The sequence below is a fragment of the Thalassovita aquimarina genome, assembly GCF_018219815.1.
Taxonomy (GTDB): domain Bacteria; phylum Pseudomonadota; class Alphaproteobacteria; order Rhodobacterales; family Rhodobacteraceae; genus Thalassobius; species Thalassobius aquimarinus.
The window spans coordinates 164,831-220,853 of sequence record NZ_JADMKU010000005.1 but is presented as its reverse complement, the minus strand read 5'-3'; the positions used below and the strand labels follow the sequence as shown (position 1 = coordinate 220,853).

61 protein-coding genes and 1 pseudogene (2 of these 62 cut by a window edge) are annotated in these 56,023 nt (G+C 62.4%); 49 read left to right on the top strand and 13 right to left on the bottom strand.

The window, feature by feature from the left end:
* From IT775_RS08180 to recO, 15 genes and pseudogenes are all read left to right on the top strand, one after another.
* On the top strand, positions 1–408 hold the 3' end of the coding sequence (locus IT775_RS08180; RefSeq protein ID WP_212700598.1) for a RelA/SpoT family protein. Its footprint begins 1,725 nt before the window's first position; the window shows 408 of its 2,133 coding nt (coding positions 1,726–2,133); the start codon falls outside the window, past its left edge; the stop codon is at positions 406–408.
* Positions 409–424: 16 nt separating this feature from the next.
* Positions 425–1,087: a DUF2062 domain-containing protein gene (locus IT775_RS08175; protein WP_212700597.1), complete on the top strand. Its 663-nt coding sequence runs from the start codon at positions 425–427 to the stop codon at positions 1,085–1,087.
* A gap of 42 nt (positions 1,088–1,129) precedes the next feature.
* Positions 1,130–1,882: a pyridoxine 5'-phosphate synthase gene (locus IT775_RS08170; protein WP_212700596.1), complete on the top strand. Its 753-nt coding sequence runs from the start codon at positions 1,130–1,132 to the stop codon at positions 1,880–1,882.
* An 83-nt stretch (positions 1,883–1,965) separates the two neighbouring features.
* Positions 1,966–2,367, top strand: coding sequence for a holo-ACP synthase (gene acpS / locus IT775_RS08165; RefSeq protein ID WP_212700595.1), 402 nt, complete (start codon positions 1,966–1,968; stop codon positions 2,365–2,367).
* A 58-nt stretch (positions 2,368–2,425) separates the two neighbouring features.
* Positions 2,426–3,250: a signal peptidase I gene (gene lepB / locus IT775_RS08160; RefSeq protein ID WP_212700594.1), complete on the top strand. Its 825-nt coding sequence runs from the start codon at positions 2,426–2,428 to the stop codon at positions 3,248–3,250.
* Positions 3,247–3,927: a ribonuclease III gene (gene rnc, locus IT775_RS08155; RefSeq protein WP_212700593.1), complete on the top strand. Its 681-nt coding sequence runs from the start codon at positions 3,247–3,249 to the stop codon at positions 3,925–3,927. Before lepB ends, rnc begins: the two co-directional genes overlap by 4 nt.
* Before the next feature lies 1 nt (position 3,928).
* On the top strand, positions 3,929–4,291 hold the full coding sequence (locus IT775_RS08150) for a RidA family protein (protein WP_212700592.1): 363 nt from the start codon (positions 3,929–3,931) through the stop codon (positions 4,289–4,291).
* 218 nt (positions 4,292–4,509) lie between these two features.
* Positions 4,510–5,415, top strand: coding sequence for a GTPase Era (era, locus tag IT775_RS08145; RefSeq protein WP_212700591.1), 906 nt, complete (start codon positions 4,510–4,512; stop codon positions 5,413–5,415).
* A 5-nt stretch (positions 5,416–5,420) separates the two neighbouring features.
* Positions 5,421–5,750, top strand: coding sequence for a DUF1491 family protein (locus IT775_RS08140; protein WP_212700590.1), 330 nt, complete (start codon positions 5,421–5,423; stop codon positions 5,748–5,750).
* A gap of 268 nt (positions 5,751–6,018) precedes the next feature.
* Positions 6,019–6,462 (top strand): hypothetical protein, encoded by a 444-nt coding sequence (locus IT775_RS08135; RefSeq protein WP_212700589.1) that lies wholly within the window; start codon positions 6,019–6,021, stop codon positions 6,460–6,462.
* A gap of 77 nt (positions 6,463–6,539) precedes the next feature.
* Complete coding sequence (locus tag IT775_RS08130; protein WP_212700588.1) at positions 6,540–7,217, top strand: DUF6796 family protein; 678 nt, start codon at positions 6,540–6,542, stop codon at positions 7,215–7,217.
* A gap of 242 nt (positions 7,218–7,459) precedes the next feature.
* Positions 7,460–7,606, top strand: a complete 147-nt coding sequence (locus IT775_RS08125) for a recombination protein O N-terminal domain-containing protein (RefSeq protein WP_212700587.1) — start codon at positions 7,460–7,462, stop codon at positions 7,604–7,606.
* A gap of 27 nt (positions 7,607–7,633) precedes the next feature.
* Positions 7,634–7,828 (top strand): annotated as a pseudogene (locus IT775_RS08120) (DUF1491 family protein); the annotation flags it as partial.
* A 208-nt stretch (positions 7,829–8,036) separates the two neighbouring features.
* Positions 8,037–8,234, top strand: a complete 198-nt coding sequence (locus IT775_RS08115; RefSeq protein ID WP_212700586.1) for a Flp family type IVb pilin — start codon at positions 8,037–8,039, stop codon at positions 8,232–8,234.
* A gap of 97 nt (positions 8,235–8,331) precedes the next feature.
* On the top strand, positions 8,332–9,084 hold the full coding sequence (gene recO / locus IT775_RS08110; protein ID WP_212700585.1) for a DNA repair protein RecO: 753 nt from the start codon (positions 8,332–8,334) through the stop codon (positions 9,082–9,084).
* Here recO and IT775_RS08105 read toward each other — a convergent pair.
* A complete protein-coding gene (locus IT775_RS08105) occupies positions 9,052–9,603 on the bottom strand; it encodes a TetR/AcrR family transcriptional regulator (protein WP_212700584.1) in 552 nt (183 codons plus the stop codon). The genes recO and IT775_RS08105 overlap by 33 nt on opposite strands.
* Before the next feature lie 98 nt (positions 9,604–9,701).
* A complete protein-coding gene (locus tag IT775_RS08100; protein ID WP_212700583.1) occupies positions 9,702–12,914 on the bottom strand; it encodes a reductive dehalogenase in 3,213 nt (1,070 codons plus the stop codon).
* A 200-nt stretch (positions 12,915–13,114) separates the two neighbouring features.
* On the opposite strand from IT775_RS08100, the gene IT775_RS08095 reads away from it, so the two are divergent.
* Positions 13,115–14,437, top strand: coding sequence for an NAD(P)-dependent oxidoreductase (locus IT775_RS08095; RefSeq protein WP_212700582.1), 1,323 nt, complete (start codon positions 13,115–13,117; stop codon positions 14,435–14,437).
* A gap of 18 nt (positions 14,438–14,455) precedes the next feature.
* Positions 14,456–15,763 (top strand): NAD-dependent dihydropyrimidine dehydrogenase subunit PreA, encoded by a 1,308-nt coding sequence (preA, locus tag IT775_RS08090; RefSeq protein WP_212700581.1) that lies wholly within the window; start codon positions 14,456–14,458, stop codon positions 15,761–15,763.
* A gap of 224 nt (positions 15,764–15,987) precedes the next feature.
* On the opposite strand, the gene IT775_RS08085 is transcribed toward preA, so the two are convergent.
* Positions 15,988–16,611 carry a TetR family transcriptional regulator C-terminal domain-containing protein gene (locus IT775_RS08085; RefSeq protein ID WP_212700580.1) on the bottom strand — a complete coding sequence of 208 codons (624 nt, stop codon included), beginning with the start codon at positions 16,609–16,611 and terminating at the stop codon, positions 15,988–15,990.
* A 65-nt stretch (positions 16,612–16,676) separates the two neighbouring features.
* Positions 16,677–17,312, bottom strand: coding sequence for a TetR/AcrR family transcriptional regulator (locus tag IT775_RS08080; RefSeq protein WP_212700579.1), 636 nt, complete (start codon positions 17,310–17,312; stop codon positions 16,677–16,679).
* Positions 17,313–17,448: 136 nt separating this feature from the next.
* Here IT775_RS08080 and IT775_RS08075 point away from each other — a divergent pair, with 136 nt between their 5' ends.
* The 6 genes from IT775_RS08075 (at position 17,449) to IT775_RS08050 (ending at position 24,092) form a co-directional block, all read left to right on the top strand.
* Entirely contained in the window at positions 17,449–18,699 is a 1,251-nt protein-coding gene (locus tag IT775_RS08075) for a Zn-dependent hydrolase (RefSeq protein WP_212700578.1), read from the top strand.
* Between the two features lie 98 nt (positions 18,700–18,797).
* Positions 18,798–20,261: a dihydropyrimidinase gene (hydA, locus tag IT775_RS08070; RefSeq protein WP_212700577.1), complete on the top strand. Its 1,464-nt coding sequence runs from the start codon at positions 18,798–18,800 to the stop codon at positions 20,259–20,261.
* A 90-nt stretch (positions 20,262–20,351) separates the two neighbouring features.
* On the top strand, positions 20,352–21,134 hold the full coding sequence (locus tag IT775_RS08065) for an ABC transporter ATP-binding protein (protein WP_212700576.1): 783 nt from the start codon (positions 20,352–20,354) through the stop codon (positions 21,132–21,134).
* 180 nt (positions 21,135–21,314) lie between these two features.
* Complete coding sequence (locus tag IT775_RS08060) at positions 21,315–22,190, top strand: ABC transporter permease (RefSeq protein ID WP_212700575.1); 876 nt, start codon at positions 21,315–21,317, stop codon at positions 22,188–22,190.
* Positions 22,190–23,029 (top strand): ABC transporter permease, encoded by an 840-nt coding sequence (locus IT775_RS08055; protein WP_212700574.1) that lies wholly within the window; start codon positions 22,190–22,192, stop codon positions 23,027–23,029. The genes IT775_RS08060 and IT775_RS08055 overlap by 1 nt, the downstream gene beginning before the upstream one ends.
* A 73-nt stretch (positions 23,030–23,102) precedes the next feature.
* Positions 23,103–24,092 carry an ABC transporter substrate-binding protein gene (locus tag IT775_RS08050; protein WP_212700573.1) on the top strand — a complete coding sequence of 330 codons (990 nt, stop codon included), beginning with the start codon at positions 23,103–23,105 and terminating at the stop codon, positions 24,090–24,092.
* 77 nt (positions 24,093–24,169) lie between these two features.
* On the opposite strand, the gene IT775_RS08045 is transcribed toward IT775_RS08050, so the two are convergent.
* The gene (locus IT775_RS08045) at positions 24,170–24,598 is read right to left on the bottom strand and encodes a MarR family winged helix-turn-helix transcriptional regulator (protein WP_212700572.1); all 429 of its coding nucleotides are present in this window, start codon (positions 24,596–24,598) and stop codon (positions 24,170–24,172) included.
* Between the two features lie 227 nt (positions 24,599–24,825).
* Here IT775_RS08045 and maiA point away from each other — a divergent pair, with 227 nt between their 5' ends.
* The 10 genes from maiA to IT775_RS07995 all read left to right on the top strand — a co-directional run bounded on the left by maiA (position 24,826) and on the right by IT775_RS07995 (position 35,517).
* Positions 24,826–25,470: a maleylacetoacetate isomerase gene (gene maiA / locus IT775_RS08040; RefSeq protein WP_212700571.1), complete on the top strand. Its 645-nt coding sequence runs from the start codon at positions 24,826–24,828 to the stop codon at positions 25,468–25,470.
* Between the two features lie 131 nt (positions 25,471–25,601).
* Positions 25,602–26,636, top strand: a complete 1,035-nt coding sequence (locus IT775_RS08035; protein ID WP_212700570.1) for a TRAP transporter substrate-binding protein — start codon at positions 25,602–25,604, stop codon at positions 26,634–26,636.
* 87 nt (positions 26,637–26,723) lie between these two features.
* On the top strand, positions 26,724–27,308 hold the full coding sequence (locus IT775_RS08030; RefSeq protein ID WP_212700569.1) for a TRAP transporter small permease: 585 nt from the start codon (positions 26,724–26,726) through the stop codon (positions 27,306–27,308).
* Positions 27,305–28,627, top strand: coding sequence for a TRAP transporter large permease (locus IT775_RS08025; RefSeq protein WP_212700568.1), 1,323 nt, complete (start codon positions 27,305–27,307; stop codon positions 28,625–28,627). Before IT775_RS08030 ends, IT775_RS08025 begins: the two co-directional genes overlap by 4 nt.
* A gap of 138 nt (positions 28,628–28,765) precedes the next feature.
* Positions 28,766–29,536 (top strand): crotonase/enoyl-CoA hydratase family protein, encoded by a 771-nt coding sequence (locus tag IT775_RS08020; RefSeq protein WP_212700567.1) that lies wholly within the window; start codon positions 28,766–28,768, stop codon positions 29,534–29,536.
* Positions 29,537–29,541: 5 nt separating this feature from the next.
* Entirely contained in the window at positions 29,542–30,015 is a 474-nt protein-coding gene (locus IT775_RS08015) for a MarR family winged helix-turn-helix transcriptional regulator (RefSeq protein WP_212700566.1), read from the top strand.
* A 12-nt stretch (positions 30,016–30,027) separates the two neighbouring features.
* On the top strand, positions 30,028–31,824 hold the full coding sequence (locus IT775_RS08010; protein WP_212700565.1) for a feruloyl-CoA synthase: 1,797 nt from the start codon (positions 30,028–30,030) through the stop codon (positions 31,822–31,824).
* 83 nt (positions 31,825–31,907) lie between these two features.
* Positions 31,908–32,780: an amidohydrolase family protein gene (locus IT775_RS08005; RefSeq protein ID WP_212700564.1), complete on the top strand. Its 873-nt coding sequence runs from the start codon at positions 31,908–31,910 to the stop codon at positions 32,778–32,780.
* Positions 32,781–32,865: 85 nt separating this feature from the next.
* Complete coding sequence (locus IT775_RS08000) at positions 32,866–34,425, top strand: acyl-CoA dehydrogenase family protein (protein ID WP_212700563.1); 1,560 nt, start codon at positions 32,866–32,868, stop codon at positions 34,423–34,425.
* A gap of 117 nt (positions 34,426–34,542) precedes the next feature.
* Entirely contained in the window at positions 34,543–35,517 is a 975-nt protein-coding gene (locus tag IT775_RS07995; RefSeq protein WP_212700562.1) for an SLAC1 anion channel family protein, read from the top strand.
* 130 nt (positions 35,518–35,647) lie between these two features.
* Here IT775_RS07995 and IT775_RS07990 read toward each other — a convergent pair whose 3' ends face one another.
* Entirely contained in the window at positions 35,648–37,327 is a 1,680-nt protein-coding gene (locus IT775_RS07990; protein ID WP_212700561.1) for an acyl-CoA dehydrogenase family protein, read from the bottom strand.
* A gap of 246 nt (positions 37,328–37,573) precedes the next feature.
* Here IT775_RS07990 and IT775_RS07985 point away from each other — a divergent pair, with 246 nt between their 5' ends.
* Positions 37,574–38,344 (top strand): sulfite exporter TauE/SafE family protein, encoded by a 771-nt coding sequence (locus tag IT775_RS07985; protein WP_212700560.1) that lies wholly within the window; start codon positions 37,574–37,576, stop codon positions 38,342–38,344.
* 3 nt (positions 38,345–38,347) lie between these two features.
* Here IT775_RS07985 and IT775_RS07980 read toward each other — a convergent pair whose 3' ends face one another.
* The gene (locus tag IT775_RS07980) at positions 38,348–38,722 is read right to left on the bottom strand and encodes a helix-turn-helix domain-containing protein (protein ID WP_212700559.1); all 375 of its coding nucleotides are present in this window, start codon (positions 38,720–38,722) and stop codon (positions 38,348–38,350) included.
* Positions 38,723–38,954: 232 nt separating this feature from the next.
* On the opposite strand from IT775_RS07980, the gene IT775_RS07975 reads away from it, so the two are divergent.
* Both IT775_RS07975 and IT775_RS07970 read left to right on the top strand, forming a co-directional pair.
* Positions 38,955–39,857: a helix-turn-helix domain-containing protein gene (locus tag IT775_RS07975; RefSeq protein ID WP_212700558.1), complete on the top strand. Its 903-nt coding sequence runs from the start codon at positions 38,955–38,957 to the stop codon at positions 39,855–39,857.
* 1 nt (position 39,858) lies between these two features.
* Positions 39,859–40,617, top strand: coding sequence for a hypothetical protein (locus IT775_RS07970; protein ID WP_212700557.1), 759 nt, complete (start codon positions 39,859–39,861; stop codon positions 40,615–40,617).
* A 104-nt stretch (positions 40,618–40,721) separates the two neighbouring features.
* Here the strand turns inward: IT775_RS07970 and IT775_RS07965 are convergent, their stop codons facing one another.
* Positions 40,722–42,320, bottom strand: coding sequence for a phosphoenolpyruvate carboxykinase (locus tag IT775_RS07965; protein WP_212700556.1), 1,599 nt, complete (start codon positions 42,318–42,320; stop codon positions 40,722–40,724).
* A 366-nt stretch (positions 42,321–42,686) separates the two neighbouring features.
* Here IT775_RS07965 and IT775_RS07960 point away from each other — a divergent pair, with 366 nt between their 5' ends.
* From IT775_RS07960 to IT775_RS07930, 7 genes are all read left to right on the top strand, one after another.
* Entirely contained in the window at positions 42,687–43,388 is a 702-nt protein-coding gene (locus IT775_RS07960) for a response regulator transcription factor (RefSeq protein WP_212700555.1), read from the top strand.
* Between the two features lie 2 nt (positions 43,389–43,390).
* On the top strand, positions 43,391–45,109 hold the full coding sequence (locus tag IT775_RS07955) for a sensor histidine kinase (protein WP_212700554.1): 1,719 nt from the start codon (positions 43,391–43,393) through the stop codon (positions 45,107–45,109).
* 1 nt (position 45,110) lies between these two features.
* On the top strand, positions 45,111–45,548 hold the full coding sequence (locus IT775_RS07950) for an HPr kinase/phosphorylase (RefSeq protein WP_343231119.1): 438 nt from the start codon (positions 45,111–45,113) through the stop codon (positions 45,546–45,548).
* A gap of 3 nt (positions 45,549–45,551) precedes the next feature.
* Positions 45,552–46,496, top strand: coding sequence for an RNase adapter RapZ (gene rapZ, locus IT775_RS07945; RefSeq protein WP_212700552.1), 945 nt, complete (start codon positions 45,552–45,554; stop codon positions 46,494–46,496).
* Positions 46,493–46,888 carry a PTS sugar transporter subunit IIA gene (locus tag IT775_RS07940; protein WP_212700551.1) on the top strand — a complete coding sequence of 132 codons (396 nt, stop codon included), beginning with the start codon at positions 46,493–46,495 and terminating at the stop codon, positions 46,886–46,888. The genes rapZ and IT775_RS07940 overlap by 4 nt, the downstream gene beginning before the upstream one ends.
* Before the next feature lie 2 nt (positions 46,889–46,890).
* Positions 46,891–47,169 (top strand): HPr family phosphocarrier protein, encoded by a 279-nt coding sequence (locus tag IT775_RS07935; protein ID WP_212700550.1) that lies wholly within the window; start codon positions 46,891–46,893, stop codon positions 47,167–47,169.
* An 83-nt stretch (positions 47,170–47,252) separates the two neighbouring features.
* The gene (locus IT775_RS07930; protein WP_343231118.1) at positions 47,253–48,083 is read left to right on the top strand and encodes a lysophospholipid acyltransferase family protein; all 831 of its coding nucleotides are present in this window, start codon (positions 47,253–47,255) and stop codon (positions 48,081–48,083) included.
* A 70-nt stretch (positions 48,084–48,153) separates the two neighbouring features.
* Here IT775_RS07930 and IT775_RS07925 read toward each other — a convergent pair whose 3' ends face one another.
* Positions 48,154–49,029: a 3-hydroxybutyryl-CoA dehydrogenase gene (locus tag IT775_RS07925; protein ID WP_212700548.1), complete on the bottom strand. Its 876-nt coding sequence runs from the start codon at positions 49,027–49,029 to the stop codon at positions 48,154–48,156.
* A 157-nt stretch (positions 49,030–49,186) separates the two neighbouring features.
* Between IT775_RS07925 and IT775_RS07920 the strand changes: the two genes are divergently transcribed.
* The 3 genes from IT775_RS07920 to IT775_RS07910 are packed head-to-tail and all read left to right on the top strand — an operon-like array spanning position 49,187 to position 51,906.
* A complete protein-coding gene (locus IT775_RS07920; RefSeq protein ID WP_212700547.1) occupies positions 49,187–49,984 on the top strand; it encodes a DUF6473 family protein in 798 nt (265 codons plus the stop codon).
* A gap of 59 nt (positions 49,985–50,043) precedes the next feature.
* On the top strand, positions 50,044–50,772 hold the full coding sequence (locus IT775_RS07915) for an alpha/beta fold hydrolase (RefSeq protein WP_212700546.1): 729 nt from the start codon (positions 50,044–50,046) through the stop codon (positions 50,770–50,772).
* 3 nt (positions 50,773–50,775) lie between these two features.
* Entirely contained in the window at positions 50,776–51,906 is a 1,131-nt protein-coding gene (locus IT775_RS07910; protein ID WP_212700545.1) for an alpha-D-ribose 1-methylphosphonate 5-triphosphate diphosphatase, read from the top strand.
* Positions 51,907–52,007: 101 nt separating this feature from the next.
* On the opposite strand, the gene IT775_RS07905 is transcribed toward IT775_RS07910, so the two are convergent.
* Genes IT775_RS07905 through IT775_RS07895 form a run of 3 tightly spaced genes read right to left on the bottom strand, consistent with a single transcriptional unit; the run spans position 52,008 to position 53,837 of the window.
* Positions 52,008–53,075 (bottom strand): 5-(carboxyamino)imidazole ribonucleotide synthase, encoded by a 1,068-nt coding sequence (locus tag IT775_RS07905; protein ID WP_212700544.1) that lies wholly within the window; start codon positions 53,073–53,075, stop codon positions 52,008–52,010.
* Positions 53,068–53,556: a 5-(carboxyamino)imidazole ribonucleotide mutase gene (gene purE, locus IT775_RS07900; RefSeq protein ID WP_212700543.1), complete on the bottom strand. Its 489-nt coding sequence runs from the start codon at positions 53,554–53,556 to the stop codon at positions 53,068–53,070. The genes IT775_RS07905 and purE overlap by 8 nt, the downstream gene beginning before the upstream one ends.
* A 56-nt stretch (positions 53,557–53,612) precedes the next feature.
* Positions 53,613–53,837, bottom strand: coding sequence for a YdcH family protein (locus tag IT775_RS07895; RefSeq protein ID WP_212700542.1), 225 nt, complete (start codon positions 53,835–53,837; stop codon positions 53,613–53,615).
* Positions 53,838–53,997: 160 nt separating this feature from the next.
* Between IT775_RS07895 and IT775_RS07890 the strand changes: the two genes are divergently transcribed.
* The 3 genes from IT775_RS07890 (at position 53,998) to IT775_RS07880 (ending at position 55,262) form a co-directional block, all read left to right on the top strand.
* Complete coding sequence (locus IT775_RS07890; protein WP_212700541.1) at positions 53,998–54,411, top strand: Hsp20 family protein; 414 nt, start codon at positions 53,998–54,000, stop codon at positions 54,409–54,411.
* A gap of 4 nt (positions 54,412–54,415) precedes the next feature.
* A complete protein-coding gene (locus IT775_RS07885; protein WP_212700540.1) occupies positions 54,416–54,643 on the top strand; it encodes a DUF1150 family protein in 228 nt (75 codons plus the stop codon).
* A 133-nt stretch (positions 54,644–54,776) separates the two neighbouring features.
* Entirely contained in the window at positions 54,777–55,262 is a 486-nt protein-coding gene (locus IT775_RS07880) for a cytochrome b (RefSeq protein WP_212700539.1), read from the top strand.
* A gap of 78 nt (positions 55,263–55,340) precedes the next feature.
* Here the strand turns inward: IT775_RS07880 and IT775_RS07875 are convergent, their stop codons facing one another.
* Positions 55,341–56,023, bottom strand: the 3' portion of a protein-coding gene (locus tag IT775_RS07875) for a bifunctional sulfate adenylyltransferase/adenylylsulfate kinase (RefSeq protein WP_212700538.1). Its footprint extends 1,036 nt past the window's final position; only the last 683 of its 1,719 coding nucleotides appear in the window; its start codon lies off the right edge, out of view — the gene reads right to left on this strand; its stop codon occupies positions 55,341–55,343.

Genomic DNA, 56,023 nt, shown 5'->3' with positions numbered 1-56,023 from the left:
CCCGGCGAACGCATCGTGGGCATTTCGCATCGCGGCAAGGGCGTGATCGTGCACGCCATCGATTGCGAAGCACTGGAAGCCTTCGAGGATCAGCCGCAGCGCTGGATGGATCTGCATTGGCACGCCGGCAAGCATCCCGCGATCCACGCCACGACGCTGGAATTGACCATCGGCAACGATGCCGGTGTGCTGGGCCGTGTTTGCACATTGATCGGGGAACAGAAGGCCAATATCTCGGACCTGACGTTCGAGGACCGCAAGCCGGATTTCTTCCGCTTGCTGGTGGAGGTCGATTTGCGGGACGCCGAGCATCTGCATTCTGTGATGTCGGCGCTGGAAGCCGAAAGCGATGTCGCGGAGGTCCGCAGATACCGGGATCCGTCGCGCGTCACGACGCAAGCGGGATAGCAGGAGGGCGCAAGCCTTGGTCTTCAAACGCCGCGACCGCCGACCGATCTGGAGGATCGTGTTCGAATTCTTCTGGCCCCGCGGTGGCTGGGGCCGGGCGGCGCAGTATGTCAAACACCGGCTGCACCGGCTGCCCGATTCCCCCGAAAAGATCGCCCGCGGCATTTTCGCCGGGGTCTTCACCACCTTCACCCCGTTTTTCGGTATGCACTTCGTGGTCGCCGGGACGCTGGCCTTCATCCTGCGCGGCAACATCCTTGCGGCGCTTCTGGGCACGTTTTTCGGCAACCCGCTGACCTATCTGCCGATCGGCGTGATTTCGATGAAGACGGGGTATTTCCTGCTCGGGCGTCATCCCGGGGCGGATCACGATGTCGAACGGTCACTGGCGGGCAAGTTCCTCGATGCCAGCGCCGACCTGCAGCACAATTTCCTTGCCGTGTTCTCCGATCACGACATGGACTGGCACGGGCTTGCCATCTTCTATGACGAGGTATTTTTCCCCTACATGATCGGCGGCATCATCCCCGGAATCGTAGCCGGACTGGTCTGTTATTATATCTCGGTGCCGCTGATCCGGGCCTATCAGAACCGCCGCAAGGGGGCGTTGAAGGCGAAATTCAACGCCTTGAAGAAAAAAGCCCATCTGAAGGCTGACGAGCCGCCAAAAGGCGACTAGGTTGGCCGCAAACAGGTCGTTCGGAATACGAAGGAGTGGGCCATGCAGCCGTTGGGAAAACTGCGTCTTGGCGTGAATATCGATCATGTGGCCACGGTGCGCAACGCGCGCGGCGGGGCCTATCCCGATCCGCTGCGGGCGGCCAAGCTGGCCGAAGACTTCGGGGCTGACGGTATCACCGCGCATCTGCGCGAAGACCGCCGCCATATCTCGGACGCCGATATCGACGGGCTGGCCAGGGCTTTGACGGTGCCGCTCAACTTTGAAATGGCGGCGACGGCGGAGATGCAGGCGATTGCGCTCAAGCACAAACCGCACGCGGTCTGCCTGGTGCCCGAAAAGCGCGAGGAACGCACCACCGAGGGCGGGCTGGAAGTGGCCCGCGAAGAAAACCGGCTAGCCCATTTCATCGCGCCGCTGCGCGACGCCGGTTGCCGGGTGTCGATTTTCATCGCCGCCGACCGCAAACAGATCGAGGCCGCCGCCCGGATCGGCGCGCAGGTGATCGAACTGCATACCGGTGCTTATTGCGACGCCCATGCCGAAGGCCGTTTCGAGGAACGCGATGCCGAACTGGAGGCCTTGCGCGAAATGTCGGCCTATGCCCATTCGCTGGGGCTCGAGGTGCATGCGGGCCACGGGCTGACCTATGACACGGTGAAACCCATCGCAGCCTTCCCCGAAGTGATGGAGCTCAATATCGGCCATTTCATCATCGGCGAGGCGATTTTCCGCGGTCTTGGCCCGGCGATCGAGGAAATGCGCCGCCTGATGGACGAAGCGCGGGAAGGCTGAGAGATGAGGGCGTTTCTTGCCGTTTCCGCCATGCTGAGCGTCGCGCTGAACAAGGCGGTCGGGGATATTCGGGTGCGTGTCGAATGATCCTCGGTATCGGCACCGACCTGGCGAATATCGACCGGATTGCCGGAACGCTGGACCGTTTCGGCGACAGGTTCCGCGACCGTGTCTTTACCCCAACCGAACAGCGCAAGGCCGAACGGCGCAAGGACGTGGCCGGAACCTATGCCAAACGCTGGGCCGCGAAGGAAGCCTGTTCCAAGGCGCTTGGCACCGGATTGCGCATGGGCATCGCGTGGAAGGACATGGCGGTCAGCAACATCCATACCGGCCAGCCCGTGATGGAGGTGACCGGCTGGGCGAAGGAACGGCTCGATGCAATGACCCCACCGGGGCACGAAGCAGTCATTCACGTAACATTGACCGACGATCACCCTTGGGCGCAGGCCTTCGTGGTGATCGAAGCCCGGCCTTCGGGTTGACAGTCCAGCCCCATCCGCTCATCTACCCCTGCAACTTCGCATTCAGGAGAAAGTCCCAATGGCCGCTGACGCCAATAAAGGAAATGCCGTCGTCGAAACCATCAAGACGGTGGTCTATGCCCTGCTGATCGCGGGGGTGTTCCGCACGGTCTTTTTCCAACCGTTCTGGATCCCGTCCGGATCGATGAAGGACACCCTGCTGATCGGCGATTTCCTGTTCGTCAACAAGATGGCCTATGGCTATTCCTATGCCTCCTGCCCGACGATCCGACCGCTGGGCATCGATGCCAAGGGGCTTTGTGCCTTCCTTGACGGCGACAACACCCGGATCATGGGCAGCGAACCGGAACGCGGTGACGTGATCGTGTTCCGTCACCCGGTGAATGGCAGCGACTACATCAAGCGCCTGATCGGTCTGCCCGGCGATACCGTGCAGATGAAAAACGGCGTGCTGCATATCAACGGCAAGGCGGTGAAGCTGGAAAACGACGGCACCTTTGTCGAACCTGCCAGCCCGCAAGGGCCGCAGGGGCTGCGCCCGCGCTGTGAAAACGGACCCGTCGGCACCGGCGGCGACTGCATGAAGTCGCGCCAGATCGAAACCCTGCCGAACGGAGTGGAGCACGCGGTGCTGAATATCGGCAACCAGAGTTCGGACAACACGCCGGTCTATACCGTTCCGGCGGGGCATTATTTCTTCATGGGCGACAACCGCGACAATTCCACCGACAGCCGCGTGCCGCAGCAGGCGGGGGGCGTCGGTTTCGTGCCTTATGAAAACCTGATCGGCCGCGCCGATCGCATCATGTTCTCCTCCGCCGGGCGCTCGATGCTGGCCTTCTGGACCTGGCGGTCAGACCGTTACCTGAAAGGGATCGAGTGAAGCTGTCGGCCGAACTGAAGGCCTTCGAGGGCCGCATCGGGCATCGTTTCGCGCAGCCCGAACTGTTGCTGCGCGCGGTGACCCATTCCTCGATGTCCTCGCCCACGCGGGAAGACAACCAGCGGCTCGAATTCCTGGGCGACCGGGTGTTGGGGCTGGTGATGTCCGAGGCCCTTCTGGCGCGCGACACTGCGGCAACCGAAGGGCAACTGGCGCCGCGTTTCAACGCGCTGGTGCGCAAGGAAACCTGCGCCGACGTGGCGAAGGCCATCGATGTGGGTGCGGTGCTGAAACTGGGCCGGTCGGAAATGATGTCGGGCGGGCGGCGCAAGCAGGCTTTGCTCGGCGACGCGATGGAGGCGGTGATCGCCGCCGTTTACCTCGATGCCGGGTTCGATGCGGCGCGCGACATGGTGCTGCGGCTGTGGGGCAAGCGGATCGACGACGTGAAGGCCGATGCCCGTGATGCCAAGACGGCCTTGCAGGAATGGGCGCAGGCGCGCGGGCTGAAACCGCCGAAATACGTGGAAGTCTCGCGCTCCGGCCCCGATCACGCGCCGGTTTTCACCATCGCGGTCGAACTGGACAACGGCGAAAGCGAACGTGCCATCGCCGGATCGAAGCGGCAGGCGGAACAGGCGGCGGCCAAGGCTTTGCTGGCGCGGCTGGAGACCTAATATGGCCAAGGTCGAAACCTATACGCCGACGGGATCACCGATCCCGATCGGTCCCTATTCGCATATCGCCAAGGTTGGCGAAAACATCACCATCGGTGGAGTCGGCGGTGTCGATCCCGAAACCGGCACGGTGGCCGGCGAGGACACGTTTTCGCAGGCGCGGCAGATTCTCAGGAACTTCGACGCGCTGCTGCGCAGCGCCGGGTCCGACCTGGACCACGTGGTGCATATCCAGGTCTTTCTGAAGGAAATGGCCGATTTCGACGAGATGAACCGCGCCTATGTCGAGGTCATGGGGGGCACCGGCCGGCCCGCACGGTGCTGGGGGTGCGCGAGCTGCCGAAACCCGACTTCCGGGTGCTGATGAACCTGACCGCCGTGACGGTGTGATCCGGCCCGCCCTGCCGGGATCGCGTGGGGTAGGCACGGACGGGCGGTGCGGGTGCGTTTCCCGGCCAGAATGAAGCTAACAATGTCCGGCTGAATGCAGCGAAATTCATGCCGGATTTCGCCGCCCGTTGCGGCCTCTGGTCAAGGCAACGCATTCCCGCTACATACTGCGCTTCATTAGAAGAGGCCCACATGACCACACGCGCCGGATTCGTTGCCCTGATCGGAGAGCCCAACGCGGGCAAATCGACCCTGACCAACCGCATGGTCGGGGCGAAAGTGTCGATCGTCACCCACAAGGTGCAGACCACCCGCGCCCGCATCCGCGGCGTCGCGATCGAGGGCGATGCCCAGATCGTTTTCGTCGACACGCCGGGCCTGTTCAAACCGCGCCGGCGGCTGGACCGGGCGATGGTCGCCGCCGCCTGGGGCGGCGCGGCAGATGCCGATGTGATCGTGCTGATGGTCGAGGCGCATCGCGGCGTCACCGAGGGGGTGGAAAAGATCCTCGAAGGGCTGGAAGAGATCGGCAAGGGCCGCACCGTGGCGCTGGCGATCAACAAGATCGACCGGGTCAAGGCCGAGGCGCTTTTGGCGCTGTCGCAGAAGCTCAACGATCGCTATCCCTTTGCCAAGACCTTCATGATCTCGGCCGAGAAGGGCCACGGCGTCGACGATCTGCGGCACTGGCTGGCGGGCGAAGTGCCCGAGGGGCCGTGGCTCTATCCCGAAGATCAGATCGCTGATCTGCCTTTACGGATGATCGCCGCCGAGATCACCCGCGAAAAACTGACGCTCAGACTGCACCAGGAACTGCCCTATCAGCTGACCGTGGAAACCGAGAACTGGGAAGAACGCAAGGACGGGTCGGCCCGGATCGATCAGGTGATCTATGTCGCCCGCGACGGGCACAAGGGCATCCTGCTGGGTCATCGCGGCGAAACCATCAAGGCGATCAGCAAGGCCGCGCGCGAGGAACTGGAAGAATTCCTCGGCCGCAAGGTACACCTGTTCTTGCAGGTGAAGGTGCGCACCGGCTGGCTGGAAGAGGCCGCGCGCTATTCCGAGATGGGGCTTGATTTCAAGGACGGGAACTAACGCGTATGCGCCTGACTGCCCGGATCTGGGTTGATGCCTATCTGACCCGTCTGCGCCTTTACGACATCCCGGCCTTCGTCGTGGCCCATGGCGACGACACCGCCGGCGCGGTGCTGATCAAGCTCAACACGCTGGACGGGCAGGCGGTGGCCTATCAGCGTTCCTTCGACCTGATGACCGGCGCCCGCAAGTGGATGGAACTGGTCGCGGGCGAGGAGCGCGACGTCGATGCCGCCATTACCAAGCAGCGCGGCTTCGATCCCGACCTCTGGGTTGTTGAGGTCGAGGACCGGCAGGGCCGGCACCTGTTGGACGAACCGGGGCTGGCGGATTGAGGTAGGGCTGAATTGGCGTCAAATGTTCTCTTTGCGGCTGAAGCGGACGGACGACAAGGCCTTTCCATGATCGGATGCAACACTTGGACCTTCGCTCGCGCAGTCCGTCGCACGCCTTTGCCATCCCTGTGGGTACACGAAGAGTTTATCTAGACAGCTATTGAGCTTCCTGTGACTGGAAGCCGTATGTTCCTAAACAAGGCTTTCAGTCTGCCGGTGCCGGACTTGGCGCCAGAACTGCATCATTCGGAATGGTGGAGGAATGAGGGTGGATAAGCAGAAACGACGCGAACGCCTCAGGCCGTTCAAGCTTGCACTGGCATTCACAGCGGCCGGCGAGCTGACCTATTTCCTGGGCTGGGGATTATGGCTCTATCCCGCAGGGAACGTCCTTTTGAAGCTCGCTTGGACCGTTACCTGCGCCATCGCGATGGCTGTCGCGGTCGGCGTTGTGGTGACTGTATGGCGCGCGCGAAAACCTGATCGTCTGACGACCTGGATTGGCACCGCGTTTCTTTATGCCTTGATACTCTCAATCTGCACTATGATCTGCTACATCATGGACAGCCGGTTCGACTATTTTGGCGGAGCGAGCGCACCTACGCTTTTTGTCACCGCTGGTCTTTTGCCCGCGTTTCTGTCGGCCATACCCTTCACGTGGTTACTGCATGCATCAAGGGGGCGGGATACCCTTAACCGTTTGGGATTTTGAATTTGCGCCAGACGGACGATCCTGGCGCTGTCTGATATCACTCTAGGCTCAAAGGACAAATGAGTATGGCAAATCGCATGACAATCCTCGTCCTTGGTGTGCTTGCGACCTTCGGCGCGCTGATGGGAGTTCTCGCTGACATACTCTCGGTCTGGTCTTCGCATGCCGGTCAAATGGCGACAGCCTTTTCGGTTAGCCTGGAGGACATTGCGGGCTTTTATGTGGACAAACCGCGTTGGACCTATGTGGCTGGTAACTACATTGGTCTTTACTTCATTCCGCTTCATGTTCTTGGCTTTTTCCTGGTCTTCCAAGCTCTGAAACCGGCCAGCCTTTTCTGGTCCAGAGTTTTTCTCGCACTTGCCCTTTATCTCACGCCGATCGGCGTCGGCATGCACGGCTCGCTAGCATTTGTCGGAGATATTTTGCGTTCCGAAGACGCCGAACTCATCCAAGGCATGCGGGACTATTGGCAGCCTTGGGCCTATTCCCTGGTGATAGGCTATGCCGTGGTTTCGGTGCTGATCCTGGGTATGATCCTGTCTGGAAAATCATTCTACCCGCGCTGGACGGCGCTTGTGAGCCCGATCGGGCTTGTGTTCTTTTCCGCAATTGCCATCGCTATTCTGCCCGAGAACCTGAATGGGCTGAAGGCATTTCTTGCCATTACGGGATTGAACCTGCCGTTGGCTGTTCTTTTCTTGGTCACGACCTTGATATTGGTGAAACGCGACGAGTTTTCACTCTCGCTGTAGGGCCGAAGAATTGTCCTGTGGCGCACATTTCAACATGCCCCGAAACGTACTGTCCGTACGAGCCCACGGCCGGCTTTGGTGTTTGACCGATCTAGGATCAGAATACGTTTATGGTCCGCTTTGGGCACGTATTTGGGGTGTGGGAGCGTGCTGCTGAATGGCTGGTTTAGGCTCAATGGGCCCTCCATTCCCACCCGCAATTTACCTTGTACAATCCGCTGCGCTTACCCCACAGCCCACGCATGGAATGGAGCGCTCAGGGCATATTGCTGACGGTGAAACGGTACGGGGAAAACGCGGCCATCTTGGAGCTGTTCACCCCCGACCACGGCCGCCATACGGGTGTGATGCGCGGCACCACCAGCCGCAAGGTCGCCCCGATCCCGTAACTCGGCGCGTAGATTGACGTGGCGCGGCGAGCGGTGGCCTATCAGCGTTCCTTCGACCTGATGACCGGCGCCCGAAAGTGGATGGAACCGGTCGCGGGCGAGGAACGCGACGTCGATGCCGCCATCGCCAAGCAGCGCGGTTTCGATCCCGATCTCTGGGTGGTCGAGGTTGAGGACCGGCAGGGCCGGCACCTACTGGACGAGCCGGGGCTGGCAGATTAGCGGCGCCTCGGTCCGCGTTTCCAGCCGCCGGGAGGATGTGCCCCCTGAGTGATGAATGACGTCACCGATTGTGCGGGCTTGGGGCGCGGGGAAGATCGGTTGTCGCGCCGCGTAATCCGCAGCCTCACGGCTTTCAGTATTTGCCTGTACTTATGTACCTTCCTCGGCCAAACTCGGCGTTGTTTGCTTATGGTGTATGGAAGACGTCATGTTGAGGCTGTTCGAATTGTTGTTGATGAGTTTCCCGCGCGACGAGCGCGGCATAGCCTTTACCGAATACCTCGTGGTGCTTGCGCTGTTGATCGGTGGAACCATCGCTGCGGTGCTGCTTTTTGGCGATGCCCTGTCCGGCGCATATCTCAGTTTCGTTGGTTTCATCCGGTCGTTGGACCCCGCCAGCACGTGAATGCCTGCCCGGAATGACGTCGGGCGCCGGGTGAAGGCGCTATGCCTGCCCGAAGTGCGGGCTTGCTCCTTCTTGGAAGCTGCAACAAGGTCACATTATGGAATGGCGCGATCAGGGCATATTGCTGGCGGTTAGGCGGCACGGCGAAAATTCGGCGATACTCGAGCTGTTTACTCCCGAACACGGCCGCCATGCGGGCGTGATGCGCGGCGCCACCAGCCGGAAAATCGCGCCGATCTTGCAACCCGGCGCACAGCTTGACGTGACGTGGCGGGCGCGGTTGGCCGATCATATCGGCAGCTACACCGTCGAACCGCTGCGCAGCCGCACGGCGATGGCGATGGCGGGGCGTCAGGCGCTGGCCGGGCTGAACGCGGTCTGCGCGCTGCTGCTTTACGCGCTGCCCGAACGCGAAGCGCATCTGCCGCTTTACCGGCGGACCGAGGCTCTGCTCGACGTTCTGGACGAAACCGGGCTCTGGCCGCTGGCCTACTTGCGATGGGAAATGGCGTTGCTTGAGGAACTGGGATACGGGCTGGACCTGTCGGCCTGCGCCGTCTGCGGGGCGGCGAATGACCTGAGCTATATCTCGCCCAGGACCGGCCGGGCGGTGTCGCGTGCGGGGGCGGGGGAATGGGCCGACCGGCTGTTGCCGCTGCCGGAATGCCTGTTGGGTGGCACCGATCATCCGCTATCCGACGTCCTGCAAGGGCTGGAGGTGACAAGGTTCTTCCTGCGCAAATCCTTGGCCGAGGGGGCGCAGGGCAAACCGCTGCCCGAGGCGCGCCAAAGGTTCATCGACGGGTTGGAGCGGCGCTCAGCGCAGGGCGAGAACCAGATCGACCAGTGATCCCATCGGCCCGCCCGTATCGTTTGCGTTGGCCGGCAGGCTCTTGATGCCGATCGTCGACCCAAGGATCACCCGGGCCCAATCGGGATTGGTGATGCCGTTGTCGCGCAGCAGTTCCGACAGAAGGTTCAGCCGCAGCCCGTCGACCTTTGCCACCCGGTCGGCCACGCCGCCATCGCCCTGCGCCCAGGCGCGGATGGCGCGTTCGGGATTTTTGTCGGCGGTGACGTCGCTGGCATAGTCGGTGATGTCCTGGCCGAGCCGGCGCAGCTTGGCGCCGGAACTGGATTCTTCTTCCACGATCCGGGCAATCGGCGACAGCGCTTCGGCTTCCCATACGTCCAGCAGCGCGGCGTGAAAGGCCGGCACATCGGCGAAATGCCAGTAGAAGGACCCCTTGGTCGTCTTCAGCCGCCGCGCCAGCGGTTCGGCCTTCAGCGCGGTCGGGCCTTCTTCGACGAGAGCGGCGAACCCGGCTTGCAACCAGTCGGATTTCGAAAGGCGTTTCTTGGCGGTCATATCTCACCCCTACGCGCGCGTCGTTTGTTCCGCAACTGCGGAGCAAACTTTACCCTGCGAATGTCTCATCGTGGTGACGGTGCTGCCCTTTTTTCGGGCTAGAGGTCTATTTCCACGACGCCATCGGGGTCGGCCGCGCGGGACTGGCACAGGATGATGGTGTTTTCCCGCTGCTTGTTCGACAGCACGAAATCGCGGTGTTCGACCGCGCCGCTGACCAATCCGCATTTGCAGACGCCGCAGATGCCGTCGGAACATTTCACGTCTACATGGATGCCGTTTCCCAGCAACACGTCCGAGGCGCTCTTGTCCTCGGGCACCAGCAATTCCCGGCCGTCCTTCAGTCGCAGGGTGAAGGGATGGTTTTCGTATTCCGGCTGTTCCGGGACGCTGAAATATTCCAAGTGCCGCGCCTCTTCTGGGAAACCCTGCCGGGTGGCGGCCTCGATCACACCGTTCATGTAGCGATCCGGCCCGCAGGTATAGACGTGCCAGCCGGGTTGGTATTCCCCCAGCACCGCGTCGAGATCGGCGCGGCTACCTTCGTCGCTGAAGTGGTAATGCACCTTGTCTGCCCAGGGCATGCGCGCCAGATCGTCCAGATACCCGGCCGAAGCGCGCGACGAACACGAATAATGCAGCGCGAAATCGCGGCCCAGTGCGTGCAGCCGGTGGGCAAAGGCGATCATCGGTGTGACGCCGATGCCGCCGCCCATCAGGAAGGTTTTCGTCGCGGTTTCGTCCAGCGGGAAATGCCCGATCGGTTTCGAGATGAAGACCTTGCGCCCTTCGTTGAAAATCCGGTGCATCAGCTTCGACCCGCCGCGGCCTTCGTCTTCCCGCAGCACACCGATCTGGTATTTCGTCTGGTCCGCCGGATCGCCCGACATCGAATATTGCCGCAGGAATTCCGGCGCGACGAGAACGTCCAGATGTGCCCCCGCCGACCAGTCGGGCAGGGGGCCGCCGTCGAGCGTGGAGAATTCGTACTTGGTCACGTCCGGCGTCATCTTTTCCACCTTGCTGACCTCGACCCGGATCACCGGCGGGTCGCTGGGGGTGGTGTAGCGGTGCACGACCGACATATCGCCCTTGGCCAGGCGGTCGCGGTATTCTTCGGCCGTAACCATCTGCTCGTAGGCGGCAATCCCCGCTTCGCGGTCCATCGGGAACGGGTAGGGCCAGGGCGGCGGCGCCAAGGGCGCGGGATAGACGGCCAGCGTCTGGTCTTCGTACTTCAGGTCGATTTCGATCTGCAAATCGCGCCGGTTCAGCGGATGTTGCGACGGGTGGTAGCCGCCATCGTCCTGCAATTCGATGTCCCACCACCATTTCTTGGTGTCGTTCAGCCCGCCATTGCCGACGGCATCGTCGAGCTTAGCCAAGGGGCGCGCCAGTGCGGGAATGTTGGAGGCCGCCCAGCGGAACGGCGCTTCGGAAAACAGCCCTTCAAGGTTCCACGGGCAGGTTTTCATGCAGCGCCCGCACATCGCGCCGCCTTCGGTGGTGATCCGGTAGGTGGCGCATTTCTGGCTGTCGGATTTCCAGATTTCGTAGCCGTTGAACATCAGCTTCGGCCCGGCGGTGATCGCCCCCGAGGGGCATTCGCGGGCGCATTTGTTGCAGGCTTCGCAGAACTTCTGCAGCCCGAAATCGATCGGCTTGTCATGCGCCATCGGCATGTCGGTGGTCACCACCCCGGATTTCAGCCGCGGGCCCAGATAGGGGTTCAGGATCACCTCGCCGATACGGCTGACCTCGCCCAGGCCGGACAGCAGCAGCAGCGGCGGTTGCAGCACCTCGCCGTCCATCACAGTATGGGCCTTGGCACTGTAGCCAAGGTTGCGGATCTGCTTGGCGATCACCCCGCCCAGCAGCGAAAACCGCAGGTAGGCGCGCATCGACTGGGCGACGGAAATCCAGTCGTCGCCGCTGGCGCCTTCCATCGTTTCGTAGCCTTGGTCGATGATCATGCTGATTGCCTGATCGTGCGGCGGGTCGATCGGATCACCGGCGGCGTCGTGGCTGTACCACGCCCAGTCGGGGCAGCGGCTGAGGCCGACCGCGTCGACGCCGAGGAAGTAGCTGGCCGCCTTGATGTTGGCGGCGTTTTGCTGCGGGTCGTCGGGGCGCTGGCCGTGCGGATTCGGATCGCCGTTCTGGATCACCACGAAGGCCCCGAGCGCCCGGCGCTGTGCGAAGCTGGGGGCGGATTTGCGGGCATAATGCCCGCCCTTGGCATTGTCCTGCACGTTCTTGCCCATGTCGCCGAACTGGGCACGGGCGAACATGTCGGCGCGTTTCGGCACCCGGGCCACGTTGGGTTCGTCGATATAGGTGGTCGGGTCTTCGACCCGTTTCAGCCGTTCGAACGGGTGCGGGCCGTCGGCAAAGTGGCGCTTGGCGAAGGGATCGCGGTTCAGCGCCGATTTGGCAAATCCCTTGCCCAGCCACCAGGCCGGGCCCTTGGTGCTGAACCACGGCTGCTCTGCCATCGGCGCCAGCGGTGCGTCCGCGACCAGCTCAAGATCGCAAGTGACCGCCGCGACGCCGAATCGCGGACCGATCCAGGGCGCGACCAATGCGCCGTCTTCGACCGTGGCCAACCCCGCCGCGACCGCAAGCCGGTTCAGATCAACGTCCGAAGACGCGCCGGAATGGGCTTTCGCCTGCCACCCCAGCAACCGGATGTAGTTGGCGAGAACCGCGGCGGTTTCGTTGGCGCGCAAACAGGCGCGTTGTGCCTGCGCGTCGGCGATCCAGTCGGTTCCGGGGTCGCCGTTGTCCGGATCGCGGGGGTATTCGTAAAGGAAAACCAGCGCATATTTGTGCCCGTCGATGCCCGAGGGCGGGGCCTCCATGGCCTCTTTCAGCTCGGCCATGATCACGTCGATGCCCGAGGCCAGCGTCTTGGTCTGGCGGGTGCGCAGTTCCTCGGCCAGGCGGTCGATGTCGGGATTGCGGACGGGGTCATCCAGCCGCGCCGCATCGGGCAGTCGGCAGATGCCAACCATGCTGGCATCCGAAAAATAGCCAAATGACTTCAGATGGTTGGATCGTTCCTGCGGGTCCGACGGGATCGTGGCGCGGGTCTTGTTCACCATGCCGTCGCGGATCGCATCCAGCATCGCCTGATATTCGCCCATCGCGTTGACGATGCTTTCCGGCGCGTCCGGGCGGCGGAAGGAAGCCGGCGTCCAGCGGGGAACGGAATCGAGGTCGGCAGGCGTATCCTGCCGGGTCAACCGTTCCAGCGGGTAGGCCCCCATATGCACGGGTCGGTCCTTGGTCGAAAAGAAACGCAGCCCCATGACATCTCCTCCTGTCTTCGGCTTTTGGGTCGGCCCGGTTACGTTGCCCCGGTTCGGCAGACCTCAGCCGCTTTGCCTGTTTTTCAGGCAGTATGCAAGAAACCGGCCTGAGCGCGTCGTTTTTTAAATTTTACCAGTTGATAAAAAAATTGATACGGACATACTGAAAAGAAAAAACACCAAGCTCAGTGGAGGTAACAATGACTTCAAACGCACTGACGCCAGGCATCGTTGCAGGACGGTTGCCGGCGGATCAGTTGTCGGACAACTTTTCGGACCTGCATCCACCGCTCGACGGTCACGAAGCGCTGGTAGCGGCGGACCGCTGCTATTTCTGCCATGACGCGCCCTGCGCCACGGCCTGTCCGACCGACATCGACATTCCCCTGTTCATCCGGCAGATCGCCACCGGAACGCCCGAAGCGGCGGCCAAGACGATCCTGTCGCAGAACATCCTGGGCGGCATGTGCGCCCGGGTCTGTCCGACCGAAACCCTGTGCGAACAGGTCTGCGTGCGCGAAACCGCCGAGGGCAAGCCGGTCGAGATCGGCAACCTGCAGCGCTATGCCACCGACACCCTGATGGCCACCGGCGCGCATCCGTTCGAACGCGCGGCGGCGACGGGGAAGAAAATCGCCGTCGTCGGTGCCGGGCCGGCGGGCTTGTCCTGCGCCCACCGCCTGGCGATGAAGGGGCACGACGTTTCCGTTTATGACGCGCGGCCCAAGCCGGGCGGGCTGAACGAATACGGCATCGCCAGCTACAAATCGGTCGACGGGTTCGCCGCGAAGGAAGTCGAGTGGCTGCTGCAGATCGGCGGGATCACCGTCGAGAACGGCAAATCTCTCGGCAACGGTCTGTCACTGGATCAGCTGAAGGCCGATCATGACGCGGTGTTCCTCGCGATCGGCCTGGCAGGTGTAAATGCGATGCGGGTCGAGGGCGAAGACAAGGATGGCGTTCTCGACGCGGTCGATTTCATTTCCGACCTGCGTCAGGCCGGGGACATCGCTTCGGTCGAAATCGGCCGCGACGTGGTGGTGATCGGCGGCGGCATGACCGCGGTGGACGCCGCGGTGCAGGCCAAGCTGCTTGGCGCGTTGAATGTCAGCCTCGTCTATCGCCGTGGCCGTGACCGGATGAACGCGAGCGTGTTCGAACAGGACCTGGCGGCCTCCAAGGGCGTGCGGATCATCACCAATGCCTCGCCCAAATCGGTGATCGGCAATGGTGCGGTGCGCGAGATCGAATTCGAATATACCGACGACGATCTGAAGCCCACCGGTCAGACCTTCCGGCTTGCCGCCGATCAAGTGTTCAAGGCGATTGGCCAGACATTGGGCGGCAGCGACCTGCCCGATCTGGAGGGTGGCAAGATCGCCGTCACCGGCGCGGGCCGCACCAGCATCGATGGCGTCTGGGCCGGCGGCGACTGTGCCGCGGGTGGCGAAGATCTGACCGTGACGGCGGTGGCCGAAGGCCGCGACGCCGCTGAAGACATTCACGTCGCCCTGTCGGCGTAAGCAGAGGGAGATAAGCAGATGGCCAATCTCGCAAGCGAATTCATCGGGATCAAATCCCCCAACCCGTTCTGGCTCGCCTCGGCGCCGCCGACGGACAAGGAATACAACGTCCGCCGTGCCTTCGAAGCCGGATGGGGCGGCGTCGTTTGGAAAACACTCGGTTCCGAAGGCCCGCCGGTGGTCAACGTCAACGGCCCGCGCTACGGCGCGATCTGGGGCGCTGACCGCCGCCTTCTGGGGCTCAACAATATCGAACTGATCACCGACCGCCCGCTGGAAGTGAACCTGCGTGAAATCAAGTCGGTGAAACGCGACTACCCTGATCGCGCGCTGATCATTTCGCTGATGGTGCCGTGCGACGAAACCAGCTGGGAAACCATCCTGAAGCAGATCGAGGACACCGGTGCCGATGGCGTCGAGCTGAACTTCGGCTGCCCGCACGGCATGGCTGAACGCGGCATGGGCGCGGCGGTGGGGCAGGTGCCCGAATATATCGAAATGGTGACCCGCTGGGTGAAGAAACATTCGCGCATGCCCTGCATCGTGAAACTGACCCCGAACATCACCGACGTGCGCAAGCCGGCCGAGGCGGCCAAGCGCGGCGGTGCCGACGCGGTCAGCCTGATCAACACGATTAACTCGATCACCAGCGTCGACCTGGACGATTTCGCCCCCGAACCGACGATCGACGGCAAGGGGACCCATGGCGGCTATTGCGGCCCGGCGGTGAAGCCGATCGCGCTGAACATGGTGGCGGAAATCGCCCGCAACCCCGAAACCGCGAACCTGCCGATGTCCGGCATCGGCGGCGTGACCACCTGGCGCGACGCGGCGGAATTCATGGCGCTTGGCGCCGGCAACGTGCAGGTCTGCACCGCGGCGATGACCTACGGGTTCAAGGTGGTGCAGGAAATGATTTCGGGCCTCAGCGACTACATGGACCGCAAGGGGTTCACCTCGACCTCGGAACTGGTCGGCCGCGCGGTGCCAAATGTCACCGACTGGCAGTATCTGAACCTGAACTACGTGACCAAGGCCAAGATCGACGAAGACGCCTGCATCAAGTGCGGCCGTTGCTATGCCGCATGCGAAGATACCAGCCACCAGGCCATCGACATGTCCGAAGGCCGGGTGTTCTCGGTCAAGGATGATGAATGCGTGGCCTGCAATCTCTGCGTCAACGTCTGCCCGATCGAAGGTTGCATCACCATGGAACGCGTCGCGCCGGGGCGGTTGGATGAACGCACCGGCGAGGTGGTGCCGGAAGAGTACGGCAATTGGCTGGAACACCCGAACAATCCGGGAAATTCCTGCGCCGCCGAATGAAATTGCGCGCCCGGTCCGGGCGCGCAATTTGACTTGCCCCCGGCCCGCGGTTTCCGCCCCGGGTTTGCCTCCGGCGGGGATATTTGAAAACAGAAGAAGGTTTGCCTCCCCCCGCCTTCTTCTTTTTCAAAATATCCCGGGGGTGGGGCCGTGCCCCGCAATGGCTTCGCCTCTTTGGCGAAGTGCGGCCGGCGCGCCCGGAACGGGCGTTCATGTGGGCGCTGTCAGGGGGTCAGAAGCTTGCGGTACATGCTGTCGAGAAACGCTTCGGCCCCTTCAACCGGGTCGGCTTCCCCGTCGGTCAGGATCGACACCTGCACTTCGAAATCGGCGTAATGCTGGGTGGTCGCCCAGATCGAGAAAACCAGGTGCCGCGGATCAGATTGCGCCAGCTTGCCTTCTTCCATCCAGCGCTGGATCAGGGTGGTTTTTTCGTCGAACAGCGTCTTGAGCCCGGTCTCCAGATGCGGCCGCATCCTGGGGGCGCCCTGCAGGATTTCATTGGCAAACAGCCGGCTTTCGCGGGGGAATTCGCGGCTCATCTGCACCTTGCGGTGGATGTAGGCGAGGATTTCTTCCAGTGGATCGCCTTCGGGATCCATCTTCGCCAGAGGATCGAGCCAGTTTTCCATCAGCGTGTTCAAAAGCGTGACGTGGATCGCTTCCTTGCCGTCGAAATAATACAGGATGTTCGGTTTCGACAGTCCCGATGCCTCGGCGATCTGGTCCAGCGTCGCGCCGCGATAGCCATGCTGCGAAAACACGTCTAGCGCCGCCTCAAGAATGCGCTTGCGATTGCGCAGCTGGATGCGGCTCGGCTTTTTCTCGGGTTTCGTCGCGTCGTCCATCGCTTACTCCGGTCAGGCTGATCGGCTAGACTAGCCCAGCCATTTTGAATGGTCCAGAAATCGCGTCATTCGGTGACCCCGATCCCTTTCAGGATGATGCGCTTGATGCTGGCCTTCGCCGCTTCCCACTGCGCGTCGTCGAGCGGCTTGCCGCCGTTCAGGGTTTCGATCTGGTGGCTGAAATCGGCGTAGTGCTGGGTGGTCGCCCACAGCATATAGAGCAGGTGGTCGGGATCGACCGGGTCCATCCGGCCTTCGGCGATCCAGCGGTTGATGATCGCGGCGCGGCCCTCGGTCCATTCCATCAGCGTGGTTTCCAGGTAGTCCTGGATCACCGGCGCGCGGTGCATCACTTCGGTCGCCCAGACCTTCGATCCGGACGGATGGCGGCGGCTGATTTCCATCTTGGCGTCGATATAGGCGCCGATTCCCTCGGCCGGGTCGTCGGCATCGTCGAACACATCCGCCGCCTGCAGCCAGAACTGGAAAATGTTTTCCACCACCTGCCGGTAAAGCGATTCCTTGGTCGGGAAATAATAATGCAGGTTCGCCTTGGGCAACCCGGCCATATCGGCGATCAACTGCATCGTCGCGCCGCCGAACCCCGCCTCGGAAAAGACTTTTTCCGCTGCCGCCAAAATGAGCTTTTCGTTTTCCTGACGGCGTTCTTTTTTGCTGTTCGTGCGCGGTTGAGCGGCCATAGAGAAATCTGTCCGATAAAATTTCTTGACCGGTTGGTCAGGTTGTGGTGTCGTGAATTTGACCATACGGTCAGGAACCGTGTGAAGCAAGAGAGCAAAGGCCCGTCAGAGGCCGCTCAACAAGGGAGAATTCCGAATGGCCGTGCTTGGCGATAATTTGAAAATCAACGGCGACCGCTTGTGGGACAGCCTCATGGAGATGGCCAAGATCGGGCCGGGCATCGCGGGCGGCAACAACCGTCAGACCCTGACCGATGCGGATGCCGAGGGACGCGCGCTGTTCCAGAAATGGTGCGAAGCGGCGGGCTGCACCATGGGTGTGGACAAGATGGGCAACATGTTTGCCACCCGTCCCGGCACCGATCCCGAGGCGCTGCCGGTCTACATGGGATCGCACCTGGATACCCAGCCGACGGGCGGTAAATACGATGGCGTCCTGGGCGTTCTTGGCGGGCTGGAAGCTCTGCGCACCATGCAGGATCTCGGCGTGAAGACCAAACACCCGATCGTGCTGACCAACTGGACCAACGAGGAAGGCACCCGGTTCGCGCCTGCGATGCTGGCTTCGGGCGTGTTCGCGGGCAAGCACGAGCTGGACTGGGCCTATGACCGGGTCGATGCCGAGGGCAAGCGGTTCGGCGACGAGTTGAAGCGGATCGGCTGGGTCGGCGACGAAGAGGTCGGCGCGCGCAAGATGCACGCGATGTTCGAGCTGCATATCGAACAGGGCCCGATCCTGGAGGCCGAGGGCAAGGATATCGGCGTGGTGACCCACGGGCAGGGGCTGCGCTGGATCGAGTGCACGGTGACCGGCAAGGAAAGCCATACCGGGTCGACCCCGATGCGGATGCGCAAGAATGCCGGCCGCGGGCTGGCGCGGATCACCGAACTGGTGCACGAGATCGCGATGAAGCATCAGCCCAACGCGGTGGGCGCCATCGGTCATATCGACGTCTATCCCAACAGCCGCAACATCATCCCGGGCAAGGTCGTGTTCACCATCGATTTCCGCTCGCACCTGATGGATGTGATCGATGCGATGATGGCGGAGTTCGAGGAAAAGGCGCCGAAGCTTTGCGAGGAAATCGGCGTGTCGCTCGACTGGAAGATCTCGGGCCAGTTCAACCCGCCCGCGTTCGACGAAAACTGCGTCGCGGCGGTGCGCAATGCGGCCGAAAGGCTGGGCTACAGCCACATGGACATCGTGTCCGGCGCCGGCCACGACGCCTGCTGGATCAACGACGTGGCGCCGACCGCGATGATCATGTGCCCCTGCGTTGACGGGCTGAGCCACAACGAGGCGGAAGAGATTTCCAAGGAATGGGCGACGGCAGGGGCCGATGTGCTGCTGCATGCCGTGTTGGAGACGGCAGAGATCGTCGAGTAAGCTTGGACTAAACGGATAGCGCCGGGGGCTCTGCCCCCGGACCCCCGGGATATTTCGAAAAAGAAGAAGCTCCGGGTATTTTCAGGGAGATTGAGATTATGACGACCAAGGTGATCAAGGGCGGAACCGTGTGCACCGCCGACCGGACCTGGAAGGCGGATGTGCTGATCGAGGGCGAGGTGATCAAGCAGATCGGCGAGGATCTGAAGGGCGACGAATACATCGATGCCGAGGGCGCTTACGTGATCCCCGGCGGGATCGACCCGCATACCCATCTGGAAATGCCCTTCATGGGCACCACCGCGGCAGAAACCTTCGAGAGCGGCACCTGGGCGGCGGCGGCGGGTGGCACCACCATGCTGATCGATTTCTGCCTGCCAGGCGAGGACGGGTCGATCAAGAACGCGATCAATGAATGGCACCGCAAATCGGCGCCGCAGATCTGTACCGATGTCGGCTATCACATGGCGATCACCGGCTGGAACGAAAACATCTTCGAGGAAATGAAGGACGCCGTCGACATGGGCGTCAATTCCTTCAAGCATTTCATGGCCTACAAGGGCGCATTGATGATCGAGGACGACGAGATGTTCGCCTCCTTCAAGCGCTGCAAGGAGCTGGGCGCGCTGCCGATGGTGCATGCCGAGAACGGCGACCTGGTGGCCGACATGCAGGAACAGATGCTGGCCAAGGGAATCACCGGGCCGGAAGGCCACGCCTACAGCCGTCCGCCGGAATTCGAGGGCGAGGCGGCGAACCGCGCGATCACCATCGCCGACGCGGCAGGCGTGCCATTGTACATCGTGCATGTCAGCTGCGAACAGGCGCACGAGGCGATCCGGCGCGCGCGGCAGAAGGGGATGCGGGTTTACGGTGAACCTCTGATCCAGTTCCTGACGCTGGACGAGAGCGAGTATTTCAACACCGACTGGGACCACGCCGCGCGTCGCGTCATGTCGCCGCCGTTCCGGTCCAAGGATCATCAGGACAGCCTGTGGGCCGGCCTGCAATCGGGGTCGCTGCAGGTGGTCGCCACCGACCACGCGGCGTTCACCACCGAACAGAAGCGCATGGGCATCGACAATTTCTGCATGATCCCGAACGGGTCGAACGGGCTGGAGGAACGCCTCGCGGTGCTGTGGACGCAGGGCGTGGAAACCGGGCGGCTGACGCCGAACGAATTCGTCGCCGCGACCTCGACCAACGTGGCGAAGATTCTCAACATCTACCCCAAGAAGGGGGCGATCGTAGAAGGCGCGGATGCCGATATCGTGGTCTGGGATCCGAAGATCAGCAAGACGATCAGCGCCAGCAACCACCATTCCGTGTTGGATTACAACGTGTTCGAAGGGTTCGACGTGAAGGCGCAGGCGCGTTATACGCTGTCGCGCGGCGAAGTGATCTGGGCATGGGGCCGGAACAGCCAGCCGCAGCCCGGCCGTGGCCGGTTCGTGCCGCGCCCGGCCTTCCCCTCGGCGCACCAAGCACTGTCGAGGTGGAAGGAACTGACCGCGCCGAAGCAGATCAACCGCGATCCGATGAATATCCCGGCCGGGATCTGATACCATGCGCGTCCCGGCTATGTGCCGGGGCGCCGCCATAATAATAAGATACGGCAGCCACACGCTACCGATACGGAGATACAGGGACTTATGACCGATACCGTGATCAGCGCCAAAGACCTGTCGCTGACCTTCCAGACCAATGATGGCCCCGTTCATGCGCTCAAGGATGTCAGTCTTGATATCCAGAAGGGCGATTTCATCAGTTTCATCGGGCCTTCGGGCTGCGGGAAAACGACCTTCCTGCGCTGCATGGCGGATTTGGAGCATCCGACCGGCGGCAGCATCAGCGTCAACGGTGTGAGTGCGCAAGAGGCAAGGAAATCAAGGGCCTATGGCTATGTTTTCCAACATGCGGGGCTTTATCCGTGGCGCACCATCGGCGGCAATATCCGGCTGCCGCTGGAAATCATGGGCTATGACAAGGCCGATCAGGATGAACGGGTCAATCGTGTCCTGGAACTGGTCGAACTGGACGGGTTCGAGAAGAAATTCCCCTGGCAATTGTCCGGCGGGATGCAGCAGCGCGCCTCGATCGCGCGGGCCTTGGCGTTTGATGCCGATATCCTGCTGATGGACGAACCCTTTGGCGCGCTTGACGAAATCGTGCGCGACCACCTGAACGAACAGCTGCTGAAACTGTGGGACCGGACCAACAAGACCATCGGTTTCGTGACCCATTCGATCCCCGAGGCGGTGTACCTGTCGACCAAGATCGTGGTGATGAGCCCGCGTCCGGGCCGGATTTCCGACGTGATCGAAAGCACGTTGCCGAAGGAACGGCCGCTTGATATCCGCGATACGCCGGAATTCCTGGAAATCGCCCATCGCGTGCGGGACGGGCTGCGGGCGGGGCATGCTTATGATGATTAAGTTTGATGCCATTTGCGGCATTTGTGCCCCGAAACGGTGCAAATCCCCTGCCGGTCCGAACTTCGCGGCGACCGGGGTCGGTTCGGCCGTGGACAGGACGCGCGCGAACCGGTTTTCCGCGCATGTGGCGCGGTCTGCCCGGCCGGGTATTTGCGCCAAGGTGAACGCAGGGGGCGGCGCATGAGGAAATCACTCATTCCCATCCTGACCGTCGTCGCGGCGATCTTCGTGATCTGGTACGGCGCGGCGGTGGCGCTGAACATGGCCTGGGCCAAGGACCAGGCGACGCGCGCCGGCACCAACCCGAGCTTTACCGAGCTGGTGGCCAACACATGGTCGCAGAAGAAACCGAAACTGCCGGCGCCGCATCAGGTGGCGGCGGAGATCTGGAAGACCACGGGCGAGATGGTGATCAATGGGCGCGGCTTTTCCAAGCGGTCGCTGATCTATCACAGCTGGATCACGCTGAGCGCCACGGGGATCGGGTTCCTGCTGGGCGCGGGTTTCGGCATCCTGCTGGCGATCGGGATCGTTTATAACCGGGTGATGGACATGAGCGTGATGCCCTGGGTCATCGCCAGCCAGACAATCCCGATCCTCGCGGTCGCGCCGATGATCATCGTGGTGCTGAACGCGATCGGCATTTCCGGGCTGCTGCCCAAGGCGATGATTTCGATGTACCTGTCCTTCTTCCCGGTGGTGGTCGGCATGGTGAAGGGGCTGCGCAGCCCCGGCGCGATGCAACTGGACCAGATGAAGACCTGGAGCGCCACCAAGGGTCAGCAGTTCTGGCGCCTGCGGTTGCCGTCCTCGATGCCTTACCTGTTCGCTTCGCTAAAAGTGGCGATGGCGGCCTCGCTGGTGGGGGCCATCGTGGGGGAACTGCCGACGGGTGCCGTGGCGGGTCTGGGCGCGCGCCTGTTGGCGGGCAGCTATTACGGTCAGACGATCCAGATCTGGAGCGCCCTGATCATGGCGGCGGCGCTGGCGGCGGTGCTGGTGGCGCTGATCGGGCTGATACAGAGAATTGTGCTGAAACGGATGGGGATGGCGTGATGGGCTGGATTGTTTTCGGATTTCTGGCCTGGCTGGCGGGTTGGCGGGCCAATGTGTGGCTGGCGCGGCAGCCGAAATCGCGGGCCACGGCGCTGGCGGTGCCGGTGATCTTCGGCGTGACCGTGGTGATCTTGTGGGAATGCGCGGTGCGCGGCTTCGGCATCAACCCGGTGCTGTTGCCGGCGCCCTCGGCCATCGCGGTGCGTTTCGCGGGATCCACCGGCATCCTGTGGGAAGATTTCGTGCAGACGGTTCTGAAAGGGGCCCTGTCGGGTTATGTGCTGGGCTGCGGCGGGGCCTTCCTGACCGCGGTGGTGATCGACCGCTATCCGTTCCTGCAGAAGGGGCTGTTGCCGGTGGGCAATTTCGTCGCCGCCTTGCCCATCGTCGGCATGGCGCCGATCCTTGTCATGTGGTTCGGATTCGACTGGCAGTCGAAGGCGGCGGTCGTGGTGGTGATGGTGTTCTTTCCGATGCTGGTCAACGCGGTCGAGGGATTGCAGGCCACCGACAAGATGCAACGCGACCTGATGCGCACCTATGCTGCCGGATACGGCAAGACGCTTCTGAAGCTGCGGCTGCCGGCGGCGATGCCGTTCATCTTCAACGGTTTGAAAATCACCACGACACTGGCCTTGATCGGCGCCATCGTGGCAGAGTTTTTCGGAAGTCCCATCAAGGGAATGGGATTCCGGATTTCCACCAGTGTCGGGCAACTGGCGCTGGATCTTGTCTGGGCCGAAATCGTGGTTGCAGCGATTGTCGGGTCGGCATTTTATGGCGGGGTCGCTTTGCTAGAAAAGGCAGTGACCTTCTGGCACCCGTCGCAACGAGGCTGAGCGAAAAGATTCAGTTCGATAATAAAAAAACAAAGTCCAACAATAAGATAACGTTCAACAAGGAGAATATGAAATGAAAACGATGATGAAGACTTTGGGCGTTGCCGCGCTCGGTCTTTGGGCCGGGATGGCCCAGGCCGCGGACGACGTGACCCTGCAGCTGAAATGGGTGACGCAGGCCCAGTTCGCGGGGTACTACGTGGCGCTCGACAAGGGGTTCTATGAAGAAGAGGACCTGAACGTCACCATCAAGCCGGGCGGGCCGGATATCGCGCCGGCACAGGTGATCGCGGGCGGCGGTGCCGACGTGGTCCTAGACTGGATGCCCTCGGCGCTGGCGAGCCGCGAAAAGGGTCTGCCGCTGGTGAATATCGCCCAGCCTTACAAGAGCTCGGGCATGATGCTGACCTGCCGCAAGGACGCCGGCATCGAATCCCCGGAAGATTTCAAGGGCAAGACGCTGGGCGTCTGGTTCTTCGGCAACGAGTACCCGTTCCTGAGCTGGATGAGCAAGCTGGGCTATTCCACCGCGGGCGGCCCCGATGGCGTGACGGTTCTCAAGCAGGGCTTCAACGTCGACCCGATCCTGCAGGGGCAGGCGGCCTGCGTGTCGACCATGACCTATAACGAATACTGGCAGATCATCGATGCCGGTCTGAAGCCGGAAGAACTGGTCGTGTTCAAATACGAAGACCAGGGCGTCGCGACGCTGGAAGACGGTATGTACGTGATGGAAGAAAACCTGAACGACCCGGCCTTCGTCGACAAGATGGTGCGTTTCGTGCGCGCCTCGATGAAGGGCTGGAAATGGGCCGAGGAGAACCCGGAAGATGCGGCGATGATCGTGCTGGACAACGATGCATCGGGCGCGCAGACCGAGGAACACCAGATCCGCATGATGACCGAGGTCGCCAAGCTGACCGCCGGATCGAACGGTGCGCTGGACGTGGCCGATTACGAACGCACGGTGGAGTCGCTGCTGTCGGGCGGGTCGGACCCGGTCATCACCAAGAAGCCGGAAGGCGCCTGGACCCACGCGATCACCGACAAGGCGCTGAACTGATCCACGGCGCAACTGGATGAAAAAGGAAAGGGCTGGCCGTTTGGCCGGCCCTTTTGTGTTGCGGGCGTCGGCGCGGGTTAGCGCGCCCGGGTGTCGAGCACTTTGAGCATCAGCCGGGTCAGGATTTCGGTTTCCCCCGGATCCAGCCCCTCGGTCAGCCGCTGCTGCGTCCGCTCGGTCACCTGGTGCGCCTGCTCCAGCACGGTCTTGCCCGATTCGGTGAGGTTCAGGACCCGGGCGCGGCGGTCTTTCTCGGAAACCTTGCGCGAGACATAGCCCTTTTCAACCAATCGGTCTACGACGCCGCCGATGGTTGCGCGGTCGCAGGCGGTCCAGGCGGCGACCGATGCCTGGTCGGCCCCGGGGTTGAGCTGTATCGCGGCCAGGGCGGCATATTGAAATGGCGTGATATCAACCTCTTGCCGGTTCATTTCTTCGAAGAACACGGCCGTCGCGACCTGATGTGTGCGCCGGAAAAGATGCCCGACCATCACATGAAATTCCATCTCACTCCCCCCAATTCGAGCGCGGCTCGTGCCGGATTACCGGGCCTTTGCCGCATGCGCTATGCCTAAAATCAATCGCGTCTGCGATAAATCAAATTGACATATCCCATAATGATATGAATACGTATTTATTGTTTGTACTGCAATCGGCCTTGGGGAGGGCTGCCGATGTCGTGTCGAGATCTGCCGCCGCCGAGCGCCGCGTTGAACGGGCCGGTCGTCTAATCATGAAATTCCTTGGCTATTTCAGGTCGTCTTCGGCCTATCGTTGTCGTATCGCCTTCAATCTGAAAGGATTGGACTACGATTTCGAGAGCGTACACCTGAAACACGGCCGCCAGAAGGAACCGGGCTTTGCCGCGATCAATCCGCAGCGGCTGGTGCCGGCGCTGATCACCGATGACGGGCTGGAACTCAGCCAGTCGCTGGCGATCATCGAATGGCTGGACGAAACCTACAGCCAAGTGCCGCTGTTGCCCGCCGACAAGGATCTGCGCGCCCAGGTGCGTGCCTTTGCCCAGGTGATCGCCTGCGAAATCCACCCGCTGCAGAACCTGCGGGTGCTGCAATATCTGCGCGGCGATCTGGGGCTGGGCGACGATGCGGTCAATGCCTGGCTGAGACGTTGGCTGGGCGAGGGATTGCAGGCCTGCGAAGACATCCTGCAGAAACGGGGCGGCGACAGTCGGTTCTGTTTCGGCGAGGAACCGGGGCTGGCCGATATCTGTCTTGTGCCGCAGGTTTTTTCCGCTGAACGCTTCAAAGTTGATATCAGTGGGTTGGAACGGGTGAACGCGATCTACGAAAACTGTGCCGCGCTCGAGGCTTTTGCCGCGGCGCATCCGGCGAAACAACCGGATTTCGAACCGTGAGAGCGGTCGCGAAGGCCGGAGCGAACAGGGGCGGAGCAAACGGGGAAGTCGTGTTTCGATCCTGAACTTATCTTCAATATTCCCTACTGGGCGGAGCCGGGGGGAGAAACAACCAAGGGAGGTTAACCACCATGAAGCTTTTCAAAACCGCATTGCGCACGGCTGCTGCCGCGGCCATCGTTGCGGGCACCACGACAACGGCTTTCGCCGCCGAGGTCACCCTGACCATGCACCAGTTCCTGCCGGCGCAGGCCAACGTGCCGAAGCACGTGCTGGACGTCTGGGCGAAGAAGATCGAAGAGGAATCGAACGGTCGTATCGAGATCGAGCATTTCGCGTCTATGTCGCTGGGTGGCAAGCCGCCGGAACTGATCGGTCAGCTGGAAGACGGCATCGCGGATATCGTCTGGACCGTTCCCGGCTACACCCCGGGCCGTTTCCCGCAGGCCGAAGTGTTCGAACTGCCCTTCATGATGACCGATGCCGAGGCGACCAGCCGCGCCTATTGGGAATACGCCGAAGCGAACATGATGGATAAGGACTACCAGACCTTCAAGCCGATCGCGCTTTGGGTTCATGGTCCGGGCCTGATCCATTCGAAGGACCCGATCGTCAGCGTTGCCGACCTGAACGGCGTCAAGCTGCGCGCGCCGACCCGCGTGACCAACAAGATGTTCTCGGAAATGGGCGCGACCCCGGTCGGCATGCCGGTTCCGGCAGTGCCCGAGGCGCTGTCGAAAGGCGTGATCGACGCGACCGTGATCCCGTGGGAAGTCACCGGCGCCCTGAAGGTTCCGGAACTGGTTTCCAACCACACCACCTTCCCCGGTGCATCGCTCTATACCACGACCTTCATCTTCGGGATGAACAAGGACAAGTACGATGCGCTGCCCGACGACCTGAAGGCCGTGATCGACAACAACTCGGGCGCCGACACGTCGGCCTGGGCCGGCAAGACCATGCAGTCGTTCGACGAACCGTCCTATGAAATTGCCAAGGAGCGCGGCAACAACATCATCGCGCTGAGCGACGACCAGATTGCAGAATGGAAGGCCGCAGCGGCCAGCCAAGAAGGTGACTGGGTCGAGGAAATGAACGGCAAGGGCTTCGACGGTCAGGCCCTTCTGGACCAGGCCAAGGCGCTGATCGCGAAATACAGCAACTAACGGACCCGTCCGTTACCCGAGTAAAGGCCGCCGCGATCCTGTCGCGGCGGCCATCATCAAACCCTCTTGGGGGGAAAGAGGAAAGCAATGCAACGGTTCATGAACAACCTTGCGAGGGGCATGGCGATGCTGGGGGGCGCGGTGCTGACCTTCCTGGTCATCCTGACCTGCCTGTCGGTTCTCGGTCGGGCGATCAACACGCTCCTGCACAGCGATTTCGCCGAAGCGGTGCTGGGCGGACTGACCAAAACGCTGCTTGATACCGGAGTGGGGCCGATCACCGGCGATTTCGAGCTGGTGGAAGCCGGGATCGCCTTTTCGATCTTCGCCTTCATTCCGCTCTGCCAGATCACCGCGGGTCATGCGTCGGTCGATATCTTCACCTCGGCACTGCCGGTTCGGGCGAACCGTTTCATCCAGATGGTATCGGAAATCCTGTTCGCGCTGGTGCTGATCCTGATCGCGTGGCGGCTTTACGACGGCATGATGTCGAAGATGAAATATAACGAGACCACCTTCCTGCTGCAATTCCCGATCTGGTGGGCCTATGGCATCAGCTTCGTCGCCAGCATCGTGTCCGCGATCGTATCGGTCTACATGGCCGTCGTGCGGATCGCGGAATTCTTCCGTAACACGACCATCATTCACGCCGGTTCGGGGGCAGACCATTGAGCAATCTTGAAATCGGACTGACGTCCTTCCCGCTTCTTCTGGTTCTGATCTTCCTGCGCATACCGATCGGCCTTGCGATGTTCCTTGTCGGGCTGGGCGGGCTGTACTTCCTGACTGGCAGCCCCAACATCGCGCTGGCCAAGCTGAAGACCGAAACCTATTCGACCTTTTCCAGCTATTCGCTGTCGATCGTGCCGATGTTCCTGCTGATGGGCCATTTTGCCACCCTTGGCGGCATGAGCCAGGCCTTGTTCAAGGCCGCCGAAAGCTTCCTTGGTCACCGTCGCGGCGGTGTGGCGATGGCGGCCGTGGGCGCCTGCGCCGGGTTCGGCGCGATCTGCGGATCGTCGCTGGCCACCGCCGCCACGATGAGCCAGGTGGCATTGCCGGAACTGCGCCGCTACGGCTATTCGGGCGGGTTTTCCACCGCGACGCTGGCTGCCGGCGGCACGCTGGGCATCCTGATCCCGCCGTCGGTGATCCTGGTGATTTACGCGATCCTGACCGAGCAGAACATCGCCAAGCTGTTCCTGGCCGCCTTCATTCCGGGCATCTTGGCCGCGGTCGGCTACATGATCACCATCTCGATCTATGTCCGGATGCATCCCGATGCGGCGGGCGTTCGCGAACCGATCCCGATGGCGGAGCGGTTCAAGGCGCTGGCCAATGTCTGGCCGGTTCTGCTGGTGTTCGTCACCGTTGTCGGGGGCATCTACCTGGGTGTCTTCACCCCGACCGAGGGCGCCGCCGTCGGTGCGGCGGGTACCGGATTGATCGCGCTGGCCAATGGCGGGCTGACCAAGGTGACGCTGATCGAAAGTTTCATGGCGACCGCGCGGTCGACCGCGATGATCTTCTTCATCGTGCTGGGCGCGGGGTTCTATAACGGCTTCCTGGCGCTGAGCCAGGTGCCGCAGGAACTATCGAACTACGTGGTGGGGCTTGGTTTCAGCCCGTGGATCATCCTGATCATCATCCTGTCACTGTACCTGATCTTCGGCTGCGTGATGGACAGCCTGTCGATGATCCTGCTGACGATCCCGATCTTCTTCCCGATCATTTCGAACCTCGATTTCGGGCTGACGCTGGAAGAAACCGCGATCTGGTTCGGCATCATCGTTCTGATCGTGGTCGAGGTCGGGCTGATCACGCCACCGGTGGGGATGAACCTGTTCGTCATCAACTCGATGGACCGGCTGACCCCGATGATCGAAACCTACAAGGCGGTGCTGTATTTCGTCGCCTCCGACGTGGTCCGGGTGATCGTGCTGATCGCCTTCCCGGGGATCACCCTGTTCCTGTTGCGCTTGCTGCACTGAAACGGGGCGAATTGACGGAACGGTTTGAAAACCCGGCCTTGTGCCGGGTTTTCTTTTGCCTGGCCTCCGGGAAGATATGGGGCTGGACTGTTCAGAAAATAATAGTTATGAATTATAGCTAATAACTGGGAGTAAGAGATGAGCGATTCCGATATCATCAAGATAGAGGTCGAAGGTCCGGTCGCGACGGTCACCATGAACCGCCCCGGCAAGCGCAACGCGATGAACGACACGTTGCTTGCGGCGCTGGACGGATTCTTTTCCAATCCGCCCGAGGGCGTGAAGGTCGTGATCCTGACCGGGACCGACGGCCATTACTGTTCCGGGCTGGACCTGTCCGAACACGTGTCGCGCGACGCCGAGGGCACGATGCGCCATTCGCGCGGCTGGCACGCGGTGATGGACAAGATCCAGTTCGGCGGGCTGCCGGTGGTGTCGGCGATGTTCGGCGCGGTGATCGGCGGCGGGCTGGAACTGGCGACCTCGACCCATGTGCGGATCGCCGAACCCTCGACCATCTTCCAGCTGCCCGAAGGCCGCCGCGGCATCTATGTCGGCGGCGGGGCCTCGGTCCGGGTCGGTCGCATTCTGGGTGCCGACCGGATGACCGAGATGATGCTGACGGGCCGCAAATACGGCGCCGATGACGGCTACATGCTGGGCCTGTGCCACCATTCGGTGGGCGAGGGCGAGGCGCTGCCGCTGGCCAAGAAGCTGGCGGGGCAGATCGCCGACAACGCGCCGCTGTCCAATTACGTGATGATCCACGCGCTGGCCCGGATCGAGGACATGTCGAAGCAGGACGGGCTGTTCACCGAAAGCCTTTGCGCGGCGCTGACCCAGACCAGCCCGGATGCACAGGAAGGGCTGAAGGCCTTCCTGGAAAAACGCAACCCGACCTTCCGGTGACCGCCATGGTGAAGACGAAGAAAGTATCGACACAGGATCAGGCCGCGACCGGCAGGCTCGACAGTTCGCTGCGCGGGATCATCGGCTACACCATGAAGCGCGCCACGAATATCCTGCAGGCGGATGCGGCGCAGGTGTTGGAGGAATTCGGCCTGCGCATCACCACCTTTTCTGCGCTGGTGGTGATTTGCGACCACCCGGACGTGACCCAGTCGCAGATCGCGGCGGCGCTGAACATGGAACGGTCCAACACGGTGCTGATCATCGACGCGCTGGAACAGGCCGGGCTGATCGGGCGGCACCGGGTGCCGACCGACCGGCGGTCCTACGCTTTGCGCGCGACACTGGAGGGAATGAAAATCCGCAACGCCGCCGTGCGGGCGCTGGCCGAACGAGAAGAGGTTATTCTGCACGATCTGACCCGGGAGGAGCGCGCCGCGCTGTTGGCGTTGTTGGGCAAGATCGCATCACGAAGCTAAAGGGGGGAGCCCATGGCCAAAGACAGCATCACCGTACCGCAGGAGGTGATCACCGAAACGCGTGCCGACGGCACGCTGGTTCTGACATCCGCGCACCCGATGGGGGCGGTGGTAGACACGACCGGCGACTGGTTGCACGAATGGGCGGACAAAACGCCTGACGCGGTGTTCATCGCCGAACGCGACGGTGCCGGTTGGCGCGAAGTCAGCTATGCGCAGGTGCTGGAAACGGTGCGCAATCTCGGCGCGTGGCTGTTGGCCAATGGCTATGACAAGAAGGGTCCGGTGCTGGTGATGTCGGGCAATTCGGTCGATCACGGGTTGCTGGCGCTGGCGGCGCAATATGTCGGCATGGCGGTGGTGCCGGTGGCCGAACAATATTCGCTGATCCCCGGTGCGCATGAACGGCTGCTCCACATCGCAGAGAAGGTCCGCCCCGGGTTGCTGTTCGTCGATGATGCCGCCCGCTATGCGCAGGCGCTGAACATGCCGGAACTGGCCGGCTACGATGTTCTGGCCAGCAAGACAGACGGTGCGCCGCGCGACGTGATCGCGATTGAAGAGGCGCTGAAGGGCGGCGATGCCGATGTCGACGCGACCCATGCCGCCGTGACCCCCGACACGGTGGCCAAGATCCTGTTCACCTCCGGGTCGACCTCGAACCCGAAAGGGGTGATCACCACCCATCGCATGATGTGCGTGAACCAGACCCAGATCGCCGATGCCTTCCCTGTGCTGCGCGCCAAGCCGCCGAAAATCCTCGACTGGCTGCCGTGGAATCACGTGTTCGGCGGGTCGCACAATTTCAACATGATGCTGGCCAATGGCGGCGCGATCTACATCGATGACGGCAAGCCGACAGAGGCGCTGTTCCCACGATCGCTGGAAAACATGAAGATGCATACCGGCACGCTGGCCTTCAACGTGCCGGTGGGGTTCGCCCGCCAGGTCGAGGCATTGCGCGCCGATCCGGAACTGCGCAAGGCGTTCTTTACCGATCTCGATTTCACCTTCTACGCCGGCGCGTCCTTGCCGCAGGAAATCTGGGACGCGCTGGGTGAAATGGCGATGGAAGTCACTGGCACTGTGCCGCTGATGGTCTCGAGCTGGGGCATGACGGAAACCGCGCCTGCGACGCTTCTGGTGCATGAACGGGTCAACCGGTCCGGCATCATCGGCGTACCGGTGCCCGGTGCCGTCATCAAGCTGATCCCGGACGAAGACGGCCGTTACGAACTGCGCTGCAAGGGGCCGAACGTGATGCCGGGCTATTTCGAGGACCCGGAAAAGACCGCCGAAAGCTTCGATCCCGAAGGGTTCCTGATCACCGGTGATGCGGTGAAGCTCGTCGATCCCAACGATCCGGGCCGGGGGCTGACCTTCGATGGCCGGATCTCGGAGGATTTCAAGCTGACCTCGGGCACCTGGGTGCGGGTGGCAAGCCTGCGCACGGCGCTGATGACCGCGTTGGAGGGGCTGATAGGCGACCTGGTGATCACCGGGCATGATCGCGCCGACCTGGGCGTTCTTCTGTTCCCGGCCCAACCCGCCGGCGGCGCCGAGGGCGATATCGTCACCGATGCCGCCCTGGTCGAAGAGGTGCAGGAACGGCTGGCCCGGCTGGCGGGCACAGCAACCGGGTCCTCGACACGGATCGGCAAGGCGTTGATCTGCGCCGAGGCGCCGTCGCTGAAGGATCACGAAATCACCGCCAAGGGCAACCTGAACACGCGCAAGGTGCTGACCCGCCGCGCCGCGCTGGTCGAGAAACTCTATGATGACAAGGACGGTGACGTGATCCGGGTCTGACACCCGTTTCATCGTTCCCGAAATACTCCCGCCCGAGGCGTCCCGATGACGCCAAGGGCGCAACCGCTTGAAAGGACAGCTAAATGGTCGACATCTCCAAGGTCCGTGCCATCGACATCCACACCCATGCCGAGGAACCCTGCGGCTGCCACGCCGATGACGGCTATGACGAATTGCAAAGCACCATGGCGAACTATTTCGGCGCGCCGTGGACCCATCCGCCGACCATTCCGCAAACCGCCGCGCATTACCGCGAACAGAACATCGCCGCGGTGATCTTCCCGGTCGATGCGGAACGCGAAACCGGCTACCGCCGCTACAAGAACGAAGAAGTCGCCGAACTTGCCGCCGAAAACGACGACGTGCTGATCCCGTTCGCCTCGATCGACCCGTGGAAGGGCAAGATGGCTGTACGCGAGGCGCGCCGTCTGATCCGCGATTTCGGCATCAAGGGGTTCAAGTTCCACCCGACCTTCCAGGGTTTCTACCCGAACGACCGGATGGCCTATGAGTTCTACAACGTGCTGGAAGAAGAAGGCGCGATCGCGCTGTTCCACACCGGTCAGACCGGGGTCGGATCGGGGATGCCGGGCGGCAACGGGATGCGGCTGAAATATTCCAACCCGATGTATCTCGATGACGTGGCGGTGGATTTCCCCGACCTGAAAATCATCATGGCGCACCCGTCCTTCCCCTGGCAGGAGGAAGCGCTTTCGGTCGCGCAGCACAAGCCCAACGTCTACATCGACCTGTCCGGCTGGTCGCCCAAGTATTTCCCCGAAATTCTGGTGCGTTACTGCAATTCGATCCTGCGCAAGAAGGTGCTGTTCGGGTCGGACTGGCCGATGATCACCCCGGAACGCTGGCTGTCTGATTTCGAGAAGATCAAGATCAAGGACGAACTGCGCCCCGACATCATCAAGAACAACGCCGCGCGCCTGCTGGGCCTGATGTAACCCGCGCCCGGTTTTCCCGGAAACGACATGTCGCCGCTCCCTTCCGGGGGCGGCCCGGTAACGCTTTGCCTGTAAGGATCCCGAGATGAAACCCTTCGCAGCCCCTGTCGACGACATCCTGTTCACGCTCGAAAAGGTCGGCGCCGATGCCCTGCCCGATTGGGATGGCGACCTTATCCGCGAAATCACCCAGCATTTCGCCAGCTTTGCCGAAAGCGAAATCGCCCCCACGGATGAAGTGGGCGACAGGCAGGGATGCCGGCTGGAAGACGGCCGGGTGGCGATGCCGGACGGGTTTCGGGAACTGTACCAGAGCTATGCAGACCAGGGCTGGCCGTCGCTGACCGTGCCGGAGGAATTCGGCGGGCAGGGGATGGGCGGCATTGCGCTGGCCTGCTCATCGGAGATTTTCACCGGCGCCAACCATGCGCTGCAGATGGTGACCGGGCTGGTGCCCGGCGCGGTGCGGGTGCTGCTGGAATACGGCGACGAGGCACAGAAAGCGGCCTACATCCCGAAACTGGCTTCGGGCGATTGGCTGTCGACCATGTGCCTGACCGAACCCGGCGCCGGATCGGACCTGAGCCGGGTGCGCACCCGCGCGGTAAGGGATGGCGACGGCTGGGCGATCAGCGGCGAAAAGATCTTCATCTCGGGCGGTGATCAGGACCTGAGCGAAGGCATTTTCCACCTGGTGCTGGCCCGTACCGGCGAGACGGGCAGCGGCGTGAAGGGATTGTCGCTGTTCGCTTGTCTCTCGCATCTGCCTGACGGTGCGCGCAACGCCATCACCGTGACCCGGATCGAGGAAAAGATGGGGCTGCATGCCTCGCCCACCTGCCAGATGGCCTTCGACGGCGCACGGGCCGAACTGATCGGAGAAGAAGGCGCCGGGCTCAGGGCGATGTTCACCATGATGAACCACGCCCGCATCGACGTGGCGCTGCAGGGCGTGGCGCATGCCAGCCGCGCCCATGACATCGCGGCCGCCTATTGCGCCGCACGGCAGCAGGGGCGCGGGCCCGACGGTCAGCCGGTGACGCTGGATCAGCACCCCGACGTGCGCAACATGCTGGCGGAGATGCGGGCGCTGTCGCTGCTGGGCCGGGCGATCTGCCACCTCGCGGTGGTCGAACTGGAAAAGGGCGACGACCCGGCGCTGGTGGAATTCCTCACCCCGATCGCCAAGCATTTCTGCACCGACGCCGCCAGCCGCGCCGCCGATCTGGGCATCCAGTGCCTGGGCGGTTACGGCTACCTGCAGGAATACCGCATCGACCAGGTCTGGCGCGATGCCCGCATCTGCCGCATCTACGAGGGCGCAAACGGCATCCATGCGCTGACGCTGGCCACCCGTCTGCTCGGCGGCAGCGCCTCCGCTGCCGCCGACCGGTTCGCCGCTTTCGCCGCCGCCAACGCCACCCCCGAAGAGGTCGCTCTGTGGACCCGGGCGCGCGCGGCGCTGGCCGGTTCCGAAGCCCCGGCGGAACAGGCTGCCGATTTCATGGCGCTGTCGGAATGGCTATTGCTGCGCTGCCTTGCGCCGCGCTTTGCCGGCCATGCGGCCGAAGTGCAGATCGCCCGCTACCTCGAGCGCAGTCACCATGTCGGCGCGTTGATGAGTGCCCGGATCGTCGGGGCCTGAGCGCCAAGGGCCCGGATGCCAAGGAAAATCTTGATTTAAGTCATGGCTGTCCCTTGCCGCCGCGTGGCATGGCTGGCAACACTATGCATTCGCGCGCACACGGGAAGGAGACGGGGCATGACCAACCCCCTGCAGGAACAAGGCGGTAACCGGCTGGAACATTACCCGGTGACCTTTTTTGCCATCGTCATGGGCATGGCGGGGCTGACGCTGGCGCTGCACGCGGCGGAACTGGCTTTCGGTCTTGGCGGCACTGTCTCGACCGTCGCCTATGGCGCGACCATGTTCATCGCGTTGCTGATCGCCATGGGCTATGTCGCCAAGGCGCTGCAATATCCGCAGGCGGTGGTGGCGGAATGGAAGCATCCGGTGCGGCTGGCCTTTTTCCCGGCGATTTCCATTTCCCTGCTGCTGCTGGCGACTGCGACCCTGCCGCGCAGTGCGCAGCTGGCCGAGGCGCTGTGGCTGATCGGCGCGGCGTCGCATGGTGTCCTGACCATCGCGGTTGTGTCCGGCTGGATCGGCGCCCGGGCGTTCCAGACCGGTCACCTGAGCCCGGCCTGGTTCATCCCGGCGGTGGGCAACGTGATCGTGCCGATCGCCGGCGTGCCGCTCGGCTATGTCGAACTCAGCTGGTATTTCATGTCGGTCGGTCTGATTTTCTGGATCGTGCTGATGACGCTTGTGATGAACCGGCTGATCTTCCACGACCCGCTGCCGGGGCGGTTGCAGCCGACGCTGGTGATCCTGATCGCGCCGCCCGCCGTCGCCTTCGTCGCCTGGGTGCGGCTTTATGGCGAGGTCGATGCCTTCGCCCGCATCCTGCTCAACGGGGCCTACCTGTTCGCGCTGATCGTGGCGATGCAGCTGCCGCGGATCGTCAAGCTGCCCTTCGCGCTCAGCTTCTGGGCGCTGAGCTTCCCCTTCGCCGCGGTGACCATCGCCAGCTTCAACTTCGCCGCCAATGCCGCAAGCCCGGTGCACAAGCTGATCGGCTCGGGCCTGCTGGTGGTGCTGCTGGTGATCATCGTGGGGCTTGTGTTCCGGACCCTGCGGGCAATCAGGGACGGGGAAATCTGCCAGCCGGAATAACCGTCTCCCGGCTTCTTCTTTTTCCAAATATCCCCGCCGGAGGCATTGCCGGGCCACCGGCCCGGCGAAACAAAAAAGCGCGGCCCGAAGGGCCGCGCCAGTTGGGGAAGAATCCGTTTGTGAAGGCGGATCAGCCCAGCAACCGCCGGGCGATCACCTGGGCCTGAATCTCGGCCGCGCCTTCGAAGATGTTCAGGATCCGTGCATCGCACAGGATGCGGCTGATCTGGTATTCCAGCGCGAAGCCGTTGCCGCCGTGGATCTGCAGCGCGTTGTCCGCCGCCGCCCACGCGACGCGGGCGCCCAGCAGCTTCGCCATCCCGGCCTCAAGATCGCAGCGCTGGTCGTGGTCCTTTTCCCAGGCCGAGAAATAGGTCAGCTGCCGTGCCACCATGATTTCCACCGCCATCATCGCCAGCTTGTTGGCGACGCGCGGGAAGTGGATCAGCGACTTGCCGAACTGCTTGCGGTCCTCGGCATATTGCATGCCCACCTCGAGCGCGTTCTGCGCCACGCCGATGGCGCGGGCGGCGGTCTGGATGCGGGCGGCCTCGAATGTTTTCATCAGCTGCTTGAAGCCCTGGCCCTCGACCCCGCCGAGCAGGTTCTCGCCCTTCACCTTGAACTGGTCGAAGCCCAGTTCATATTCCTTCATGCCGCGATAGCCCAGAACCTCGATTTCGCCGCCGGTCATGCCTTCGGTCGGGAACGGGTTTTCGTCGTCGCCCGGGGTCTTTTCCGCCAGGAACATCGACAGGCCGCGGTGATCGGTGCTGTCGGGATCGGTACGGGCCAGCAGGGTCATCACATGGGTGCGGGCGGCGTGGGTGATCCAGGTCTTGTTCCCGGTGATTTCATAATCGCCGGATTCCGTCTTGACCGCGCGGGTGCGCAAGCTGCCGAGGTCGGACCCGGTATTGGGTTCGGTGAACACGGCGGTGGGCAGGATTTCACCGCTGGACAGTTTCGGCAGCCACTGTTCCTTCTGCGCATCCGTGCCGCCGGCCAAGATCAGTTCGGCGGCGATTTCCGAGCGGGTGCCGAGCGAGCCGACGCCGATATAACCGCGCGACAGTTCTTCGGACACCACCACCATCGATGCCTTGGAAAGGCCCAGCCCGCCGAAGTCTTCCGGGATGGTCAGGCCGAACACGCCCATTTCGGCCAGTTCCTCGATGATCTCCATCGGGATGAAATCGTCCTTCAGGTGCCAGTCGTGGGCGTTCGGGGCGACCCGTTCATCGGCATAGCGGCGGAACTGTTCGCGGATCATTTCCAGTTCCTCGTCCAACCCGCTGGCGCCGAAGGTGGCGTGGCCGGCATTGTCGCGCATCAGCTCGACCAGGCGGGTGCGGGCGGCCTGGCTGTTGCCGCGCGCGATCAGTGTCGAAATCGCGTCGGTTTCCAGCGACGCACCATCCACGCCCAGGTCGGACAGGCGGGCGATTTCGCCCTGGCTCATCGGGATGCCGCCCTTGATCTGGGCCAGGTATTCGCCAAAGGCGATCTGGTGGATCAGTTGTTCCATCTCTCCGAACTTGCCATCGGCCGTCAGGCGCTCGGCCCAGGCCTGCATCTGGGTCAGCGACTGGCCATAGGTGGCCAGCCAGGACAGGCCATGCGCCATCGCCTGGTCGGCTTCCAGCGCGGCGCCGGACACCCGGCCGTCGCGCGACACGGCATCGCGTACATGGGCGGTTGCGGTTTCCACCAATGCATTGACCGGGGCCACGGCCGCGCCGGTCAATGTCAGCAGGTCGGGGAGAAGTGCGGTATCGGTCATCGTCAGGTCCTGTCCGTCATGGGCCATGAATCATATCCTCAATTGCTGCGGTGTGACATATTCCTTTTGCAGTTGCAGCGCAACAAAAATACCAATTGCGACACTTGGAGGTTCGAAAGTTGCGTGTTGGCTATGGGGGAGGGCGGGGTTTCACGCTTGAAAGTAGTGTCCCGCGAGCTAAAGCCAAGAATTGTGCGATATTCCACAGGGGCCCCCGAACGGACCGAGCGTTTTCCTGTTGCAGCATTTCGGGGCTGTGCTCTAACAGATCTTATGGATACGCTTTTTACGCTCATGTCGCCGCAGGTCTTCGCGTCTGCCTGCGTGATCGCCCTGCTGGCAGGGTTCATCAAGGGGATGGTGGGCTTCGCCATGCCGATGATCCTGATTTCCGGCCTGAGCAGTTTCATCGACCCGCAGCTGGCGCTGGCGGGGCTGATGTTGCCGACCGTGGCGACCAATGGCTGGCAGGCGCTGCGGCAGGGGCGGGCGGCGGCCTGGGCTTCGGTCAAGCGGTTCCGGGTGTTCCTGCTGGTCGGGCTGGTGACGATCCTGGCCAGCGCGCAACTGGTGCGGCTGATTTCGCCGCAGGTGATGCTGCTGCTGATCGGCGCACCGGTTTCGGTGTTCGTGCTGATCCAGCTGATGGGGGTTCGGCTGCGGCTGCCGGAAAGCGGGCGGGGCGCGATCGAGGCGGCGATCGGCGGATTTGCCGGTCTGGTCGGCGGCATGTCCGGCGTCTGGGGGCCGCCCACAGTGCTGTACCTGACTGCGCTGGACACGCCGAAGGCTGAACAGCTGCGCATCCAGGGCGTGATCTATGGTCTTGGCGCGGTGGCGCTCTTGGGCGCGCATATCGGGTCCGGCGTGGTGCGCAGCGACACCGCGATGTTTTCCGCCGCGCTGCTGATCCCGGCGCTTGCCGGGACCTGGATCGGGCTGCAGGTGCATGACCGGATCGATCAGGCGACGTTTCGCCGTGTCACCCTGATCGTGCTTTTCGTCGCGGCGCTGAACCTTGTGCGCCGCGCCGTTTTCTACTGACGATCAGTGCGTCGTCGCGTCGTCGGCGGGCACATAACCGGCAACCGCGTCGACGAAGGACCGGATCTGCGCCTTCAGGCGTTCATCCTTGATCTTGCTGAAGACCGATGCGATGCGCGCGGTTTCCTCGTCGATCACCGGGGTGTTTTCGTCGGCGGTCTGGTCCAGCCCTTCAAAGAAGTAGGACGGCGGAACGTTCAGGATATTGGAAATTTCGAACAGCTTGCTGGCCGAAATGCGGTTACGGCCAAGTTCGTACTTTTGAACCTGCTGGAACGAGATATTCAACCCCTTGGCGACATCGGTTTGGGTCAGTCCGCGCAGCACGCGAAGGTTCTTCAGTTTCTTGCCTACGTGAACATCTACTGGGTGCGACATATCTAACTTCCATCTCTAGACTACCAGAAGAAGAAAACAATTCGGATCCATTCAATCAACTGATGATGAATTTTCTTGACGGGAATAAAAATCATCCATCAGTATAGGGGGGCTTTACCTGCTTTCGAAGGCCTGTAAAAACAGGGGTCAAGCAGTCTTTTCAACGTGGAAGTGGTGCTGGTTGTTACTATTCCGAGTGTAGTTAACGCCTGACGCTACCATAAGGGGTCACATGGCGGAGTTGAAGAATCACCCGTTGCTGTTCGAACTTTTACGCTCCTTTACCTCCTTGGCGGAGACGTTGAACCTGTCACACACGGTCGCGCAACTGGATTCCACCCGGCAGACGGTGCGCCGCCATATCAACATCCTCGAAGAACTCAAGGGCGAGCAGCTTTTCGTCATCGTCGACCGGCAATACCAGTTGACCGATGCGGGCCGCAGTTGCCTGCGCGAGGCGCAGGATATCCAGGCGCGCGGCGCCGCGTGGCTGAACAATGAAACCGGTCATATCGGCGGCCTGTTCCATATCGGCAAGGAAGATCCGGACGGCTGGCGTTTTTACCTGCAGCAGCATCCGATCAGCGATATCTGGACCGGCCAGAACGAATTGCTGAAAAAGGCGGTGAAATGCTGGGCCGAGGCGGAAGGGGTGATCACCCATGAAGCCTTCGATCCGATCCGCGAAAGCCTGATGGTGTTCCGCAAATCGGCCGAGGACTGGATCTGCACCGCGGTGGGCAGCAAATCGTCCTATGCGACATGGTATGGCTGGCGTTGGGAAAGCAGTTCGATCGGCCGCGCGGTTCCGGCGCTGCCCGGCGGGGCGTCCCACGCGGTGCAGCTGTCGCAGCCGTTCGAGGAAATCCGCGCCAGTCGCGGGCTGCGTTATGACCACGTTCACACGCTGATGGACCGGGGCGAAGAGGGCGGGCCGGAACCGATCAGCTTCAAGCGGCTGTTGCTGGGATGCCGCTATCCCGACGACAGTTTCGCGATGGGATCGATCGTGGTGCGGAGCTATGATCTGCAGATCGAGGGCCTGTCGCAGGAGATTATCGAATCCATGCCGGCGGAGGAACTGATGGAGGGCGCTCCCGCGATGCGGGAACAATCGAAAGACATTTCCGCCTAGGTTGGGCATCCTGTTGTTGTGTGCAGCACAGGAGTCCAAAATGAGCATACAAGATGTATTTGATGGAGCGCGGTACCTGTCTGAGACCGCCAATGCCCTGAAGTCCCAGCATCTGCATATCGAAGTCGGTGACGATTTCGAAAGATATGCCCAGATCGTGAAGGATGGCCGACCGGAACAGCCGCTGGGGCCTCCCTTTGATCCGACAAAGCAATTTTTACCAGCAGCCCGAGGCATTTGGATCATAGGCCGCAATTCCAAGGGGGTCTTGGTTCATACCCAGGCAATGCGCCTTCTGGACCTGTATGATCAAACCTTGGCGCGGTATCTTTCGTCCCGTTTCGGGGATTTTCCGCCCGGTGGAGTGGGCATCGATCACGATGGATCGTGGTTCCGCCCGGGGCCCGGAGCGGCCAAGATTACCGGCCGCGCGGTGTATCATGGTGAAATGTGGCTTAAAGATGATTCGGCCTATCGCGGCCGCGGATTGATCGATTTGCTTGCCCGTTTTTCGTTTTTGACGGCGATGTTGCACTGGCAGCCGGATTTTCTGTTCGGCTTCATGCTGCGTCCGATCGCCCGGCGCGGGCTGGCCGAACGCGAAGGCTACATGCATTGCGATCCCTATTGCCTGAGCTGGAAGATCGAGGGCCGCAACGAGCCGCTGGATTGCAACATGGTTTGGATGGCGCTGGAGGATTTGCGCCATGTCATGCATGTGCCGACCAAGGAAGTGATGGAACCGGCGCACGCGGCCTGAAACCCGGGTTTCCGCTGCCGCGCGATCCACGGAGAGCGTGCAAAAAGAAACGCCCCGGCCAATGGCCGGGGCGTCTTTGGCGTGTTGCAGGGTACGTCCGGCGATCAGCCGATCGCGGCGGCTTTCACATCCTCGTCGATGTAAGGCAGGTACTGTTCGAAATTGTCTGCGAACATCTGCACCAGCTTGGCGGCCTGCGCGTCATAGGCGGCGGGATCGGCCCAGGTCTGGCGCGGGTCCAGCAGCTGGGGGTCGACGCCCGGCACATCGACCGGCACGTCGAAGCCGAAGTTTTCGTCCTTGCGGAATTCAACCTCGTTCAGCGATCCTTCCAGAGCGGCGGTCAGCAGCGCGCGGGTGGCCTTGATCGGCATCCGCGAACCGGTGCCGAAGGCGCCGCCGGTCCAGCCGGTGTTGACCAGCCAGCAGGTCGCGCCGTGCTTGCCGATCTTTTCGCGCAGCAGGTTGCCGTAGGCTTCCGGCCGGCGCGGCATGAACGGGGCGCCGAAGCAGGTCGAGAAGGTGGGTTCGGGTTCCACCACGCCGCGTTCGGTGCCCGGGGTCTTCGAGGTGAAGCCGGACAGGAAGTGATACATTGCCTGCGCCGGGGTCAGCCGCGCGATCGGCGGCAGCACGCCATAGGCGTCGCAGGTCAGCAGGATCACGTTCTTCGGATGGCCGCCAAGCGCGCTGTCCGAGGAATTCGAGATATATTCCAGCGGATAGGCGCAGCGCATGTTTTCGGTCAGGCTGGAATCCTCGAAATCCAGTTCGAAGGTTTCTTCGTCATAGACCATGTTTTCGATCACGGTGCCGAATTTCGAGGTGGTGGCGTAGATTTCCGGTTCCGCCTCGGGGTTCAGGCCGATGGTCTTGGCATAGCAGCCGCCTTCGAAGTTGAAGGTGCCGCGATCCGACCAGCCGTGTTCGTCATCGCCGATCAGGGTGCGCGACGGGTCGGCCGACAGGGTGGTCTTGCCGGTGCCCGACAGGCCGAAAAAGATCGCGGTGTCGACCGGGTTGCCGATGGCGTGGTTGGCCGAGCAGTGCATCGGCATGATGCCTTTTTCCGGCAGCAGGTAGTTCAGCAGGGTGAACACCGATTTCTTGTTCTCGCCGGCGTATTCGGTGTTGCCGATCAGGATCAGCTTCTTGTCGAAGTTCATCGCGATCACGGTGTCGCTGCGGCAGTCATGGCGTTCGGGATCGGCCTTGAAGCTGGGGCAGTTGATGACGGTGAAATCGGCGATGAAGCTGTCCAGCGCTTCGCGTTCGGGACGGCGCAGCAGGTGACGGATGAACAGCCCGTGCCAAGCCAGTTCGGTCACCATGCGGACGTTGATCGCATGTTCCGGATCGGCGCCGCCGACCAGGTCCTCGACATAGTATTTCTTGCCCTTCATATGCTCCAGCATATCGGCATAGAGGTTGTCGAACCCTTCGGGCGACATCGCCGCGTTGTTTTCCCACCAGATCTTGTCGGCGACGCTGTCGGTCTTGACGACGTGCTTGTCCTTGGGCGACCGGCCGGTGAACTTGCCGGTGGTGACCAGGAAGGCGCCGCCTTTGCCCAGCGTGCCTTCGCCGTTCTTGACCGCGGCTTCGATCAGCGCGGGCTCCATAAGATTGTAAAAGACATCGCCCAGCCCCTTGATCCCCTGATCTTCCAGCTGGAATTGCGGGTTTACCCGTCCAAATGTCATATGCCAAGCTCCTGTAGCCGCGCGAGTTGCGGCGATGTTCCCTGCGGGGACGGAACCCTCTCCCGTTCCCGACCGGATGCTGCACCCGATAACCGGCCTCTTAACATGACGTTTCCATGAAGGAACAGGACGGTTTGGCGCAGTTAGCGCAACCAAATGCAAGTTAGCGCAATCACGGCGAAAATCCCCCAATCGCCGCCCGGTGCCGATGCCGAATGTGAGGTAAATTAGCCATTGGTTGAGGAATTTGCCGTGAAATCTGGTGCATGGCACGGCTGATTCGCAGTTTCCGATTGATTGCCAAGGGGGAAAATGGGCATAATGAGGAAAAAAATAGGCAATAAGAGCAGTAAAAGGAATTCTCCGATGTCGAAGATCGCCCTTGTGGACGATGACAGGAATATCCTGACATCCGTCGCCATGACCCTTGAGGCAGAAGGGTTCGAGGTTGAAACCTATAACGACGGCCAATCCGCTCTGGATGCATTCAACCGAAAGCTTCCGGACATGGCCGTTCTGGATATCAAGATGCCGCGGATGGACGGCATGGACCTTCTGCAGCGGTTGCGCCAGAAAACCACCATGCCGGTCATTTTCCTGACCTCCAAGGATGATGAGATCGACGAGGTCCTGGGCCTGCGCATGGGGGCCGACGATTACGTCAAGAAACCGTTTTCGCAGCGTCTGCTGGTCGAGCGCATCCGCGCGCTGTTGCGCCGGCAGGATGTCCAGGCGGGCGTCGAGGTGCCGGAAACCGAAGAAACCAAGGTGATCGAACGCGGCGACCTGCGGATGGATCCGCTGCGCCACTCGGTGACCTGGAAGGGCAAGGATGTGTCGCTGACGGTGACCGAATTCCTGCTTCTGCAGGCGCTGGCGCAACGTCCGGGTTTCGTGAAATCGCGCGATCAGCTGATGGATGTGGCCTATGACGATCAGGTCTATGTTGATGACCGCACCATCGACAGCCATATCAAGCGCCTGCGCAAGAAGATGCGGTCGGCCGACGCCGATTTCGCGGCGATCGAGACGCTTTACGGCATCGGCTACCGATATAACGAAGACTGATCATGGCGTTGGCTGAAGGGGTAAATTTGCGGGATACGGCGACACGACAAGGTGGCGACGTGGTCTTGGGCGACGATTTTGTCGCCCCCGACAGCACCGTGGACAGCGAACTGCGCGTTCGGCGGGAACGGCGCGGTTGGCTGTCGTTGAACCGGTCGCCGCTGACCCGCAAGATCATCACCTTCAACCTGATCGCGCTGAACATCCTGGTTGCCGGGGTGCTGCTGCTGAATTCATCGCGCGATTCATTCGCGGTGGAACGGGCCAATTCCCTGGTGGCGCAGGCGGAACTGATCGCCGACGTGATCGAGGCGCAGCTGCCCGAGGGCGCCGCTTCGGAAATTGCCGCGGGCGGCGCGGTGGATGTGGCGCGCCTGCTTGGCGGGCTGGACCTGCGCGAAGGGATCGAAGCCTTTGTCTTCGATCGCGACATCGCGCTGGTTTCCAGTATCGAAGGGCAGGGCGGTGCCCCGACCGCAGACATGCCCGAACCGGGGCCGACGCTGATCGTCGACGGCCTGACCTGGCTCTGGGACAGGATGTCGGGCCTGTCGTCGCCGAGGACGGCGCCGGCGCCGCTGCCCAGCGTCGAGGAGCGGGCGCGGAAACTGGCCGGTAACGTCCTGTCCGGCGAAGCCGAAATCGACATGGGGCCGGCCACCGGCGGCACCAAGATCTTCACCGCCGCCACCCCAATCGAACAGGGCGGCAGCATCGTCGGGGTCGTGGCCCTGACCAGCGCCGCTGGCGAGGTCGATCACCTGGTGCGGGCGCAGCGCGAACGCATCCTGCAGATGTTCCTGATCGCCATTCTGGTGTCGATCGGGCTGAGCCTCGTTCTGGCCTCGACCATCGCCAATCCGCTGGCCGATCTGGCCACCGCTGCCGAACTCGGCGGCGCGCGCGACAAGCGGCAGAAGACCGGCGGCCGCATCCGCATTCCCGACCTGACCGCGCGGCCCGATGAAATCGGCCGGCTGTCCGGCGCGCTGCGCGGCATGGTGTCGGCGCTTTACGACCGGATCGACGGCAACGAACAATTCGCCGCCGACGTGGCGCACGAGATCAAGAACCCGCTGGCCAGCCTGCGTTCGGCCGTGGGCACGCTGCGGGTCGCCAAGCGTGATGATCAGCGCGAAAAGCTCTTAGACGTGATCGATCACGACGTGCGGCGGCTGGACCGGTTGGTCAGCGACATTTCCAACGCCTCAAGGCTCGACAGCGAACTGGTGAAGGAAGAACAGGAATCCTTCGATCTGCTGAAAATGCTGAGCAACCTGAGCGAATACCTGGGCCAGCAGGCGGGTGAGCAGGGGGTCGATTTCATCACCGACCTGCCCGACAAGCCGATCGAGATCATGGGGCTGGAAGCGCGACTGGCGCAGGTCTTCGTCAACCTGATTACCAACGCGATCAGTTTCTGCGAACAGGGCGACGCGATCCGCGTCTGGGCCCGTCAGCGCGAAAACCGGGTCCTGGTTGTCGTCGAAGATACCGGCCCGGGCATCCCCGAAGAGGCGCTGACCAAGGTGTTCAAGCGGTTCTATTCGGAGCGGCCGGAAAACCAGTTCGGCAACAATTCCGGCCTTGGCCTGGCGATTTCGAAGCAGATCGTCGAGGCTCATGGCGGCGTGATCTGGGCCGAAAACATCCGCCCCACCGATGCCGACGCGACCTCGGAACCGCTGGGCGCGCGCTTCGTCGTGGGCCTGCCGGTGTGACGTGGGCCGCCCGGCGGACAAAGATTGCCTGATCCTGCATGCCAGTACCGTCGCGCTTGACGGCCGTGCGGTGGTGATCACCGGCCGCGCGGGGGCGGGAAAATCCGCGCTGGCGCTGCAGTTGATGGCCTTGGGCGCCGGGTTGGTTTCCGATGACCGCACATGCATCTGGAAAGAGGGCGAAACCCTGTGGGCCGATGCGCCCGGCACCATTCGCGGCCAGATCGAGGCCCGTTTCGTCGGTATCCTGAACGCCGTAGCCGTGGGCCCGGCCCGTGCCCGTCTCTGGGTTGATCTGGGCCGGGAAGAAACCTTGCGTCTGCCGGAGAAAAAGACCGTTACGGTTCTGGGCCTTTCCCGGCCTTTGCTGCACAATGTGCAGATGCAGCATTTTCCGGCTGCGATTCTGCACTATCTCAAGTCGGGCAGGCGGGACTGAGCCATGAGCGAAGCCGAAACAAACAGCGTGGCGCGACAGCGCATCGTTCTCGTCACCGGGCCGTCCGGTGCCGGGCGCACCACGTCGATCCGCACGATGGAGGATCTGGGCTTCGAGGCGATCGACAACCTGCCGCTGAGCCTGCTGCCGCGCCTGCTGGAAGACCCGCCGCTGGGGCGCGACCTGGTGCTGGGTCTGGACGTGCGCAACCGCGATTTTTCCGTCAACGCGCTGATCGAAACGCTCGACAGCCTGCGCGACGCGCCGGGGGTGGAAACCGAGCTTCTGTATCTCGATTGCCGCTATGACGTTTTGCTGCGGCGGTTTTCCGAAACCCGGCGGCGGCACCCGTTGGCCCCGGCGGAAGGCCCCGAACAGGGCGTGCGGCGGGAACTGGACCTGCTGGTGCCGATCCGGGCGCGGGCGGATATCCTGATCGACAGTTCCGATCTGACCCCGCACGAATTGCGCGCCGAGGTCGAACGGCTGATCAGTCCCGAAAGCGGCGCCCGGTTGGCGGTGTCGGTGAATTCCTTTTCCTACAAGCGCGGTTTGCCGCGCGGCATGGACATGGTGCTGGATTGCCGTTTCCTGCGAAATCCCTACTGGGAACAATCGCTGCGCGCCCTCGACGGGCGCAACGCCGAGATCGCCGATTATGTCGCGCAGGATCCGCGTTTTGCGCCGTTCTTCGACAAGATGCTCGACTTGGCCAGGATGCTGCTGCCGGCCTATATGGACGAGGGCAAGGCGCATTTCGCCATCGGGTTCGGTTGTACCGGCGGCCAACACAGGTCGGTTGCAATTGCAGAAAAGATGTCTCAGGCCCTTGCGGAGGACGGCTGGCAGGTGTCAACTAGACATCGCGAACTTGAGCGGAGGCAGGCAAGCGCCGCCGCAACACCATCGCAAGAGACAGCGGACGAAAGCGAGGGAAGGCAAGCGTGATCGGCATCGTCATTGTCGCGCATGGGGGATTGGCGCAGGAATACCTGGCCGCGATCGAACATGTCGTCGGCCCCCAGTCCGGTATTCGCGCCATTTCCATCGACGCCGATCATGACCGGGCCCAGAAACAGCGCGAAATCTGCGAAGCCGCCGACGCGGTCGACAATGGCCATGGCGTCGTGGTTGTGACCGACATGTTCGGCGGGTCGCCGTCGAACCTGTCGCTGATGGCCTGCCAGCCCGAAAATCGCCGGATTCTCTATGGCGCCAATCTTCCGATGTTGATCAAGCTGGCAAAATCCCGCCATCTTGGTGTAGCAGATGCTGTCCGTGCTGCGATGGAAGCCGGGCGCAAATATATTGACAGCCAGATTGTAACAAAAGTTCAGTAAGCATGCCCGAAACAACATTGCGCAAGTTCGAGATCATCAACGAAAAAGGACTGCATGCCCGCGCTTCCGCCAAGCTGGTGGAAGTGGTCGAAGGGTTCGATGCCACGGCCGAGATCTGCCGTGACGGCATGTCGGCTTCGGGCGACAGCATCATGGGGCTTTTGATGTTGGCAGCTTCCAAGGGAACCACTATTGAAGTCCAGACCTCCGGCCCGGATGCCGAAGCGCTTTCCGATGCGATCGAGGCGTTGGTTGCTGACCGGTTCGGCGAAGAGATGTGAGCGCGGGATTGCGTGGTATGGATGGTACGGGGCGCGTATTGGACAGGGCACATAAAGAGCAGACGGCACAGCCTCAGCACGGCGTGAGCTTCACGACCTATGACCGGCGCAGCCTGACCTATGCCAACACGTTCGACAACACTGCCAAGGCCCTGACGATCCGGTCGATCGAGTGGCTGACCGGCAAGATTTCGATCCTGCGCATGATCCGTGAATTCGAACGCCGTGGCGCGCCGCAGGGGCTGGAATTCTGGGGCGCGTGCCTCGACGTGATGGGGATCGACCTGCAGACGCCGCAGGAACAGATCGAACGGATCCCGGCCGAGGGGCCGGTAGTAGTGGTTGCGAACCACCCGCACGGATTGGTGGACGGAATGGTCCTGGCCGAACTGATCGGGCGGCGGCGCAGCGATTTCCGCATCCTGACCCGGGAATTGCTGACCGGTCTGGACGAAAGCGCCTCGTCCTACCTGATTCCGGTGCCTTTTCCGCATGAAGAAGATGCGCAGCGCAAGAGCGTGGAAATGCGCGCCGCAGCGATGGCGCACCTGAAGGACGGCGGCGTGGTCAGTGTTTTCCCTTCGGGCGTGGTGGCGTCGTCCAAGACCATGTTCGGCCCTGTCGAGGAAGCGGACTGGAACGTGTTCACCGCACAGATGATCCGCCGGTCGGGCGCGAAAGTGGTGCCGATCCATTACCCCGGCGAAAATTCGCGCTGGTACCAGATGGCGAACCAAATCTCGGCGACGCTGCGGCAGGGGCTGCTGCTGCATGAAATCGTGCATAGCTGCAACCGGCCGATGAAGCCGATCGTCGGTGAGCCGCTGGGCGATGACCATATGGAACGGCTGTCATCGGATCCGCGCGGTTTCATCGCCTGGCTGCGCGAACACACGCTTGGCCTGAGCGACTGAGCGCGGCGCGGGCCGTCATCCTGACAGAGAGCAGAAAGCGACCCGCAGCGGCGCGTTCGCCGCGAATGGTTCAGCGCGTCGGCACCGGGGTTTCGCCACGGTAATCGTAGAATCCGCGCCCCGACTTGCGGCCCAGCCAGCCGGCTTCGACATATTTCACCAGCAGCGGGCAGGGCCGGTACTTGGTATCGGCCAACCCGTCATGCAGCACGTTCATGATTGCCAAGCACGTGTCCAGCCCGATGAAATCGGCCAGTTCCAGCGGCCCCATCGGGTGGTTGGCGCCCAGTTTCATTGATTCGTCGATCGACTTCACGTTGCCGACCCCTTCGTAGAGCGTGTATACCGCTTCGTTGATCATCGGCACGAGAATCCGGTTGACGATGAAGGCGGGGAAATCTTCGGCGCTGGCGGCGGTTTTGCCCAGCCGTTCGACCACGCCGAGGCAGGCCTTGTAGGTTGCCTCGTCCGTGGCGATGCCGCGGATCAGTTCGACCAGTTGCATCAGCGGCACCGGGTTCATGAAATGGAAGCCCATGAACCGTTCCGGCCGGTCGGTTCGGCTGGCCAGCCGGGTGATCGAGATCGACGAGGTGTTCGAGGTCAGGATCGTGTGCGGCAGCAAGTGCGGCCCCAGTTCGTCGAAGATCGCCTGTTTCACGGTTTCGCGTTCGGTGGCGGCTTCGATCACCAGGTCGCTTTTCCCAAGGTCGGTCAGGGTCAGCGTGGTGCTGATCCGCGCCATCGCGGCATCCTTGTTGGCCTGGCTGATCTTGTCGCGGCTGACCTGGCGGTCGAGGTTGCGCGAAATCAGCGCGACGGCGGCATCGAGCGCTTCCTGGCTGATATCGTTCAGCAGCACGTCATACCCGGCCAGCGCCATCACATGCGCGATCCCGTTGCCCATCTGCCCGGCCCCGATCACGCCGATTTTGCGAATTTCCATGATCCTGTCCCTCATCCGTTCCGATCCCCAGATAGGCATGTGTGAGCCGCGGCTGCAAGACCGCCCGTGACACATTCAAATCCAGCGCATTTTAAGATTAGCCCTTTTTCAACGACTCGGGATCAAGCTGACGCGGGTTATGAAACTGGTGGGCGCTATGATCTATGCGAAGCGAGAGGTCGAGGACCTGGATTACCTGCCGTGCCAATACGGCCGGTCGAAACTGCAATTCCGCGGGCCGCTGCGACCGTTGCCGCGCGACTATGTCTGTTTCATCGGCGGCAGCGAAACCTTCGGAAAGTTCGTCGCCCGGCCCTACCCGGCACTGGTCGAGGACATGACCGGCTTGCCCTGCCTGAACCTCGGCAGCGCCAGTGCGGGGATCGACAGCTTCATCCAGGACGCGACGGTGATTTCGATGGCGCGCAATGCAAGGCTGGTGGTGTTGCAACTGATGGGACCGCAATACCTGTCGAACCGGTTCTACGCGGTGCATCCGCGCCGCAACGACCGGTTCATCAAGGCCAATGCGCCGCTGCGGCAGCTGTATCCGTCGGTGGACTTCACCGAATTCACCTTTGTCGGGCATCTGCTGAACCGGTTGCAGCACGTATCGCGGCGCAAGTTCCGCGAGGTGCGGGCGGAGTTGCAGGCGACATGGCTGGACCGGATGGCGCTGGCGCTGCAGCTTTTCGCGCGGCCGGTGCTGTTGCTGTGGTTGGAGGAAGGGCAGCAGGCGCCCAGGATTCTGAACCGGTCGATGCTGTCGCGGCTGCAAGGCGGCAAGGTCGAATTGGTGCGCATCGAAACGGATTCCTGGGTGTCGAAACAGGGAAACAAGGGCATGATCTTCGGCGCGGCACAGGCGCGCGCGGCCACGGTCAGCCCCAGTTCGGCCTATCACCGGCTGGTCGCGCAGCAGCTGACGCCCTTCGTGCTGAACGGGCTGGACTAGCGGGCGCGTTTTCGCACCGCGGCCTTTCAGACGGGGTATGAAACCCCTATGTCGGGCCCATGCGTATCTTGATTCTCATTCTGACGTTGCTTGTTCCGGCACAGGCCGGGGCGCAATGCGTCGTGCTGCTGCACGGGTTGGCGCGGACCGAAAGTTCGTTCCTGCTGATGGAACAGGTGTTGCTCCGAAAAGGCTTCGAAGTCGTGCGTCCCGGTTATCCCTCGACCGAAGAAACCATTTCCAACCTGGCGCAGGAGGTTCTGCCCCGCGCGGCGGCGCAATGCGAGGACCGGCCGATCCATTTCGTGACCCATTCGATGGGCGGTATCCTGCTGCGTTACTGGTTGATCGGTCACGGCACCGCCGATATCGGCCGGGTGGTGATGCTGGCGCCGCCAAACGGCGGATCCGAGGTGGTGGACGCCTTTGGCGAACTCGATGCGTTCGGCTGGTTCAATGGCCCGGCGGGGCGGCAATTGGGCACCGGCGAAGACGGGCTGCCGGCACATCTGCCTAAGGTGGATTTCGAACTGGGGGTGATCGCGGGCAACCAGTCGCTCAACCCGGTCTTTTCGGCGCTGATCGAGGGCGAAGACGACGGCAAGGTATCCGTTGCCTCGACCCGGGTCGCGGGCATGGCCGATCATATCGTGCTGCCGGTGACGCATACCTTCATGATGAACGATCCAATGGTGATTGCGCAGGCGATCGAATTTATCGAAAAAGGGGCATTCGATCGCGACCTGACCTGGCCCGAGGCGCTGATGAAACTGTCCGAGGAGGAATAAGTGGTGCTGGAGCTGAGCCTTTGCGGCGCCGAGTTGTTGTTGCGCGACGGGCTGATGCGCGCCGATCTGGGCATTTCAGGCGGCCGGCTGACCGGGACGGGGATGGGGCGGCGCATCGACCTGAGCGGGTTCCGGGTGCTGCCCGGTATCGTCGATCTGCATGGCGACGGGTTCGAAAGGCACCTGGCGCCGCGCCGGGGTGCGATGAAGGACCTGTCGGCGGGATTGGCCTCGGCCGAGGCGGAGCTGGCGGCCAACGGCATCACCACCGCCTACCTGGCACAGTTCTGGAGCTGGGAGGGCGGCATGCGCGGGCGCGACTTCGCGCTGCGCTTCCTGCGCGCGCTGCGCGATTACCGCGGCACCGGCACCGATCTGCGTGCGCAGTTGCGGTTCGAACTGTTCATGCTGGACGACTACGGGGATTTCGAAGCGACGGTTGCGGAATACGGCGTTGCCTACGTGGTGTTCAACGATCACCTGCCGCATGACGCGCTGAACCGGGGCAAGCGGCCGCCGCGGCTGACCGGACAGGCGCTGAAGGGCGGGCGCAGCCCCGAGGCGCATCTGGCGATGATGAAGGAATTGCACCGGCACATGACGGGCGTCGCCCCGGCGGTCGCAGGGTTGGCGCAGCGGCTGGGGGAACGGGGCGTTGCACTGGGCAGCCATGACGACGACACCGCCGATCTGCGCCGGGGCTGGCACAAGCGCGGCGTGACGATCGCGGAATTCCCCGAAACGCAGGCGGCGGCGGCTGAAGCGTGCGGATTGGGGGACGCGGTGGTGCTGGGCGCGCCCAACGTGGTGCGCGGCGGGTCGCATTCGGGCAATGCCAGCGCGGCGGATCTGGTGCGCGACGGGCTGTGCGACGCCTTGGCGTCGGATTATCACTATCCCGCGCCGCGCCAGGCGGCGCTGATCCTGTCGCAAGAGGTCGGTCTGGAAAAGGCCTGGGCGCTGGTGTCGGAGGGCCCGGCGCGGGTGCTGGGGCTGACCGATCGCGGCGTTCTGGAAGCCGACAAGCGGGCGGACCTTGTGGTGCTGGATGGCGAGGGCCGCATCGGCGCGACCATCGCCGGGGGCCGGGTGACCTATCTGAGCGGCGCGGTGGCAGAGCGTTTCTTGGGCTGAGTGGGCGTTCCCCGATCCGCAGAAATCCCGGCCCGGAACTCGCCCGTCAGGCCGCCGGTCAGCGCCATCCCACGGACGGACGCTGGCCCGGCTTGCCCAAATCAGGCCATGATCCGGTTCACGTGACCCATCTTGCGGCCCGGCTTGACCTCGGCCTTGCCATAAAGGTGCAGCGCGGCGTTGGTTTCCTTGGCGATATGCGGGACCCGCTCCATGTCGTCGCCGATCAGGTTTTCCATCTGCACGTCGGAATGCCGCTTGCCGTCGCCCAACGGCCAGCCCGCCACGGCGCGGATATGCTGTTCGAACTGGTCGACGGAGCATCCGTTTTGCGTCCAGTGGCCGGAATTGTGCACCCGGGGGGCGATTTCGTTGACGATCAGGCCCTCGGGCGTGACGAAGAGTTCCACCCCCATCGTGCCAATATAGTTCAGCGTGTTGAGGATCTTCGCGGTCAGCAGCACCGCGTCGGTGCGCTGCGCATTGGTCAGGTTCGCCGGCACGGTGGTGGTGCGCAGGATGCCGTCGCGATGGACGTTTTCGCCCGGATCGAAACAGGCGACTTCGCCGTCGGCTCCGCGGGTGCCGATGACCGATACCTCATGGCTGAAATCGATGAAACCTTCGAGGATCGCCGGCGCGCCGGCCATGTCGGCGAGCGCAGTTTCCGCATCCTCTGTGGTCATGATCCGCGCCTGGCCCTTGCCGTCATAGCCGAAGCGGCGGGTTTTCAGGATCGCGGGCGTGCCGATTTCGGCGATGGCTTCGGCCAGGTCCACTTCGTCGTCCACGGCGGCAAAGGGCGCGGTCTTGAGCCCGTGTTCACTGAGGAAGGCCTTTTCGAGCAGCCGGTCCTGCGACACCGCCAACGTCCGGCGGTTGGGCCGGATCGGGCGCATCTTCTCGAGGAGGTCCAGGGCCGAGGTGGGGATGTTTTCGAATTCGTAGGTGATCACGTCCACCGCTTCGGCGAAGGCGGTGAGCGCCGCTTCGTCTTCGTAGGACGCGGTGGTCACCATATGGGCCACATCGCCTGCGGGCGGGTTGGCGCTTGGCTCGTAGATATGGGCCTTCAGCCCGAGGCGGGAGGCCGCGACGGAGAGCATCCGGCCAAGCTGGCCGCCGCCCAGAATGCCGATCACGGCACCGGTTTGCAAAGGATCAGTCATCGGAGGGCTCATCTGGAATGGAGGCGGACAGGGCTTCGCGCCAGTCATCGAGGCGCTGTGCGATACCGGCGTCGGTATTGGCAAGGATCGCGGCGGCCATCAGCCCCGCGTTCTTGGCCCCCGCGCCGCCGATCGCCATGGTGGCGACCGGAAAACCGCGCGGCATCTGCAGGATCGAATACAGGCTGTCGACGCCCGACAGCGCCTTGGTCTGTACCGGCACGCCGATTACCGGCACCCGGGTTTTGCTGGCCATCATGCCGGGCAGGTGCGCGGCGCCGCCGGCGCCGGCGATGATCACCTGCAGGCCGCGATCGACGGCGGTCTTGCCATAGTCCCACAGCCGGTCCGGTGTGCGGTGGGCCGAAACGATCTTGGCCTCGTAAGGGATGTTCAATTCGTCGAGAATGTCGGCGGCTTCCTTCATGGTCGGCCAGTCCGACTGGCTGCCCATGATGATGCCCACTTTGACCTGTGCCATGTATCGCCCCTGTATCGCCCTGCCAATGGAGCGCGCACTATAGCCAAGGCAGCGGGTTACGCAATGATATCCGGTGTCAGCCGGTCCTCGATCCGCGCGATCAGGTCCTTGAGCTGCAGCTTCTTCTTCTTCAGCCGCTGCAGCGTCAGCTGGTCGGCGGTGCCGCGTTCGGTCAGGGCGGTAATCGCTTCGTCAAGGTCGCGGTGTTCGCGGCGGAACACCTCCAATTCGACGCGCAGGACCTCGTCCGTTTTCATCGAAAGGTCTGAAGAAGCGTTCATAGCCGTGATTCCGTTGATTGTGCACCTTGTTAAGATACTGAAAAGCCGCGCTTTCGCAAAGGTCTTGCACAGCGATGGACGGATGCCCATATTTCATGAGCAGGTCGCCGAAACGGGGCCTGCACGGTTTGGACTGTCGCTTGATCATAAGGACGTGTCGATGACAAAGCTTACCCTGGGGTCACACCCCTACCTTCTGGGGTTCGATCAGCTGGAACGTTTGCTGGAACGCAACGCGAAATCCGGTAACGAAGGTTATCCCCCATTCAATATCGAACAGACGTCGCAGAATTCCTACCGGATCACGCTGGCCGTGGCCGGGTTCGCCGAAGGCGACCTGTCGATCACCGTCGAAGATCAGCAACTGGTCATCCGGGGCCGTCAGAAGGACGATTCAGAAGGCCGCGTGTTCCTGCATCGCGGAATCGCGGCGCGCCAGTTCCAGCGCTCCTTCGTGATGGCCGACGGGGTCGAAGTGGGCGAGGCGGTGATGGAAAACGGCCTGCTGCACGTCGATCTGACGCGGCACCAGCCGGAAACGGTGGTGCAGACCATCAACATCAGGAAAGGGTAACGCGATGGATGTAAAATTCGATTTCGGACAAGATGACGACAATCAAATCGTCTACGTGCGCCCCGTGAAAGTTGCCGACCTGCCGGAGGATTTGCAGGTGCAGCTGGGCCGCACCGAAACGGTCTATGCGGTTTGCAGCGAGGAAGGCGAACAGCTGGCCCTGGTGGGCGACCGCAAGCTGGCCTTCCTGCTGGCGCGGCAACACGATTTCGCGCCGGTGGCGGTGCACTGAGGCCCGCGCCCATGTGCTGCGGCCCCAGATGAAATATCTGGCGGACGCGGCGACGGAACTTCGCGTTGCTCACGTATCATTGGAGCGAGGCAACTGGCCTCGGTTTGTTTCAGCCAATGGACGGAGAGCGAGAATGGCGCAGCCGGAAAAATACAGCAAGTTTCAGATCGGATTGCATTGGGGCATCGCGGCGCTGATGGTGGTCAGCTATTTCAGCGCCGACGCGATGGGTGATGTCTGGCGGTCGCTGATGCGGACCGGCAGCGCCGAACCCACAACCGTGGCGCGGGTGCATGTTCTTGTCGGGATCGCGATCCTGGCGCTGGTCGTTCTGCGGCTGATCGTGCGGCTGGTGAAGGGCGCCCCCCCGGAGATCGAGACCGGCCGGCCGTTGCAGGACAAGGCGGCCAAGCTGATTCACGTCGGGCTGTACCTTGGCATGCTGGCGATCCCGTCGGCGGGACTGGCGGCCTGGTTCGGCGGCGTGAAAGCGGCTGCCGAGGCGCATGAGGTGTTGTTCAATATCGGCATGTTCATGGTCATCCTGCACGTCGCGGCGGCGCTGCTGCACCAGTTCGTGTTGAAGGACAATATGATGGCACGGATGCGGATGAAGTAAGCCCGAGGCGTTCAGCCGATGGACCAAAGAAAAAGGCGCGCCACCTGGCGCGCCTTTCATCATTCGTATGGGGGGCTATCAGGCCCAGTTGCCGGAAATCAGCCCCATCGATTCAAGCTTCAGCAGGACCTGGTGGGCGCAGTTGTCGACATCGACATTTTCGGTCTCGACGCTCAGTTCGGGGTTCTCGGGCACGTCATAGGGATCGGAAATGCCGGTGAATTCCTTGATCTTGCCTTCGCGCGCGAGCTTGTAGAGCCCCTTGCGGTCGCGGCGTTCGCATTCCTCGATCGAGGTGGCGACGTGGACTTCTACGAAGGCGCCGAACTGTTCGACGTCTTCGCGCACCGCCCGGCGGGTGGTGGCGTAGGGCGCGATCGGGGCGCAGATGGCGATGCCGCCATTCTTGGTGATTTCCGATGCAACATAGCCGATGCGGCGGATGTTCAGATCGCGGTGTTCCTTCGAGAATCCCAGTTCCGAGCTGAGGTTTTTACGCACGATATCACCATCCAGAAGGGTGACCGGACGGCCGCCCATTTCCATCAGCTTGACCATCAGCGCGTTCGCGATGGTCGATTTGCCGGAACCCGAGAAACCGGTGAAGAAGACCGTGAAGCCCTGTTTCGAACGCGGCGGCTTGGTGCGGCGCAGTTCGGCCACCACTTCGGGGAAGGAGAACCATTCCGGAATTTCCAGCCCTTCGGCCAGGCGGCGGCGCAGTTCGGTGCCGGAAATGTTCAGGATGGTGACGTCATCCT

Coding starts and splice junctions, on each gene's coding strand:
- IT775_RS08170 (WP_212700596.1), top strand. CDS start 1,130: ATGCAGCCGTTGGGAAAACTGCGTCTTGGCGTGAATATCGATCATGTG.
- acpS (WP_212700595.1), top strand. CDS start 1,966: ATGATCCTCGGTATCGGCACCGACCTGGCGAATATCGACCGGATTGCC.
- lepB (WP_212700594.1), top strand. CDS start 2,426: ATGGCCGCTGACGCCAATAAAGGAAATGCCGTCGTCGAAACCATCAAG.
- IT775_RS08150 (WP_212700592.1), top strand. CDS start 3,929: ATGGCCAAGGTCGAAACCTATACGCCGACGGGATCACCGATCCCGATC.
- era (WP_212700591.1), top strand. CDS start 4,510: ATGACCACACGCGCCGGATTCGTTGCCCTGATCGGAGAGCCCAACGCG.
- IT775_RS08140 (WP_212700590.1), top strand. CDS start 5,421: ATGCGCCTGACTGCCCGGATCTGGGTTGATGCCTATCTGACCCGTCTG.
- IT775_RS08130 (WP_212700588.1), top strand. CDS start 6,540: ATGACAATCCTCGTCCTTGGTGTGCTTGCGACCTTCGGCGCGCTGATG.
- IT775_RS08125 (WP_212700587.1), top strand. CDS start 7,460: ATGGAATGGAGCGCTCAGGGCATATTGCTGACGGTGAAACGGTACGGG.
- IT775_RS08115 (WP_212700586.1), top strand. CDS start 8,037: ATGTTGAGGCTGTTCGAATTGTTGTTGATGAGTTTCCCGCGCGACGAG.
- recO (WP_212700585.1), top strand. CDS start 8,332: ATGGAATGGCGCGATCAGGGCATATTGCTGGCGGTTAGGCGGCACGGC.
- IT775_RS08105 (WP_212700584.1), bottom strand. CDS start 9,603: ATGACCGCCAAGAAACGCCTTTCGAAATCCGACTGGTTGCAAGCCGGG.
- IT775_RS08100 (WP_212700583.1), bottom strand. CDS start 12,914: ATGGGGCTGCGTTTCTTTTCGACCAAGGACCGACCCGTGCATATGGGG.
- IT775_RS08095 (WP_212700582.1), top strand. CDS start 13,115: ATGACTTCAAACGCACTGACGCCAGGCATCGTTGCAGGACGGTTGCCG.
- preA (WP_212700581.1), top strand. CDS start 14,456: ATGGCCAATCTCGCAAGCGAATTCATCGGGATCAAATCCCCCAACCCG.
- IT775_RS08085 (WP_212700580.1), bottom strand. CDS start 16,611: ATGGACGACGCGACGAAACCCGAGAAAAAGCCGAGCCGCATCCAGCTG.
- IT775_RS08080 (WP_212700579.1), bottom strand. CDS start 17,312: ATGGCCGCTCAACCGCGCACGAACAGCAAAAAAGAACGCCGTCAGGAA.
- IT775_RS08075 (WP_212700578.1), top strand. CDS start 17,449: ATGGCCGTGCTTGGCGATAATTTGAAAATCAACGGCGACCGCTTGTGG.
- hydA (WP_212700577.1), top strand. CDS start 18,798: ATGACGACCAAGGTGATCAAGGGCGGAACCGTGTGCACCGCCGACCGG.
- IT775_RS08065 (WP_212700576.1), top strand. CDS start 20,352: ATGACCGATACCGTGATCAGCGCCAAAGACCTGTCGCTGACCTTCCAG.
- IT775_RS08060 (WP_212700575.1), top strand. CDS start 21,315: ATGAGGAAATCACTCATTCCCATCCTGACCGTCGTCGCGGCGATCTTC.
- IT775_RS08055 (WP_212700574.1), top strand. CDS start 22,190: ATGGGCTGGATTGTTTTCGGATTTCTGGCCTGGCTGGCGGGTTGGCGG.
- IT775_RS08050 (WP_212700573.1), top strand. CDS start 23,103: ATGAAAACGATGATGAAGACTTTGGGCGTTGCCGCGCTCGGTCTTTGG.
- IT775_RS08045 (WP_212700572.1), bottom strand. CDS start 24,598: ATGGAATTTCATGTGATGGTCGGGCATCTTTTCCGGCGCACACATCAG.
- maiA (WP_212700571.1), top strand. CDS start 24,826: ATGAAATTCCTTGGCTATTTCAGGTCGTCTTCGGCCTATCGTTGTCGT.
- IT775_RS08035 (WP_212700570.1), top strand. CDS start 25,602: ATGAAGCTTTTCAAAACCGCATTGCGCACGGCTGCTGCCGCGGCCATC.
- IT775_RS08030 (WP_212700569.1), top strand. CDS start 26,724: ATGCAACGGTTCATGAACAACCTTGCGAGGGGCATGGCGATGCTGGGG.
- IT775_RS08020 (WP_212700567.1), top strand. CDS start 28,766: ATGAGCGATTCCGATATCATCAAGATAGAGGTCGAAGGTCCGGTCGCG.
- IT775_RS08015 (WP_212700566.1), top strand. CDS start 29,542: ATGGTGAAGACGAAGAAAGTATCGACACAGGATCAGGCCGCGACCGGC.
- IT775_RS08010 (WP_212700565.1), top strand. CDS start 30,028: ATGGCCAAAGACAGCATCACCGTACCGCAGGAGGTGATCACCGAAACG.
- IT775_RS08005 (WP_212700564.1), top strand. CDS start 31,908: ATGGTCGACATCTCCAAGGTCCGTGCCATCGACATCCACACCCATGCC.
- IT775_RS08000 (WP_212700563.1), top strand. CDS start 32,866: ATGAAACCCTTCGCAGCCCCTGTCGACGACATCCTGTTCACGCTCGAA.
- IT775_RS07995 (WP_212700562.1), top strand. CDS start 34,543: ATGACCAACCCCCTGCAGGAACAAGGCGGTAACCGGCTGGAACATTAC.
- IT775_RS07990 (WP_212700561.1), bottom strand. CDS start 37,327: ATGGCCCATGACGGACAGGACCTGACGATGACCGATACCGCACTTCTC.
- IT775_RS07985 (WP_212700560.1), top strand. CDS start 37,574: ATGGATACGCTTTTTACGCTCATGTCGCCGCAGGTCTTCGCGTCTGCC.
- IT775_RS07980 (WP_212700559.1), bottom strand. CDS start 38,722: ATGTCGCACCCAGTAGATGTTCACGTAGGCAAGAAACTGAAGAACCTT.
- IT775_RS07975 (WP_212700558.1), top strand. CDS start 38,955: ATGGCGGAGTTGAAGAATCACCCGTTGCTGTTCGAACTTTTACGCTCC.
- IT775_RS07965 (WP_212700556.1), bottom strand. CDS start 42,320: ATGACATTTGGACGGGTAAACCCGCAATTCCAGCTGGAAGATCAGGGG.
- IT775_RS07960 (WP_212700555.1), top strand. CDS start 42,687: ATGTCGAAGATCGCCCTTGTGGACGATGACAGGAATATCCTGACATCC.
- IT775_RS07955 (WP_212700554.1), top strand. CDS start 43,391: ATGGCGTTGGCTGAAGGGGTAAATTTGCGGGATACGGCGACACGACAA.
- rapZ (WP_212700552.1), top strand. CDS start 45,552: ATGAGCGAAGCCGAAACAAACAGCGTGGCGCGACAGCGCATCGTTCTC.
- IT775_RS07935 (WP_212700550.1), top strand. CDS start 46,891: ATGCCCGAAACAACATTGCGCAAGTTCGAGATCATCAACGAAAAAGGA.
- IT775_RS07925 (WP_212700548.1), bottom strand. CDS start 49,029: ATGGAAATTCGCAAAATCGGCGTGATCGGGGCCGGGCAGATGGGCAAC.
- IT775_RS07920 (WP_212700547.1), top strand. CDS start 49,187: ATGATCTATGCGAAGCGAGAGGTCGAGGACCTGGATTACCTGCCGTGC.
- IT775_RS07915 (WP_212700546.1), top strand. CDS start 50,044: ATGCGTATCTTGATTCTCATTCTGACGTTGCTTGTTCCGGCACAGGCC.
- IT775_RS07905 (WP_212700544.1), bottom strand. CDS start 53,075: ATGACTGATCCTTTGCAAACCGGTGCCGTGATCGGCATTCTGGGCGGC.
- purE (WP_212700543.1), bottom strand. CDS start 53,556: ATGGCACAGGTCAAAGTGGGCATCATCATGGGCAGCCAGTCGGACTGG.
- IT775_RS07895 (WP_212700542.1), bottom strand. CDS start 53,837: ATGAACGCTTCTTCAGACCTTTCGATGAAAACGGACGAGGTCCTGCGC.
- IT775_RS07890 (WP_212700541.1), top strand. CDS start 53,998: ATGACAAAGCTTACCCTGGGGTCACACCCCTACCTTCTGGGGTTCGAT.
- IT775_RS07885 (WP_212700540.1), top strand. CDS start 54,416: ATGGATGTAAAATTCGATTTCGGACAAGATGACGACAATCAAATCGTC.
- IT775_RS07880 (WP_212700539.1), top strand. CDS start 54,777: ATGGCGCAGCCGGAAAAATACAGCAAGTTTCAGATCGGATTGCATTGG.